The sequence below is a fragment of the Myxococcales bacterium genome, assembly GCA_012517325.1.
Taxonomy (GTDB): Bacteria; Lernaellota; Lernaellaia; order Lernaellales; family Lernaellaceae; genus JAAYVF01.
In genome coordinates this window covers 1-57,671 of record JAAYVF010000074.1, presented here as the reverse complement: position 1 = coordinate 57,671, position 57,671 = coordinate 1, and the positions used below count along the sequence as shown (strand labels likewise).

The 57,671-nt window shown below is 61.0% G+C and carries 43 protein-coding genes, 1 tRNA gene and 1 pseudogene (1 of these 45 running past the window's edge); 14 read left to right on the top strand and 31 right to left on the bottom strand.

All coding sequences use genetic code 11. The features are described from left to right. The 3 genes from GX444_13120 to GX444_13110 form a co-directional block, all read left to right on the top strand. Positions 1-1,832, top strand: partial view of a hypothetical protein gene (locus GX444_13120; GenBank protein ID NLH49522.1) — the 3' portion only. 1,087 nt of this gene lie to the left of the window's left edge; only the last 1,832 of its 2,919 coding nucleotides appear in the window; its start codon lies beyond the left edge, outside the window; it ends in the stop codon at positions 1,830-1,832. A 45-nt stretch (positions 1,833-1,877) separates the two neighbouring features. After that, positions 1,878-3,101, top strand: coding sequence for a methyltransferase domain-containing protein (locus GX444_13115; protein ID NLH49521.1), 1,224 nt, complete (start codon positions 1,878-1,880; stop codon positions 3,099-3,101). 72 nt (positions 3,102-3,173) lie between these two features. After that, a complete protein-coding gene (locus GX444_13110; GenBank protein NLH49520.1) occupies positions 3,174-3,746 on the top strand; it encodes a transcriptional regulator in 573 nt (190 codons plus the stop codon). Here GX444_13110 and GX444_13105 read toward each other — a convergent pair. The 18 genes from GX444_13105 to GX444_13020 all read right to left on the bottom strand — a co-directional run bounded on the left by GX444_13105 (position 3,743) and on the right by GX444_13020 (position 22,207). Next, positions 3,743-5,521 carry a tetratricopeptide repeat protein gene (locus GX444_13105; protein ID NLH49519.1) on the bottom strand — a complete coding sequence of 593 codons (1,779 nt, stop codon included), beginning with the start codon at positions 5,519-5,521 and terminating at the stop codon, positions 3,743-3,745. The two genes, GX444_13110 and GX444_13105, sit on opposite strands and share 4 nt — an antisense overlap. A 49-nt stretch (positions 5,522-5,570) precedes the next feature. After that, entirely contained in the window at positions 5,571-6,518 is a 948-nt protein-coding gene (locus GX444_13100) for a hypothetical protein (protein ID NLH49518.1), read from the bottom strand. A gap of 64 nt (positions 6,519-6,582) precedes the next feature. Further along, on the bottom strand, positions 6,583-7,278 hold the full coding sequence (locus GX444_13095) for an endonuclease V (protein ID NLH49517.1): 696 nt from the start codon (positions 7,276-7,278) through the stop codon (positions 6,583-6,585). Position 7,279: 1 nt separating this feature from the next. Further along, entirely contained in the window at positions 7,280-7,729 is a 450-nt protein-coding gene (gene dut / locus GX444_13090; protein ID NLH49516.1) for a dUTP diphosphatase, read from the bottom strand. Positions 7,730-7,785: 56 nt separating this feature from the next. After that, positions 7,786-9,909 (bottom strand): polyribonucleotide nucleotidyltransferase, encoded by a 2,124-nt coding sequence (gene pnp, locus GX444_13085; protein NLH49515.1) that lies wholly within the window; start codon positions 9,907-9,909, stop codon positions 7,786-7,788. A gap of 118 nt (positions 9,910-10,027) precedes the next feature. Then, the gene (gene rpsO / locus GX444_13080; protein ID NLH49514.1) at positions 10,028-10,297 is read right to left on the bottom strand and encodes a 30S ribosomal protein S15; all 270 of its coding nucleotides are present in this window, start codon (positions 10,295-10,297) and stop codon (positions 10,028-10,030) included. A gap of 99 nt (positions 10,298-10,396) precedes the next feature. After that, positions 10,397-11,335: a tRNA pseudouridine(55) synthase TruB gene (gene truB / locus GX444_13075; GenBank protein NLH49513.1), complete on the bottom strand. Its 939-nt coding sequence runs from the start codon at positions 11,333-11,335 to the stop codon at positions 10,397-10,399. Beyond that, positions 11,332-12,303, bottom strand: a complete 972-nt coding sequence (locus GX444_13070) for a bifunctional oligoribonuclease/PAP phosphatase NrnA (GenBank protein ID NLH49512.1) — start codon at positions 12,301-12,303, stop codon at positions 11,332-11,334. Before GX444_13070 ends, truB begins: the two co-directional genes overlap by 4 nt. Then, positions 12,296-12,694 (bottom strand): 30S ribosome-binding factor RbfA, encoded by a 399-nt coding sequence (gene rbfA, locus GX444_13065; protein NLH49511.1) that lies wholly within the window; start codon positions 12,692-12,694, stop codon positions 12,296-12,298. The genes GX444_13070 and rbfA overlap by 8 nt, the downstream gene beginning before the upstream one ends. Before the next feature lie 4 nt (positions 12,695-12,698). Continuing rightward, complete coding sequence (locus tag GX444_13060) at positions 12,699-12,986, bottom strand: DUF503 domain-containing protein (GenBank protein NLH49510.1); 288 nt, start codon at positions 12,984-12,986, stop codon at positions 12,699-12,701. A gap of 23 nt (positions 12,987-13,009) precedes the next feature. Then, positions 13,010-15,730: a translation initiation factor IF-2 gene (gene infB / locus GX444_13055; protein ID NLH49509.1), complete on the bottom strand. Its 2,721-nt coding sequence runs from the start codon at positions 15,728-15,730 to the stop codon at positions 13,010-13,012. Beyond that, complete coding sequence (locus GX444_13050) at positions 15,711-16,028, bottom strand: DUF448 domain-containing protein (GenBank protein ID NLH49508.1); 318 nt, start codon at positions 16,026-16,028, stop codon at positions 15,711-15,713. The genes infB and GX444_13050 overlap by 20 nt, the downstream gene beginning before the upstream one ends. Further along, on the bottom strand, positions 16,025-17,665 hold the full coding sequence (nusA, locus tag GX444_13045; GenBank protein NLH49507.1) for a transcription termination/antitermination protein NusA: 1,641 nt from the start codon (positions 17,663-17,665) through the stop codon (positions 16,025-16,027). Before nusA ends, GX444_13050 begins: the two co-directional genes overlap by 4 nt. A 12-nt stretch (positions 17,666-17,677) precedes the next feature. Further along, positions 17,678-18,169 carry a ribosome maturation factor RimP gene (locus GX444_13040; GenBank protein ID NLH49506.1) on the bottom strand — a complete coding sequence of 164 codons (492 nt, stop codon included), beginning with the start codon at positions 18,167-18,169 and terminating at the stop codon, positions 17,678-17,680. Between the two features lie 184 nt (positions 18,170-18,353). After that, a complete protein-coding gene (locus GX444_13035) occupies positions 18,354-19,523 on the bottom strand; it encodes a DUF362 domain-containing protein (GenBank protein ID NLH49505.1) in 1,170 nt (389 codons plus the stop codon). An 83-nt stretch (positions 19,524-19,606) separates the two neighbouring features. Then, positions 19,607-20,524 (bottom strand): HDOD domain-containing protein, encoded by a 918-nt coding sequence (locus GX444_13030; GenBank protein ID NLH49504.1) that lies wholly within the window; start codon positions 20,522-20,524, stop codon positions 19,607-19,609. Between the two features lie 228 nt (positions 20,525-20,752). Then, positions 20,753-21,013, bottom strand: a complete 261-nt coding sequence (locus GX444_13025) for a hypothetical protein (GenBank protein ID NLH49503.1) — start codon at positions 21,011-21,013, stop codon at positions 20,753-20,755. A gap of 156 nt (positions 21,014-21,169) precedes the next feature. Beyond that, a complete protein-coding gene (locus tag GX444_13020; protein ID NLH49502.1) occupies positions 21,170-22,207 on the bottom strand; it encodes a DUF2804 domain-containing protein in 1,038 nt (345 codons plus the stop codon). 235 nt (positions 22,208-22,442) lie between these two features. On the opposite strand from GX444_13020, the gene GX444_13015 reads away from it, so the two are divergent. Next, on the top strand, positions 22,443-25,061 hold the full coding sequence (locus GX444_13015; GenBank protein NLH49501.1) for a glycoside hydrolase family 31 protein: 2,619 nt from the start codon (positions 22,443-22,445) through the stop codon (positions 25,059-25,061). Between the two features lie 7 nt (positions 25,062-25,068). Here the strand turns inward: GX444_13015 and GX444_13010 are convergent, their stop codons facing one another. Next, entirely contained in the window at positions 25,069-25,539 is a 471-nt protein-coding gene (locus tag GX444_13010) for a chemotaxis protein CheX (GenBank protein NLH49500.1), read from the bottom strand. Positions 25,540-25,756: 217 nt separating this feature from the next. Between GX444_13010 and GX444_13005 the strand changes: the two genes are divergently transcribed. Together GX444_13005 and GX444_13000 are read left to right on the top strand one after the other, a co-directional pair. Further along, a complete protein-coding gene (locus GX444_13005; GenBank protein ID NLH49499.1) occupies positions 25,757-26,452 on the top strand; it encodes a hypothetical protein in 696 nt (231 codons plus the stop codon). 151 nt (positions 26,453-26,603) lie between these two features. Continuing rightward, positions 26,604-27,986, top strand: coding sequence for a hypothetical protein (locus GX444_13000; GenBank protein ID NLH49498.1), 1,383 nt, complete (start codon positions 26,604-26,606; stop codon positions 27,984-27,986). A 2-nt stretch (positions 27,987-27,988) separates the two neighbouring features. Here the strand turns inward: GX444_13000 and GX444_12995 are convergent, their stop codons facing one another. The 5 genes and pseudogenes from GX444_12995 to GX444_12975 all read right to left on the bottom strand — a co-directional run bounded on the left by GX444_12995 (position 27,989) and on the right by GX444_12975 (position 33,706). After that, a complete protein-coding gene (locus tag GX444_12995) occupies positions 27,989-30,079 on the bottom strand; it encodes a response regulator (GenBank protein NLH49497.1) in 2,091 nt (696 codons plus the stop codon). Beyond that, on the bottom strand, positions 30,079-31,203 hold the full coding sequence (locus GX444_12990) for a histidine kinase (protein NLH49496.1): 1,125 nt from the start codon (positions 31,201-31,203) through the stop codon (positions 30,079-30,081). Before GX444_12990 ends, GX444_12995 begins: the two co-directional genes overlap by 1 nt. A gap of 39 nt (positions 31,204-31,242) precedes the next feature. Beyond that, entirely contained in the window at positions 31,243-31,551 is a 309-nt protein-coding gene (locus tag GX444_12985; protein ID NLH49495.1) for an antibiotic biosynthesis monooxygenase, read from the bottom strand. A 146-nt stretch (positions 31,552-31,697) separates the two neighbouring features. Continuing rightward, positions 31,698-32,771, bottom strand: coding sequence for a transglutaminase domain-containing protein (locus GX444_12980; GenBank protein NLH49494.1), 1,074 nt, complete (start codon positions 32,769-32,771; stop codon positions 31,698-31,700). Positions 32,772-33,535: 764 nt separating this feature from the next. Next, positions 33,536-33,706 (bottom strand): annotated as a pseudogene (locus tag GX444_12975) (ATPase). A gap of 210 nt (positions 33,707-33,916) precedes the next feature. Between GX444_12975 and GX444_12970 the strand changes: the two are divergent. Next, on the top strand, positions 33,917-34,558 hold the full coding sequence (locus tag GX444_12970) for a hypothetical protein (protein NLH49493.1): 642 nt from the start codon (positions 33,917-33,919) through the stop codon (positions 34,556-34,558). A gap of 55 nt (positions 34,559-34,613) precedes the next feature. On the opposite strand, the gene GX444_12965 is transcribed toward GX444_12970, so the two are convergent. The 7 genes from GX444_12965 to GX444_12935 all read right to left on the bottom strand — a co-directional run bounded on the left by GX444_12965 (position 34,614) and on the right by GX444_12935 (position 43,424). Beyond that, positions 34,614-36,167: an aldehyde dehydrogenase family protein gene (locus GX444_12965; GenBank protein ID NLH49492.1), complete on the bottom strand. Its 1,554-nt coding sequence runs from the start codon at positions 36,165-36,167 to the stop codon at positions 34,614-34,616. 222 nt (positions 36,168-36,389) lie between these two features. Continuing rightward, positions 36,390-37,664, bottom strand: a complete 1,275-nt coding sequence (locus tag GX444_12960; GenBank protein ID NLH49491.1) for a hypothetical protein — start codon at positions 37,662-37,664, stop codon at positions 36,390-36,392. Further along, positions 37,661-38,413: a tetratricopeptide repeat protein gene (locus tag GX444_12955; GenBank protein NLH49490.1), complete on the bottom strand. Its 753-nt coding sequence runs from the start codon at positions 38,411-38,413 to the stop codon at positions 37,661-37,663. The genes GX444_12960 and GX444_12955 overlap by 4 nt, the downstream gene beginning before the upstream one ends. A gap of 10 nt (positions 38,414-38,423) precedes the next feature. After that, on the bottom strand, positions 38,424-40,349 hold the full coding sequence (locus tag GX444_12950; GenBank protein NLH49489.1) for a protein kinase: 1,926 nt from the start codon (positions 40,347-40,349) through the stop codon (positions 38,424-38,426). Between the two features lie 131 nt (positions 40,350-40,480). Further along, positions 40,481-41,572 carry an SH3 domain-containing protein gene (locus GX444_12945; protein NLH49488.1) on the bottom strand — a complete coding sequence of 364 codons (1,092 nt, stop codon included), beginning with the start codon at positions 41,570-41,572 and terminating at the stop codon, positions 40,481-40,483. Between the two features lie 167 nt (positions 41,573-41,739). Beyond that, positions 41,740-42,651 carry a UDP-3-O-acyl-N-acetylglucosamine deacetylase gene (locus tag GX444_12940; protein ID NLH49487.1) on the bottom strand — a complete coding sequence of 304 codons (912 nt, stop codon included), beginning with the start codon at positions 42,649-42,651 and terminating at the stop codon, positions 41,740-41,742. 194 nt (positions 42,652-42,845) lie between these two features. After that, on the bottom strand, positions 42,846-43,424 hold the full coding sequence (locus GX444_12935; protein NLH49486.1) for an epoxyqueuosine reductase QueH: 579 nt from the start codon (positions 43,422-43,424) through the stop codon (positions 42,846-42,848). A gap of 464 nt (positions 43,425-43,888) precedes the next feature. On the opposite strand from GX444_12935, the gene GX444_12930 reads away from it, so the two are divergent. From GX444_12930 to rny, 7 genes are all read left to right on the top strand, one after another. After that, positions 43,889-44,092 (top strand): hypothetical protein, encoded by a 204-nt coding sequence (locus GX444_12930; protein ID NLH49485.1) that lies wholly within the window; start codon positions 43,889-43,891, stop codon positions 44,090-44,092. 129 nt (positions 44,093-44,221) lie between these two features. Continuing rightward, positions 44,222-49,048, top strand: coding sequence for a GAF domain-containing protein (locus GX444_12925; protein ID NLH49484.1), 4,827 nt, complete (start codon positions 44,222-44,224; stop codon positions 49,046-49,048). A 91-nt stretch (positions 49,049-49,139) separates the two neighbouring features. Continuing rightward, complete coding sequence (locus tag GX444_12920) at positions 49,140-53,975, top strand: hypothetical protein (protein NLH49483.1); 4,836 nt, start codon at positions 49,140-49,142, stop codon at positions 53,973-53,975. A gap of 254 nt (positions 53,976-54,229) precedes the next feature. After that, on the top strand, positions 54,230-54,706 hold the full coding sequence (gene secG / locus GX444_12915) for a preprotein translocase subunit SecG (protein ID NLH49482.1): 477 nt from the start codon (positions 54,230-54,232) through the stop codon (positions 54,704-54,706). 71 nt (positions 54,707-54,777) lie between these two features. Further along, positions 54,778-54,860 (top strand) — tRNA-Leu (locus GX444_12910). A 145-nt stretch (positions 54,861-55,005) separates the two neighbouring features. Next, positions 55,006-55,290 (top strand): cell division protein ZapA, encoded by a 285-nt coding sequence (locus tag GX444_12905; GenBank protein NLH49481.1) that lies wholly within the window; start codon positions 55,006-55,008, stop codon positions 55,288-55,290. Between the two features lie 645 nt (positions 55,291-55,935). After that, positions 55,936-57,507, top strand: coding sequence for a ribonuclease Y (gene rny / locus GX444_12900; protein NLH49480.1), 1,572 nt, complete (start codon positions 55,936-55,938; stop codon positions 57,505-57,507). The last annotated feature ends 164 nt before the right edge of the window (positions 57,508-57,671 follow it).

The window sequence follows — 57,671 nt, the reverse complement described above, 5'->3', positions numbered from 1 at the left end:
CCAACGAGGGCGGCGATACCAACAAGGTCGTCATCGCCGACGCGGTCCGTTTCGGCGGCGGCACGCCGGCGGATTCCGGCAAGCCGCGCTGGGAAATGTCGGGGATGTACCAGGCGGAATTCATGGGCTGCCCGGAATGCGTCACCAATACCGTCACCACCATGCCGCGTTACGTGAAGTGGGAAAACGAAGCCTGGGAGGACGGCATCTACATCAGTTGGCACACCAACGCCCCCGATCCGGGCAGCGGCACCAGTACCTTCGCCTACGCCTCCGGCGGTTGGGACGCCGCGTTCGACGGCGTGCCGGGCAGTCTGGAATTGCGCGCGGCGATCCACGATGAAATCGTGGCCGACATCCGCGCCGGCTGGTCGGCGTCATGGATCGACCTGGGCGAGCACACCAACTGGTACGGCGAGATCAATCCGAATTACAACGACGAGACGCCGGGAATCATCGTCGAGGTGGCGTTTCACGACACGCCCGCCGACGCGTTGCAATTGAAGGAGCCGGCGTTTCGCCAGTTGGTGGCGCGCGCGGTTTATCAGGGCGCCGTCCGCTACTTCGCGGCGCGCGACGGGGAGACGCCGCACTTCCTGCCCGAGCCGCCGCGCGCCTTGACGGTGCAATGGATCGACGGCGAGGCCGTTGCCGCCTGGCAGCCGCCGGATTACGACTACGGCGGCCTGGCCGGCGATCCGGCGACGGGTTATCGCGCCTACCTGAGCCGGACCGGCAAAGGTCAGAGCGACGCCGTCGAGACCAAGGACACCCTGGTGACGCTCGCGCCACGCGGCGCCCTGGAGAACGGCGCGGTGCGTTTCGTCCGGCTGACGGCGTTCAACGACGGCGGCGAAAGCTTTCCGACCCCGACCCTGGTTTTTTCCACCGGCGACGCGCCGCGCGTGCTGTTGGTCAACGGCTTCGATCGGCTCGACCGTTTCGCGAACGTGCCCGAGGCCTACTACGGCGGCGGCACGATCGAACGCGGCTATCTGTGGCGGATGAATTCCTTCGATTACATGATCGCCTACGCCGAGGCGCTGGCCGCGGCCGGCCTCGATTTCGATTCGGCCGACCACGAGGCGGTCGCGGCAGGCGCGGTGTCGCTGGCCGATTATCCGGCGGTGCTTTGGATCGCCGGCGAGGAATCGACGGCCGATGTTTCGTTGTCGGCCGCTGAACAAGCCCGGCTGGCGGAGTACCTCGACGATGGCGGCGCGCTCTTCATCTCCGGTTCGGAAATCGGCTGGGATCTCTGGCAGATGGGGTCGGCGGCCGACCGGCTCTTTTACGCCGATTATCTGCGCGCCGAGTACGTTGCGGATTCGAGCGGCGTGGGGCGCGTCGACCCGAGCGGAATTTTTGCCGGCATCGAGTCGTTCGATTTCGACTACGACGCGTATGCCATTTACGCCGCCGATTACCCGGACGTCGTGCAAGCGCTCGCCGGCGGTTTCACCGACCTGACCTACAACGGCGGGGCGGGCGCGGCGGTCGTCGCCGATACGGGCGTTTTCAAGGTGATCTACCTGGGTTTTCCGTTCGAAACGATTTTTTCGCCGGAGTTCCGCGAACAGGTTTTGGGTGCGGCGATGGATTTCCTGCTGTCGGCCGGCGACGATGACGATGACGATGACGACGATAATGATGACGATAACGATGATGACGACGATAGTGTCGATGACGACAACGATGATAACGACGATAACGACGACAACGACGACAGTGACGACAACGACGACGACAATGACGACGACGATTCCGGGTCGGGCCCGGAGCCGACTCCGGATGACGACGATGATTCGTCGTCGGGAAGCTGCGGCTGTTGACCGCCTTTTCCGACAGGATGTCGCGGCGGGAGGACCAATCCTTCGATGAAACCAAGAGTAGTGACGCCGGTCTTGGCGCAAGCCGCGGGTGAGCCGCCCAAGACGATCGAGGAATACATCGGCCGGTTGGCGACGGAGAACCCGGCGGTCAGCGTCGCGCGGATGGTCAGCCCGTCCGGTTGGAGCGAGCCGGCGCAAACGCCGGAATTCGACGAATACACGGTGGTGTTACGCGGCGAAGTCCGCGCCGAAACGAATGTCGGGATTCTCGTCGCCGGTCCGGGGCAGGCGATCGTCGCGCCACGCGGCAACCGCATCCGCTATTTCACGCCGGGACCGGGTGGCGCCGAATACGTGGCGGTCTGTTGCCCGGCGTTCAGCCCGGAACTGGTGCGCCGCGAGGCGGCCGAAACATCCGCCGGCGCTCCCGGACAAGTTCTCGAGGGAACCCCGCCGGAAAAATTCGACGTGGAGGCCTACGACGATCTGCCGCTCTGGTCGGCGCCGTTCGGCCTGACGCTGCTGGAAACCGTGCGGCTGCGCCGTGATATCCTCGCGCTTGATATCGGCAGCGGCGCCGGCTTTCCGCTGGTCGAGTTGGCGCAACGGTTGGGCGCGGGCAGCCGGGTGATCGGCCTGGACCCGTGGACTGGAGGCTGGCCGCGCATTCGCCGGAAGTTGCGCGCCTGGCAGGTCGGCAACGTGCGGCTTCTCGAGGGTCGCGCCGAGGCGATCCCGCTTGCCGACGCCGTGGTTGATTTACTGGTTTCCAACAACGGCTTCAACAACGTGGCGGACCCGGAACGCGCGCTGACCGAATGCGCGCGGGTCGCCCGGCCGGGCGCGCAGTTGGTGTTCACGTTCAATCTGCCCGAGAGCATGACCGAGGTATACCGGACGTTGGAAGCGATCTTGAAGGAATCCGGCGACACCGCCGGCCTCGACCGCCTGCCGGCGCACATTTTTTCCAAGCGCAAACCGCTGGCCTGGATGCTGGACCGGGCGCGTCGCGCCGGTTTCGACATCACCGGCGTCGCGGAACGCCAGTTCACCTGGCGATTTTCCGGGGCGCAAGCCCTGTTCGCGCACGGTTTTTGGCGGTTGGCGTTCATTCCCACCTGGCGGGAGATCGTGTCGGCCGAACGCCGCACGGAAGTTTTCGCCGAATTGGAAAAACGCCTCGACCGGCTGGCCGCCGCGGCGGACGGTCTGACGCTGACGATTCCCTATGCCTGCGTGGACGGCGTCCGAGTGGCGGGCGGCCGGTGAACAGCGGCCTCGTCGCTTGACTTGCCGAATCGTCCGGGAATACTGTAGCGCAGCTTCAAGGAAGGGTGGGTCATGTCGAAAACGCGAATCATCAAGCGGTATCAAAACCGCAAATTGTACGACACCGAAGCGTCGGCCTACGTGACGTTGGACGACATCTCCCAAATGATCAAGGCCGGGATCGACGTCAAGGTGGTCGACAACAAATCCAAGAAAGACCTGACGAGCCTGACGCTGACCCAGATCATCTTCGAGGAAGAAAAAAAGCAGAAGAGCATTCTGCCGTTGACCGCGCTCAAACGGATCATCGCCACCAGCGGCGAGTCGATCAGCGATTTCGTCGATCGCCACATCATTCCGGGCCTGCACAGTTTCTCCCAGGCCCGCCGTGAAATGGACAAGTACGTCAACCGCCTCGTCAAACGCGGTAAGCTCGAGCCCGAAGAGGGCAAGCGCATGTTGACGGACCTGTTCGCCGGCGGTCAGAAAGGCCTGGAAGAGGTTTACTCGCGGATCGACGAGCGAGTGACGGAACTGATGGATCTGCTCAAATCGATGGCCTCGCTCAACCGCGATCTGACGGAACTCGAAGGCCGCATCGAGGAACTGGAAAAGCGGCTCGCTGAAAAAGAAGGTCGACGCTAAATCCCGCCCGTTTCCGCTTCCCGCAACATTTCTTGCGCTTTGGCGTGACCGGGGTTCGCCGCGAGGCCTTGCCGCAGAAAAACGATCGCTTCCCGGCGTCGTCCCGCTTCGAACAACATCATGCCCTTGTAAAGATTGGCCAGGCCGTGCAGTGGGCTTTGGGCCAGCACGTCGTCCAGCGCAGCCAGCGCTTGTTGCGGTTGATCGGCCAACTTCAGCAACACCGCGAGGTTAACCAGCGCGTCCAGGTCGCGTGGATTTTCAGCTAGGAGCCGGCGGGTCAGGCGCAGCGCGGTCGGATAATCGCGGCGGGCAAAAGACAACTGGCTGAGGTGCCAGAGCGCCTTGGCGAGGTGCGGCTTTTCCCGCACGACCGCCTCGGTCAGCCGCTGCGATTCGTCAGTCCGGCCGGCGTCGAACAAATACATCGCCAGTTCGAGGCGAAGATTCGCGTTGTCGGGAAGCCGCGCCGTGACCGCTTCCAGATAAGCGATGGTTTCGGCCAGGCGGCCCTGTCGCGCGAGTCGGGCGGCGACCCCCTCGACGACCTTGGGTCGTAGCGGCGCGGCGCGTTCGGCGGCGGCCCAGAACGTGTCCTGGTTCAGAAACACGTTGTTGCGGGCGATGGTCAGGACGCCGAAGGCCAGAACCGGGATCATCGCCAGCGACAAAGCGGCTGTCCGCCGCCGGAGATTTTCCCCGGCGGCTTCCAGGGGCCAGGCGAGAAGCGCCCCCAATGCGGCGACCGGCAGATAGGCATAGCGGTCGGCGACGACGAAATAGCCGCTCCATAATCCGGCCAGAGGGCAAAGCAAAAGCGGCGCGAATAAAAGCCAGAACGCCCAGCGCCGGCCATGAACCAGGCCGAACGCGGCGATCGCGAGCGGCAATAAAATCAGGGCGATCCAGAACAGGGCGATCCAGGCCGGTGGCTGGCCGTAGTCGGGCGGCGGATAATCGATCGCCAATCCGATCGGGAAAAAGATTTTCACCAGGTAGGCCGTGACGATCGCCGGCAGCCGGACGAGGGCGCCCGACAGGGACGAACCGGGCACGGCATCGCCGAAACGCACTTGCAAAAAAAGGTAGGGGATGCTGAACGCCGCGCCGGCCGCCAAACCCCCGGCCACCAGCAGTCCCGCCGAGCGGCGGATTTTGACCGCCGTACTTTCCGCGGCGGTGACGACCCAGGGCGCGGCCGCCAACACCACGGGAAACAACAAAGCGAGCGGTTTGGCCAGGAAGGCGAGGAAAACGGACAGAAACGCCGCCGTCGCCGGCGCGAACAGCCGCGCGGATTGTCGCAGAGCATGTTGCACCCAGGCCAGGCCGCCGAAGAGAAAAACGGCGGACAGCAAACCGCCGCGCCCGCCGATGAAGGTCGCTTCCTCGACGTGCAACGGGTGAACGGCGAACACCGCGGCGAAAACGAAGGCGGCCGGCGGACCGAAACCCTGCCGGCGGACCAGCCCATAGAGCAACAGGCAGACCGCTAGATGCAACAACAGGTTCGTGAGGTGGAAACCGAACGGCCGGTTTCCCCAGAGCGCGTAATCCAGCGCGTAGGAAAGGTTTTGCAACGGCCGGTAGTAGCCGGAGAATTCGGCGCTGCCCGACGTGATCCACAGGTCGCGGGTGAAAATTTCCGGCACCCAGCGCAGTGAGCGGAGATACGGATTGTCGCGTACCTGCGAGAGGTCGTCCCAGACGAAACCGGCCGCGAGCGCGTTGAGGTAGCAGGCGCCGGTCAGCAGCAAGAGCAATAACGGTGGCAACCACGTCGCGGCGAATCGCGCGGATCGGGCCGACGGTCGCCGGGTCATATCACTGCGGCGAATCGACCACGACATCCAGCGTCGGCCCGGGACGGAGATGGATCGTGGTCTCATTGCGGTAAAGTTCGCCGTCGATCGTATAGCCGATGGGCGCGGCGCCCCGGATTTGCAGATCCTGTACCAGGTCGTCGAAGTGGTGCGGGCCGATCAGGGGCTTGCCGGTATAAAAACGATGAATCTGCGCCAGAATCCGGCCGGGATTGAAGCCGGTGGCCACCAGGTGAAAATGGCCTTCGCGTTCGTGAGCGCGATAGAGTGGCTTGAAGCCGATGCCGATGTATTCGATGAATCCGGCCATGATCATGCCGTAGGCCGGAAAGCCGAGCGGTTTGCCGTCGGCTAGAATCTCGGCCTCGAATTTGCGCGCCAGCCGCTGGTGCATCTCGTTGCGCGACAGCACGGCGCCGATGGCCTTGTAAGTGATTTCGGCGGCGCGACGCGGGCCGCTGGTGCTGTTGGCGTTGTAATACTCCTCGAGAAAATTCACCGCATAGCCGTTGCCGAAAAAGTAGCCGTAGGCGTCGTTGATGTGCAGGGTGCCCTGTCGCTGCGTGGCGAGGGGCCGGCCGGCTTGTCGGACCTGAAGCAGATGGGTCAGGACTTTCTCGGCCGGGCAGCGGATATTGAGCCCCCAGGCGATGGTGTTCATGCTGCCGCCCTTCAGATAGGTCAGGGGCGGCAGGGGGCGCGCGGCTTCCTGAAAGGTCCGGATCAGGGCGGTGGTGACCAGGTGATTGGTGCCGTCGCCGCCGCAGATGGCGATGAGATCGATCTCCTTGGTCAATAATTGGCGGCAGGTTTGTTCGAGCTGATCGAGTTGCTGCGTCTGGTAAACCGTGCCTTGATCGCCGACCATTCGCTGGAAACGCTCGAATCGTTCGGGGTCTTTCGAATTTTGCCGTGCGTGCGGGTTGGTGATGATGATCAATTCGCCCATGAGATACTCTTAGCTCAGAAGTTGTTGGATTTCATGGCATTTTTGGCACGGCCGGCCGCGGATGTCAAGGAAATCGGCTGACGGGACCGGCGGCGCGGCGCAATTCGTTCACCGCGTGGTGCGCCCGGCGCGTCGTTTCGGGCAGGCGCCACTTCGCGCACAGCGCCAGGGTCAGATCGCGCGCCGTCGCGAATGAAACCCGATGGCCGGGACTGACGAACAGCGGCGCGACCCGATCGCGCGTCCGCACCAACTGGCCGATCCGGTCGCCCTCGTGCGTGAGCCACGACCACGACCCGCGGAGCACCGCCGGCTCGGGAGCCTCGCCGACCAGGCGGCTTTTCGCCGCGCCGATCGCCGGGATGTCGTACAAGACGCCGAGGTGGCTGGCGAGTCCGAAACGGCGCGGGTGCGCGTAACCCTGACCATCGCAGACGATCAGGTCCGGCGGTGCGCTTAGTTCCGCCAGCGCGGCGGCGATCACCGGAATTTCGCGAAACGACAACAGGCCCGGCACGTAGGGAAACGAGCTCGGCCGCATCGCCGTGGCCACGCCGAGCAATTCCAATCGCGGATAGGAAAGGACCGCCGCCGCCGCGAAGAAGCGGTCGTCGGCCTTGTTGTAGGAAACATCGACGCCGCAAACGGTGCGCAGCGGGCCGAAGCGGTCGGCCAATTCCACGCGGCCGGCCAGGCGGCGTTGCAGTTCAACGGCTTCCTTGGGGGACAGGTTCCAGGAGTGTTCGAGAACGGGCCGCACTTTACTGGCCGGTGGAGCCGAACCCGCCGCCGCCGCGATCGGTCGCCGGCAGTTCTTCTCGTTCGTCCCAGTCCAGTTGCACGACCGGGGCGAGGATGAGCTGGGCGATGCGGTCGCCGCGTCGGATCGTCACGGGTTCGGCGCCGAGGTTGGCCACGATGACCTGCACCTCGCCGCGGTAATCGCTGTCGATCGTGCCCGGCGCGTTGGGCAGCACGAGGCCGTGGCGCAACGCCAGGCCGCTGCGCATGCGCACCTGCGCCTCGTAACCGGGCGGTACGGCGATGATCAGGCCGGTGGGAATCAACGCGCGGCCGCCGGGCGGCAGGACGAGGGAATCGGCGACCGCCGCCAGCAGGTCCAGGCCCGCCGCGCCGGCCGTCTGGTAGGTGGGCAGGGGCAAACCGGCCGCGTGCGGCAGCCGCTGCACGGCCACGCGAATACGCGTCATATCGCCTCCGGAGATCGGGGATCGCGCCGGCCGGCGAAGCGGCCGGCGCGCGGGAATCACTGCTCGATGACGTCTTTCGGGTCGAGGCCGAGCGCCGCTTTGCGGGACAGGCGGACGCGGCCGCGTTCCTTGTCGATTTCGATGACCTTCACCAGCACCTCGTCGCCGATGTTGATGACGTCCTCGACTTCGTTGACGCGTTCGTTGGCGAGCTGGCTGATGTGGATCAGGCCGTCGGTGCCCGGCAGGATTTGCACGAAGGCGCCGAACGATTCGATGCGCACCACCTTGCCGAGGTAGTACTTGCCTTCCTCGGGTTCGGCGGTGATTTCGCGGATGCGCCGGATCGCCAGGGCGGAGGCGTCGCCGTCGGCCGAGGCCACGAGCACGCGGCCGTCGTCCTCGACGTCGATCTTGACGCCGGTTTCCTCGATGATGGCGCGGATGGTCTTGCCGCCGGGACCGATGAGATCGCGGATCTTATCGACCGAGATTTGCAGGGTGACGATGCGCGGCGCGTAGGGCGACAGGTCGGGCCGCGGCCGGCCGAGAACTTCGTTCATCTTGCCCAGGATGTGCAGCCGCGCGTCGTGCGCCTGCGCCAGCGCCTGGCGGAAGATCGCCTCGGTGATGCCGTTGACCTTGATGTCCATCTGGATGGCGGTCACGCCCTCGGCGGTGCCGGCGACCTTGAAGTCCATGTCGCCGAGGTGATCCTCGTCGCCGAGAATATCGGTCAGCACGACGAAATTCATGCCGTCGCCCTTGAGCAGGCCCATCGCCACGCCGGCCACCGGAGCCGACACCGGAATGCCGGCGTCCATCAGGCACAGGCTGCCGCCGCACACCGTGGCCATCGAGCTGGAGCCGTTGGATTCGAGCACGTCGCTGACGATGCGGATGGTGTACGGGAACTGTTCCTCGGTGGGCAGGATGGGATTGAGGGCGCGGCGCGCCAGGTTGCCGTGGCCGATTTCGCGCCGGCCGGGCGACCGCAAGAACTTCACTTCGCCGACCGAGAAGGGCGGGAAGTTGTAATGCAGCATGAAGCGCCGCCAGGTCTCGCCGGTCAGGCTGTCGATCTTCTGCTCGTCGCTGCTGGTGCCCAGGGTGGCGGTGACCAGCGCCTGGGTTTCGCCGCGGGTAAACAGCGCCGATCCGTGGGTGCGCGGCAGCAAACCGGCTTCGATGCTGATCGGGCGCACTTCGTCGAAGCGGCGGCCGTCGATGCGGATCTTGTCGACCAGCACCAGGTGCTGCAGCGTCTCCTTGAGCACTTCCTCGAAGCATTTGTCGAAGACGCCGCGCGTGATGAGTTCTTCCTCGGCGCGACCCTCGTTGAGCTTCGCGAAGACGGTTTCCTTCACGGCCTCGATCGCTTCGCGCCGCGGGTGCTTTTCCTTGACGGTGATCGCGCCGGGCAGGTCGGCCTGCGCCAGCGGGCGGATCGCCGCGATAACGTCCTCGGGCAGGGATACGGCGACGAATTCCATCTTCGGTTCGCCGACGCGACGGCGCAGTTCTTCCTGCATCTCGATGAGCGGCAGGCAGGCCTGCTGGCCGAACATCAGCGCCTGGATCAGCAGGTCCTCGGCGACGAATTTGGTTTCGCCCTCGACCATGATGATCGCGTCGCGGCTGGCGGCCACCACGATGTCCAGCGTCGATTGATCGGTCTGCTGGTGCGTCGGGTTGGCGATGAACTTGCCGTCGCAATAGGCGACGCGGACCGCCGCGATGGGGCCGTCGAAGGGGATCTTGCTGATGTGCAAGGCGGCCGAACTGGCGCAGATGGCCAGCACGTCGCCGTCGTAGACCTCGTCTTTGCTCAGGATGGTGGCGATGATTTGGATCTCGTTGACGAAGCCCTTGGGAAAGCGGGGACGCAGCGGCCGGTCGATCAGCCGACTGGTCAGCACTTCCTTTTCGCCGGGCCGTCCTTCGCGTTTGAAAAAGCCCCCGGGAATCTTCCCGGCGCTGGAGGTTCTTTCCTGATAATCGCAGGTGAGCGGTAGAAAATCCGTGCCTTCGCGCGGTTTCGGCGAAACGACGGCGGTCGCCAGCACCATGGTGTCGCCTTGGCGAATCATCACGGCGCCGTCGGCCTGTTTGGCCATCTTGCCGGTTTCCAGGATCACTCGGGAATCGAAGAAATCTCGTTCAATTACTGTCACTGACATGGTTCGCTATCCTCTCGCAGACGGATTTCTACCCGCGGTCCGAATACCGTGGTATCCGCTGCCATAACTCGCTCACCGCAACGCCGAAAAAACTGGAAGCTGACGGATAACAATGTGGTTACTTCCGAATTCCCAATTCAGCGATCACTTTGCGGTAACGTTCGATGTCCATTCTTTTCAAATAGTCCAACATCCGCCGGCGCTGACCGACGAGCTTCAACAAACCGCGACGCGAATGGTGATCCTTGTCGTGGGTTTTGAAATGCTCGGTCAACTGCGTAATCCGACTGCTGAGCAGGGCGATTTGGACTTCCGCGCTACCGGTATCTTTCTCGTGCTTGCTGAACTTTTTAATGATTTCGGCTTTCTGCTGAATTTCCTTTGCCATTTCGCTAATACTCCTTCTCGCTCTGTACTTTCCGCATTTCGGAATGCGTTAAATTATCGGTGTTTTTCGGTTGTAAAACAATCCGCCATTCGCGCCGCGCTAACTGCTCGAAAAGACACGCAACAGGACGAACGGCCATTCGCCGTCGTCCGGCCCGCGCACTTGCGCGGCGGCGAAACGCGCCCGGGCCAGAGCCACCAACTCGCCGTCCGGGCTCTGCAAACGCAACGTTTCGCCCGACTGATAATCGTCGGCCGCGAGCACGTCGGCGGCCCGCGGCGGCGTCCCGTGACGGCCGAGGCTTTCGCCCGCCGGCGCCGACAGGGTCACCGTTTTAAACGCGGCCAGCGCGTCGTCAAGCGACAGCAGCCGGGAAGCGACCTCCTCGGGCGGCAACTCGCGCCATTGCTCGGGCGTCAATGCCTGCTCGACGTGGAACAAGCCGCTCCGTAAACGTCGCAACGAAGCCAGGCAACCTTTGCCCCCGAGTTCCCTGGCCAGGCTGTCGGCCAGCGTCCGAACGTAGGTGCCCTTCGAACAGTGCACCCGGAGACTAAAGGTTTTTGCGGTTTCGTCAACCGCCAACAAATCCAGCGCCGCGATGTGCACCTGCTTGGCCGGCCGATCGACCTCTTTCCCTTGCCGCGCCAGTTGGTAGAGCGGCGTGCCGTCGACTTTTTTCGCCGAATACATCGGCGGCGTCTGTTGTTGCGCGCCGACGAATTTGGCCAGCGCGGCCGCGATCGCCGTCCGGTCGGGCAGGGGCGAGTCGTCGGTTTCCACGTCCCGGCCCGTGTGATCCATACTGTCGGTGGCCCGGCCCCATTGCACCGTCGCCTCGTAAACCTTGTCCTGGTCGAGCAGGTAGGATGAAATCTTGGTGGCTTGGCCGACCAGCAACACCAGCAGGCCGGTGGCAAAAGGATCGAGCGTCCCGGCGTGACCGATTTTCTTTTCGTGCAGCAACCGCCGGGCGAACATCACCAGGTCGTGACTGGTCGGTCCGATCGGTTTGTCCAGCAGCAGCACGCCGTTCACTTCGTCTCCAAGGCCTCGCGCAACAGCTCGATCACCCGGGCGCGCACCTCGTCGAGCCGGCCCTCGACGCGGAAACCGGCGGCCTTCTTATGGCCGCCGCCGCCCAATTTCGCGGAGACCTTCGCGACGTCGACGTCGATGTTGGCGCGGAAAGAACCCTTGACGCGCTCGCTGTCGCGTTCCTCGCGCAGCAGGTAGGCGACCTGCGTGCCGACGATCGAGCGCGGGTATTCGACGAAGGTTTCCATGTCGTCGGGAGTGATGCCCAGTTCCAGCATGTCCTGCCGGCGGCAAACGAGCCCGGCGATCCGGCCGTCGTCGTGGACCTGGAGCGAGTTGAGCGCGCGGCCCAGGATCAGCAGCCGTTCGGCCGAGGTGTCGATGTACACGCGGCGCGCGACGGCCATGAAATCGGCGCCGGCCGCCGTCAGCTCGCCGCAGATGCGATAGGCGTTGGGATTGCTGGCCGAATTCTGGAACATCATCGTGTCGGTATAAATGCCGAGGTAGAGGTTGGTGGCGATGGCTGGCGTGAGGGTGACGCCCAATTCGCGCAAAACGCCGGACAGAATTTCGCAGGTGCTGCTGGCCTTGGGTTCGACCAGATTGGCCGAGCCGTAGCCCTCGTTGGTGAGGTGATGGTCGAGGTTGACGACGCGCGGCTGGGCCAGGAGGCTTTCCTTCAGCGGGCCCGTCCGGGCCGGAGCGCCGCAGTCGAGAATGCAGATGGTATCGAACGCCGCCGGGTCGGCTTCCTGGGTCAGATTCGCGGCGCCGGGCAGAAAACGCAGGTACTTGGGCAGCGGATGGACATCGTAGGCGACGGCTTTTTTAGACAGGGACTGCAAGGCGAGGGTCAGCGCGAGGCTGGCGCCGATCGCGTCGCCGTCGGGATTTTCGTGGGTAACGATCAGGAACGACGAACCGGTGCGCAGGAAATGAATGACTCGCTCGAGGTCGTTAGTCATCGCCAGCTTCCTCTTCCGGTGCCGGGGTTTCGGCCGGCAACGCATCTTTCAGCAGTTGGTTGATCCGCTCGGCGCGCTCCAGCGAGGGGTCGAAGCGAAAAGTCAGGTTGGGCGTATAACGCAACCGCAACCGCCGGCTGACCTGGTTTTTGATGTAGTCGGCGGCCCGGTTCAGGTTTTTTTCGGCTTCTTTCTGCAGTTCGGCGTCGCCGATGATCGAAAACGAAATGCGGGCTTCGCGCAGGTCGGGGCTCAGCTTGACGTGGGTGATGCTGCACATGGTCAAGCGGGGATCGCGCAGTTCGCCTTCCAGCAGCAGCAGACCGATCGCCTTGCGGATTTCCTCGCCGAGCCGATCCGTGCGTTTGAAGGGAGTTTGCTTGTTTCTCATGCGCTCACCACTGCATCATTTCGCTTTCGCTGTCGGCGATCTGCGCCAGTCCCAGCGACTCGACGAAATCGACGATCTGGTCGAGCGTCCGGTTGACCAGCCGCTCGTCCGAACTTACCAACACGAACGCCAGCTGGGCGGCATCGTGCGTGTTTTGATACTCGACCTCGGCGCCGGCGACATGAAACTTGTTTTTCACCCGTTCGAGAATCGGGCGAATCCGGGCCCGCTTTTCCTTCAGGGAGAAGCAACCGTGTAACAGGAGGGTGATCCGGATGGCGCCGATGGTCATGACGATCCGAGCCCTTCGCTTATTTACAGGGTAGCCTTGTGCTCCAACAGGTTGAACGATTCGATGCGATCGCCGGCCTCGTACGCTTGATAGCCGTCGATGGCGATGCCGCATTCGAAGCCGCTTGCCACCTCGCGGGCGTCGTCCTTGAACCGCTTCAGGCCCGACAGCGTACCGGTGTGGATCAACTCGCCCTTGCGGAACAGGCGGGCCTTGCTGTTGCGCACGATCTTGCCCTCCAGCACGTAACAGCCGGCGATGGTGCCGACGCGGCTGATATTGAAGGTGCTGCGCACCTCGGCCACGCCGTTCACCACTTCCTCGTACGTCGGTTCGAGCATGCCTTCCAACGCCGCCTTCACTTCCTGGATCAGGTCGTAAATGATGGCGTAGGTTTTGATTTCCACGCCGAGCGTTTCGGCCAGTTCCTTCGTTTTGGCCTCGGGCTTGACGTTGAAGCCGATGATGATCGCCTCGCTGGCGCTTGCCAGGTTGACGTCGGTTTCGGTGATCGTGCCGACGCCGGAATGCAGCACACGGACCTTGATGTCCTCGTTGCCCAGTCGCAACACCGAATCGCGCACCGCTTCCAGAGAGCCGTGGACGTCGCATTTGACGACCACCTTGAGTTCCTTGATTTCGCCTTCCTGCACCTTGGCGTAGAGGTCTTCCAGGCGGATGCCGACGCGCTTTTTCTGCTCCTCGGCGCGGCCTTTCTCGACCCGCAGGTTGACCAGCGCCTTGGCCGTCTTTTCCTCCGGCACCACGTTGAGCACCATGCCGGCGCGCGGAATGCCGTTGAAGCCGATGATCTGCGCGGGCATGCCGGGCCCGACCTCGTCCAACTGCTGGCCCTTGTCGTCGAGCATCATTCGGATGCGGCCGAAGAAAACGTCGGCGACCATGAAGTCGCTCTTGCGGAGCGTGCCTTCGCGGACGATCACGTCGACCACCGGGCCCAGGCCGCGCTCGAGCCGGGCGTCGAGAATGATCGCCAGCGGCGCCTTCGCGGGGTCGGCGGTCAATTGCATCATCTCGGCCTGCAGCAGCACCGCCTCGAGCAACTCCTCGATGCCGATCTTCTTTTTCGCGGAGATGTTGACGAAAAGCGTGTCGCCGCCCAATTGCTCCGGCACCAGGCCGTATTCCATGAGCTGGCGGGTGATCTTTTCGGGGCTGGCGTTTTCCTTGTCGATCTTGTTGACCGCGACGACGATCGGCACTTCCGCGTCTTTCGCGTGGCTGATCGATTCGATGGTCTGCGGCATGACGCCGTCGTCGGCGGCCACGACCAGGATGACGATGTCGGTCACCTTGGCGCCGCGGGCGCGCATGGCGGCGAAGGATTCGTGGCCGGGAGTGTCGACGAAGGTCACCAGGCGGTCGTCGGGCAGCCGGACGCTGTAGGAGCCCATGTGCTGGGTGATGCCGCCGGCTTCGCCGTCGGCCACGTGCGTACTGCGAATCGCGTCGAGCAGGGTGGTTTTGCCGTGGTCGACGTGACCCATGACGGTCACGACCGGCGGGCGGCTTCGCAGGTTCTCGGGAATGGTTTCGACGGTCTTGAATATGTCGTCTTCCTGCACCGTGCTCTTTTCGACCTCGAAGCCCAGTTCGTTCGCCACGATGGAGGCGGTGTCGAAGTCGATGTTCTGGTTGATGGTCACCAGCATGCCCAGGCCGATGAGCTTGCGGATCAGATCGCCGCTTTTCACGCCCATGCGCTTGCCGAGTTCGCCCACCTGAATCTGGTCGCCGACGCGGATTTTGCGCTTGATGGCCTTGGGAACCGTAATTTCGGTTTTTTGCACGGCCTTCTTTTTCTTCTGCCGCCGGTTGCGCAAAAAGCCGATCTCGCGATCCTCTTCCTTGCGGCGGTCGCGCTCGCCGAAATCGACGACCCGCCGCCCTTTGCGCTCGCGTTTGTCGGCGTCGGTGGGCGGCTTGGTTTCACCGGCCGGCGCGGCCTCGCCGGAGGCCGGTTTCGCGCCGGGCGCCGGCTTGGCGCCGGCCGCCGGTTTCAACGTTTCCAACGGCACCACCGGCTTGGAAATGATTTTCGCCGGTTCGCGGGTGACCTCGTACAGCTTGAGCCGTTTGGGCCGCAAATCCTCGACGACGGTTTTTTTCTTCCCGCGGGCGGGCTTGCCCGACTCGGCGGGGGCGGCTTCCACGGCTTCGGTGGAAGCGGGGGATTCCGTTTCGGCGACGGCTTCCTCCGCCGATTCCTCGATTTCGCCGGTGGCCGCCGGTTCTTCGACCTCGGATTGAAGCGCGGTTTCCTCGGCCGGGAATTCCGGCGCTGCCGGTTCCGGCATTTCGGATTCGGGGGCGGCGACTTCGGTCGTGACGGTTTCTTCCCGGGCGGACGCGGCGGCATCCTCGACGACGGGCAGATCCTCAGCCGGCGGAACGGCGGGGATTTCCTGGGGCTGTTCGGTCGCAACTTCCGCGGCGGCGGCGGTTTCGGCCATCAGCTCTTCCTCGGTTCCCCCCTCGGCTTCGTCCTTGATGCGGCGGCGGCGGATGATTTTCGAACCGATGCGCTTGGAGGTGCTGGCGGCCGCGGCCTTGGCTCGCATTTTTTCGTCTTCCAATTGCAGCTTCACTTTTTGGAAGACGTCCGAATCGATTTTGTCGAGCTGGTCGCGGACCATCAGGCCCATTTCCTGCAATCGTTTCAGGCATTCCTCGGGTTCCATGCCCAGCCGTTTGGCCGCCGCCTCAACGGTGATTTTCGCCATTTTCATCCACTCCGTAATTGATCCGTCGTTTTGCCGCCAAATCCGACGCTAGTTTCGAGAGTTCTTGTTCACTCGTCGTCGTTGTCGCCGCTTTTAGTTTTTTGCCGAGCAATCGCTTTTCGATCGCCTTTCGCCGACACGCTTCCGCCGAACAACAGTAGGCGCCGCGGCCGGGATGGCGAGTATCCGTCGTCAGGGTCAGGGTTCCGTCCGCCCGGCGGAAAAAGCGCAGCAATTCCGCTTGCGGTTTGCGGGCGCCGCAGGCGACGCACCGGCGTATGGGAACGTGACCGCTCATTCGTGAGGCGTGCTCGACTCGACGTCCTCCTTCTTCAGTTTACGGACCGATTCCTTCAAATCCTCGGCCAGCGCCAGGCCCATGCCCGGCACCTTGGACAATTCCTCGATCGAGGCGCGCAAAATGGCGTTGCGGGTGCCGTAACCGCGCTGAATCAGGAACTGCGCGGTTTTACCGGCGATCATCGGCAGCGCTTCGGGTTGAATCGCGAAGTCGTCGCCTTCCGGCAGTTCGATCTCGGGCTCGACCGGCGCCGCAGGCTCGCTGGCCGCGGCTTTTTCGCCGTCGACCGGCTTCTTTTCCGCGAACAGATCGTGGGCGGCCTGGAGCGCTTGATCGGCCTGGCCCAGATCCAGGTAGTCTTCCTCTTCCTCGCCCTCGGGTTCGGGCAGCGGCCATTCGCCGGTGATGTGCACCGCGTAAGCCTCGTCGATGATTTCCTCGGCGAGGGTATCGTCGATTCCCGGGAAGGCGGCCAGATCCTCGATTTCGGCTTCGGCGAGATCCTTGATGTCGGTGTAGCCGGTCTTGATGAGGATTTCGCGGACGCCCTCGGGCACCTTGGTCAGGCGCTTGTACATGCGGCGCGCGTCGCGTTCGATGCGCTTGATCTGCGTTTCGCTGTGGATGTCGAGCTTCCAGCCGGAGAGCAGCACCGCGAGGCGCACGTTCTGGCCGCGCTTGCCGATGGCCAGGCTGAGCTGGTCGTCGGCGACGACGATGTCCATCTTCCGGTTGTCCTCGTCGATGATGACCTTGGTGATCTCGGCCGGGGCGAGGGCGTTGCAGACGAAAGTGGCGTGGTTGTCGGAGAAGGGAACGATGTCGATTTTTTCGCCGCGCAGCTCGTTGACCACGGCCTGCACGCGGCTGCCCTTCATGCCGACGCAGGCGCCGACCGGATCGACGTTCGGATCGCGGCTGGCCACGGCGATCTTGGCGCGCTGCCCGGGTTCGCGGGCGCAGGCGACGATCTGCACGGTACCCTCGGCGATTTCCGGCACTTCCATTTCGAACAGTTTCATCATGAATTCGTTGCAGGCGCGGCTCATGACGATCTGCGGCGCGTTGGCGGTGTTGCGCACCTCGGTGACGTACCCGCGGATCCGGTCGCCGTTCTGGTAGACTTCCTTGGGGATCTGGTCTTTCTGGTACATGATCGCCTCGGCGCGGCCCAGGTCGATGATCATGTTGCGTTTTTCAAAGCGCCGGACGATGCCGTTGATGATCTCGTGTTCGCGGTCTTTGTATTCGTTGAACACGTTTTCCTTTTCGGCGTCGCGGATTTTCTGGAAGATGACCTGCTTGGCCATCTGCGCGCTGATGCGGCCGAACTGGCTGGCGTCGATCTTGTCGCCCAGTTCGTCGCCGACCTCGCTGTCCGGATCGATTTTGCGCGCTTCCTCCAGGTTGATCTGCCGGGCCGGGTCCTCGATCGTTTCCACGACCTCGCGAAAACGGAACAGCTCGACTTCGCCCAGTTCCTCGTTGTATTCGGCCTCGATGTTGTAGTCCAAGCCCAGTTTCTTTCGCGCCGCCGAGATAATCGCGAACTTGAGCGCCTCCACGACGACCGCCCGCGAAAGGCCACGATCTTTTACTACGGCGTCGATCACGCGGTTGAGGTCTGAATACATCAGTCCACTCCTTTACTTCCCGGTAGTCCCAAAGTCATAGACGAGGTTCGCCTTGCGCACCGCCGCCGCCGGCACGCGATACTGCCGGCCGTCGATTTCCACCTGCATCGCTTCCTCGTCCACTGCGATCAATTTTCCCGAAAAACGCTTCCGGCCTTCGACCGGCTGCTTGGTTTCCACTTTCACCTTCTGGCCGACGTACTGCCGCATGTCGTCCAGATGGCGCAACGGCCGATCCAGGCCGGGGCTCGACACTTCGAGCACGAACGAACCCTGAATCGGATTCTCCACGTCCAATACCGCCGAAAGCTGACGGCTGACCTTGGCGCAGTCCTCGATATCCACGCCGCCGATGGCGTCGATCGCCACGCGCACGACGGAACGCCGGCGTCCCTCGACGATCTCCACGAAATAGAGATCCACGCCGCAGTGCGTGCAAACGGGTGCCGCCAGTTCGGCGATGCGCCGCGACAGCGGCGTCTCGCGGATGAAGGTCCACGCCATCGATCCGGTTCCTTTCTTCTCCGGGGGAACGACAGGCCCCCCCAGTAAAAAAGCGGGTGCCTGAAGGGCTGCCCGCTTTCGACGCAGACAAATTGTGCCAATCCCATACCACTTTCCATTTAATATTGCAAGGGCGATTCCGGGGAATTTAAGGGCGCAATAACGGAAGGAAAACGGCCGCAAATCACCCCTGGAGACGCCGCCGGTCGGTGTGCCATTGATGGAACCAGCGGTGAATCCGGTAGGCGACAGTCATGTCCTCGCCGATGGCGTTGTGGGGGCAGACTTCGTGGCAGCAGAAACACTCGATGCATTTTTTCCGGTCGATCCGCGCGTTTTTCCGGCCGATCTCGATGGCCCCGACCGGACATTGACGGACGCAGGCGCCGCAGCGCTGGCAAAGGTCGGTATGCATCTTCGGCCGGATATGCCAGAGCAGAAACGCGAAATGGATCATGAACCGGGGCGGCTGTCCGAAGGCCTTCGGCGGCAGGGCGAACGATACCGTCACCTCGCGCAGCGGCGGCCCGTCGATCGCGATGCGCGCCAGGTCGGCCTCGCCCAGACCCGCCTGACCGGCCAGGCGTACGTGCGGCACGTTCAGGCGGGTGTAATCGACGCATTCCAGCGCCACGGTGTCCAGCGCCACCGCGTCGCGCGAAGCCAGGATCAGCCCAAGATGTCTCGGCTTGCCTTCGCTGGGGCCGCGGCCTTCCATGCCGACCACGGCGTCCATCACGGTCAGATCGGGCGGCCGCACGCTGAAAATGTCGACCAGGCTTCCCGAATACGGCTCCAACCCCGCCAATTCGTGGCTGGCCTTCCGGGTGGCGTTGGCGACGACGCCGAACCAGTTTTTGATCGCGCCGGTGTAAAGCGCCTGGGTGTGCGATTTCAACTTGGGCGCGTTGATGACCACCGGGGCGTCCAGCACGTCCTTGGCGGCGATGACCGTCGGCAGTTGCCGAGAGTTCGGCACTGGAACCTCGCGGTAACCGTTCTGGCTGAAGGGACACATCCGGACGCCTTCTTCCCGGCAAACCGCCTCGATGCCGCTTTCCCGAAAAGCAATTTCCGGCTGGTCGGTCAGGTGCATGGCGGGCATGTCGCCGACGGCGACGTCCGCGGCGCCGGCTTCCCTGGCGAGCCGGATGAGGGCGCGCACGACCTCCGGATGAGTGCAGACGGCCCGCGGGGGCGGGGCGTTGAACAGCAGGTTGACCTTGATCAGCACCGCTTTGTTTTCGACGAGCGCGCGCAGATCGACGACCGCGGCGACGGCTTCGCCCACGGCTTGCTGGATCGCCTCCGATTGGTAGTTCGCGCAACGGCGGATCGACACGGTCGCGGGCATTCGTCCCTCCGGTTGGCGTTAATTTGCCGACAAGCGATGGACGAATCAAGAAGGAGAGCGAAAAAAACGCGGTCCGTGGCGCGCTAGAACGAAAACTGTTCGAGAAAGGCCTGCGTTTCGTCGCGCAATTGCTCGTCGAGCGCCAGGTACGTGGCGAAATCGATCCCGAGCGGTTGCAACCAGGGATGATCGGAGAAATCGCGGTCGACCGGCGGCACGCCGATGCCGAACCGATGGCAGAAGAGATCCGCCAGGCCCGTCACCAGAGCACCCTTGTGCACCTTCCCGTCGGCCAGCGGGTCGTGGTGATAGACGATCGCCATCCGGAGTTTGTCGGGGAAGCCCCACTTCCGGGCGATCAAGCCGCCGACCGAACAGTGAAATTCATCCAAAATCTCATCGAGCAGTGTGTCGTCGATCAGCTTCAGCGAGATCTGATCGGGATTTTTCTGGCTGAGCTTGGTGAGGGTGTCGATGATCAGGGGTTTGCCGATGTCGTGGAGCAGGCCGAATAAAAAGGCGATGTCCACGTTGGCGTTGATCCCTTTGGCGATCTCGCGGCAGATGTAGGCGGCGCCCATCGAATGCCGCCACAAAGCGGACATCCGCGCCGAATAACGCGGATGGCGAAACACTTTGCCTTGCAGGGAAATCGAGAAAATCAGATCGAGCACGCTGCGCAGGCCGATGACCAGGATGGCGCGGGACAGCGTCGTCACGTCCTTGATCGAGCGATAGAAGGGGCTGTTGGCCAGTTTGATCACCTGCGCCGCGAGAACCTGGTCCTGTTCGAGCAACTGGGCGACCTCGGTGATCGACGATTGCGGATTGTTCATCAGGACGACGGCTTGCGCGGCGATGTGTGGCAGCATCGGCAGGTCGGCGTCCTTGTCCGACGAAAGCCACTTGGACAATTCCAATTTGATGATTTTTTTCAATTCGTCGGTCGGCAGGATGCGGTCGTCTTCGAGCGCATAGCGCTTGGTGGTGTCGTTCGGCACGATGGTTTTCTCCGGTTTGTTTTCTGTCTGCGCCGGACTGAATCTACCTTCGGTTTGAGAAAGATTCCAGCCTTCCAGTAGACTTCGCGCACGGTCACGGGCTCGGTTCCGGAGGCATTTTATCGACTTCAGAATACTTCTTGTCGACGGAATAAACGCATTCCATTTGCGATAACCGCGCGTCCATTTAGGGTTTCAGTTTGAAGGAATTCGACTAAGCGGAAATGATTATCGACTGAAACGATCGTTGACGTAATCGCCCTGATTCGCCGGTACACGGCCTTCGCCGTGGCAAGCCCAACAAGTGGTTTCCACCATGGCGACGCGATGATTCCCGGCGCTCATGACGCGATCCCATGGCAACACTTCTTGGGGTTGAGTGCGAATAACGCGGTGACCCTTGCATACAGGGCAGACAATCATTTTTTGCCTGGCCGAAGTCGTTTCTTTCTTGTTCGCCCCTTTTTTAATAAGCCAACCCATATTCATTGCCCAATCCTGTATTGTCTATCAAATCGGCTAATTGTGCCTCCCCGACTACAAAGAAATGTATAATACCGTTCCTATATCTTTGCAAGGGTAAAAAGTGATGATTCAACGCAATCTTTGGAAGGGTATTTTATTGATACTTACGGATAACGAAACTCACCATTTGGCGTAGTGCTCTTCGCAGAATCCGTACATTTCGACATTCAACTTTTCGGACCCCAGTGCCAGGCGGCCGTTGAACAAACCGAACGGTTGATGCAGACGGCTGGAGGCGATGCCGGCGTAGATCTGCTCGAAGCGTTCGTGCTCCGGGCGAAAGTTCAGATCCACCGCATCGTCGAAGGTGCTCAGGAGCCGCCAAGGGGTCATAATGTCGAAAGAGTCGTATTCGAAGGAAATCCCGGCAAACATGAACGGCTTGCCGTCCAGCCAAACCGTATTTTCGGTGAAGCCGTATTCGTTCAAGCCGGAACCGAAATTCAGCCCGAGGATCCGGCCTTTCTTATCCCGGCCCATGGCGGCCGCCCAGTTCCAGATCGTTTCCCGCGGCGGGGTGCCGACGGTCCAGTCGATCAGCGCCAGCGCCCGATCGGAAAACTGGTATTCTTGACCGTTGAATTTAAAGCTCCCCAAAGCCGGCAATCCGGCCGCTTTGTAGGTATGGTTGAACCCATAGAGCGATTGCCGGATCACGGAAGTCACGCCGGTGCCGTTTTCACGATAAGCGACCTTCGCCGAGAGCTTGTCGCCAAAATCCACGGCGGCCTCGCGTCGCCCGTCGCGCACCGTGTTGTCCATGAAAATCGACTTCGCGCCCTGGCGGATTTCGCTCACTCCGTCCACCGCGGTCGGCGAGAAACAGGTACGCACAGCCAGCGGCGTTTTGATTTCTTCGTGAACGATCGTCTTGGTCCGGCGGTCGTAAAGGTAGGTAAAACCGGTGCCGAGGTAATTCACGTGAACGACGGCCGCGCCAAAAACGAAGTGCTCGTCGACCACGCCCACGAATTGCCACCGTTTAAGCAACTGGCGCGCCAGGTCCCGGGTCCAGGTCCAGGGCGGACGGCGGAGGGATCGGTAATCGAAGTCGTCGAGGTTCAGGGTGCGGATCGAGCCGGCGAAATTGCCGTACCGGGGTTTACCTTCGGGTCCGATGAGCATTTCGGGAGCGGGAGCCAATTTGATTTGGGTCATCGTTGTTCCCTCTTTCGGATGATGTGCGTCGAACCATTCTGGTAGACTTGGCCCGCTCGCGCAAGGCGCGCGGTCATTTTTCCGCGATCCGGGCGCTTCCGGCGCGGTTACCGTCAGCCGCCGGCCGCGCGACTTGTCTCGAAAAGAGCGAAGTATCGTGCTATGTTTTGTTTCCACCGATCTCGGCGGTCGGCCGGTTTCCCAGAAAATGAAAAATCCGCTTCGGGAGGGGAAGATGAAATCGTTTCGGTTGTTGATCGTGATCCTGCTGATCTCGTTCGGTTTCCTGTTGGTTTCCTGCGGGTCGGATGACGACGATGATGATTCCGGCAATGCGCCGACCGACGATGACGACAACGACAACGACGACAACGACGACAACAACGACGACAACGATGACAATGACAACGATGACAACGACGACAACGACGACACCACTCCGGAGTGGTTGACGATCCCGGCCGGCCAAATGTCCGTGCACATCCGCTTGAATCCCTACTATCTCGAAATCCTCGGTCCGGACAGCCAGACCTTGCTGGCGACCAACGAGCCGGAAAAAGCGCTGAACCTCTCGCCCATGCCATTTCTGCCGCACGGTTTTCAGGCCGGGAATTTCGGCGACAACTGGTATTACGCCGCCGAAGTGCTCGATTGGTCGCAGGACGGCGATACCTGGACCGTCAACGTGCGGGCCGTCAATACGCAGGAGCGGAATCGCGAGGCGGGGCTAACGCTGATTTTCGAAAAAGCCGCCGATAATCACCTCGTTTTTTCGACGACGGCGACGGGAGTAGAGGAGGTCAAATACTACTCCGGCGGTTACCGGCTGGACGCCGACGAGCACTTCTTCGGCCTGGGCCTGCAATACGACGACATCGATCAACGGGGTAAAATTCGCACGATGTTCGTCGGTCTGGGCGTCGACCTGACGGACCAGATTCAGAATCATGCGCCGATGCCGTTCTATTTTTCCTCGCGCGGGTACGGCTTGTTTGTGGAAGACAAGGGGCGGGGCTATTTCGACATGGGTTACACCCGCGACGACGCTTACGGCTATAAATACTACACCGACCGACTGACGACGCACGTTTTTTGGGGGCCGGCGCCGCTGGACATCATCGAGAATTACACCGGCGTGACGGGCCGTCCGCCGATGAACCCCGATTACCTGTTCGGGCACCTGCATTGGCGGAACGTGAACAATTCGGAGAGCGAGGTCTATGCCGATGCCGACGCTTTGCGCGAGCACGGCATTCCGACCTCCTCGATCATGGTCGACGCGCCCTGGCAAACCTCATACAGCACGTTCGTCTTCAACGAATGCCCCTCCGGTTGCCAGTTCAGCGACGCCCAGGCGGTCATCGACTACGTTCACGATCAGGGATACGCGTTTTATCTCTGGACGGCGGAGTTCGTGAACCGCGTTTCGCCGGTGGAAGTGCCGGGAATGATCGAGGACAACTCGGCGCAATTCAATTTCGCCAAGGATAACGGCTACCTGGTGTCCATCCTCGGCCTGCTCTACGAATACCCCTGGTGGCACGACAACGGCGCCATGGTCAATTTCCTCAACCCGAATGCCTACACCTGGTACCAGGACTTGGTGCGCAACGTGATGAACATGGGTGTTCAAGGGTTCAAGATGGACGGCGGCGAGTACATCGGCGCCGATACGCTGGGCTTGTGGCCGGCCAATGCGTTCAACCTGGGCGATTTCGGCGACGCCATGACCGAACAGTACGAGTACAAATGGGCCTACCACCAGCTCTTTTGGGAACTGGCCCAGGAATACAACGGCGGGCTGGGCGTTTGCACGGTGCGCACCGCCGTCTGGGGCGAGCAGACCCACATCAATTATTTTTGGCCGGGCGATATGGAATCCGATTGGAGCTTCGCCCTGGGTTTGCCGGCCGATATCATCGGCGGTCTGACGCTGGGCACGGCGGGCTTCCCCTACTACGGTTCCAATGACGGCGGCTTCGCCAGTTACGACGCCGACGATCCGCAACTGTTGATGCGATGGACGGCGCATTCGGCGTTTCGGCCGATTTTCGAGAGCCCGAAGAACGGCGCGCAGGAAGTATGGGAACATTACGCGGCGCCGATGGAAGACGTTTACCGTCGCTACGCCGTCATCCACACCCGGCTGTTCCCGTACATGAAAGCCTACGCCCGCGAGGCGACGCTGACCGGCCACCCGATCATGCGCATGCTGCCGCTGGTTTACCTGGACGACACGATCACCTACGACCGCAACTGGGATTACCTCCTGGGCGACTGGCTGCTGGTCGAGCCGGTTTATCTGCACGATCAGTTCGAGCGCGACATTTACCTGCCCGCCGACCGCTGGGTGGATTACTGGACCAACGAGGTCTACGACGGCCCCGACAATTTCACCCGCGACGTGCCGCAAGAAGATATCCCGGTCTATGCCAAGGCCGGCGCGATCATCCCCTTGCTCGATCCGTCGGTGGAAACGCTCTGGCCGACCGACAATCCGGAGGTGATCGATCACACCGATGTCGCCGACCTATTGTGGGTGGAACTGTATCCGTACGGCAATTCCTCGTTCACCCTGGAAGACGATACCGCGTTCGCCCTGGCGCAGAGCGGCGGCGGATTCACGCTGACAGTTTCGGGCGCGCCCCTGGCGCGGACCTATTCGCTGCGGGCGGTGCCGGCGACTTACGACGGCGGCGCGCCGAGCACCGTCACCGGACCAGCCGGCGCGTTGACGGAATACGCCAGCTATGTCGAATGGGACGCCGCGGCGAGCGGTTGGTTCTATGACTCGACCGCCGGCAATTTGTGGATCCGCGATACGTTTTTAGCGGGGACGGTGACCGTCGATTGAGCGCGGGTCAGCGCTCCTCGAAACTGACCTCGACGTAGAATTCGCCCGCGCTTTCGATCGTGAAAGGGACGACGATCGTCGGCGCCTTGGTGCCGTGCGAAATGCAGTGTTCGATGCCGTTGACGATGGTCGGCAGGGCCATGTCGAACTTGTAGCCTTTTTCGGACAATTCGCGTTTGGCGCCGCCGGTAACCATGTTGGTGATTTCGCCCGCGACATCCAGGGCGGTAGCATCGATTTCGGTCAAATGCTCGCCGAGCATCGCCTCGGCGATTCTCAGGATCGCGCCCTTGGTGAAATTGATCGCCAACGATCCTTTCAATTCCGGACTGGCCAGACCGATCAATCCCGTCACCTCGCCTTTGGCGGTTTCGCCGGTTTTCAAGTAGGGCTTGCCGGGAACCGCCTCGATCATCGCCATGGTGGCGAGCACGTTGAGAATCCCGTTCAGGAAAGGATTGACGTAGTCGACCTTCATGTTTATCCCCAGGTGTTACTCAGGTTTATTCGGTAAATTCTCATAACAAGTCGATGAAAAACAGCTCCCACGGAAAAATTCTTCCGCCTTTGTCCGGTTTTCGCAAGCTGAAAGCCGGGTTTTGCGTCCGCCGCGGAAAACCCCTAGCCAGAAGCCCTGGTTCGCTTTATTATTAAGCGGCGGGTCGGCATCAACGATTTAACCGAGGGAGGATTTGATGAAATCCCCGATCCATCGAGCTTGGTTGATTTGGGCGGTCGTTTTATTTTTAAGCCTCGCGGCTTGCGATACGATCAAGGACGAAATCAATGATAAGACGAAAAAAACGGAATCGTTCACCTTGGATATCACCGAGGATTGGACGCCGCTTTTCGCCCTGGCCTATCAGGATTATTCCTTGACGGCCGTCTGCTATGCCGAGGCGTTAAGCATCAACGATTTGATGTCGGTCACCGACTACGCCGATATGTGGGAAACGGTGAAAGGCAACATCAGCGAAATCAACGTCAAGAACATCCAATCCAAGATTCGGGACAACATCAGCCAGGGCGGCACGTTGGACCTGTTCATGGTGGAGACCCTGCCGCCGGCGATGGGCTTGCGCGGTGGGGTCAATCTCGATGACCTGGGAATCGACTCCCTGATGTGGCGAATCGTCGAGCCGGATTCGCTGGCCAACAGCGATCTGGTCGCTTCGGTCGACATCCCGGCCGGCACGAACGTCAGCGATTGGGCGAACGCCGATTTCTCGCCCAAGGGCCAGGAGAAGTTGGGCGAGCAGATGCTCGATTTCGACGCGCCCTTCGCCTTCTGCCTGCGGCTGAATGTCCCGACGCACGGCATCGAGAGCCTGGACCCGGATTTGGAAATCAAACTGCGTACTTCCTTCGACATCGTTTTCACGCCTCTTTGATGCGCCGAAGCGCGCTTCGCGAAACCGATAAGGCAACCCGAACGGGGTTGCCTTTTTTCGGCGCCATTGGCCGCCCCCGAGTTCCTTCTTGTTCAGGTTATTCACATTATGGTAAAAACCGTTCACCAGATCTTCCTGAAAAGGGGAACCCATGACCGATCGCCGTTTCGCCGCAATCATCGGGATCGCGCTGTTCCTGGCGTGCTTCCGTTTCGGCGGTCCGACGGCGGCGAGTGCCGATTTCTGCACGATCGGCTGGCAATCCGACTGGCCCTCATTCACCAACGAACGATACGGAGCCGGCGGTGCGGTGGCGGAGGGGAAATTTTACCTTTTCGGCGGAGTGGATAACGCGGAGCCAACCTATCGTTCGGACTGCCAGGTCTTCGATCCGGATCTCGCAACCTGGTCCTGGTGCGCCGACCTGCCTTTTGCGAAAAGCGATTTCGGCAACGCCGCGGTCGAGGACCACCTTTTTTCGGTCGGGGGGTTCAATGACGGAATCGTCTCGACCGTTTTTCGTTATGCGGTGGACGCGGACGAGTGGGAAATCGTGACTCCCTATCCGATCCCGATCGCCGGAGTGATGTGCGCCGAGCATGAGTGGCGCCTCTATTGTTTCGGCGGCACTTCCGATGGCTTGACCGCGGTGACCGCCGCCTATGTGTACGACCCCGGTGCCGATCAATGGACGGCGATCGCGCCGTTGCCCGCCGGGAAGGTCTACGGCGCCGCCGCGACGCTGCAGGGATCGATTTACCTCACCGGCGGGTGGATGCAGGATTCGTCGACCTTCGCTTACGATCCGCAAGCCGACACGTACGAAATCGTCGATTCGCCGCTGGGGCGCAACCGGCCGGCGTTGATCGCGGCCGGCGAGTTGCTTTGGCTGACGGCGGGCGGCAATGGCTGGCAGGAACTCCAAAGCGGCGACGAAAATTATTTTTCCGCTCAATGGAGCGATACGGGAACGCAGATCGCTCGGGCGCTGGTGGCTCCCGCCGCCGCGTATTTGCCGGGGTACGGGGTGGTGCTGGCGGGCGGCTGCCGTTCGGACGAACCGGACGGATCGCGCACCGTGCAACTCTGGCGGACTTGCGTGCCGACCCCGGAAAAAATCGAGCCGGCAGCGGGTTCGGCCGCAACGGCGGTGAGCATTTCTGGTCAAGGTTTCGAAGCCGATGTGCAGGCCTATTTCACGGTAGCCGGCGGCGATTTGATTTCGCTCGAACAAGTGACGGTGCTTTCCGCCGCCGAGGCGACAGCCCAGTTACCCGCGACGATTCCGGCCGGCGTTTACGATCTGGTGCTGGTAGGTTCGCTGGGCCAGCAAGCCTCGTTGGCCGGGGCGTTCACCGTCGAGGCCGCCACCGACGACGATGATGATTCCGGCGCGGACGATGACGACGACAACGATACCTCCGATGACGACACGCCGGACGACGATGACGACACCCAGGCCGATGATGACGACACATCGTCGCCCGCGCAGAAGTCTTCAGCCGGTGCAGACGACGACGCTTGCGGTTGTTGAGTTCACCCGGGCTTGGACAAATCCGCCAGTTTTTTCAGCAGCGGCACGCCGTCGGCGTGCGGCACGATGCTTTCCGACAGCATGGAAAGAAATTTTTTCTTTTCCTCCGTCAGCGAGTGGGCCGTGAAAATGACTGTCGGAATGCCTTTCGTCTCCGGGATCGCGCGAAGCTGCTCGACTGCTTCCAGGCTGGTCATGATCGGCGTCGCGAGATCGAACAGGATCAGATCGGGGCGCGTCCGCCGCGCCACTTCGCGTCCGCCGACGAGATCCTGCGCGGTCCAGACCCGGTATTCGCGGGCGATCAGGCTCTCGGCCAACAAGGCGGCGGCCGTCGGATCGTCGCTGATCAATAAAATACCGCGGATGGCGAGGTGCTCCTGGCGGCCGAATTGATCCAGCAGCGCCAGCAATTGTTCCTTCCGAATCGGCTTCACCAGCCACTCGATCGCCCCCAGTTGAATGGCGCGTTGTTCCTTTTCGGCCACCGAAACGATGAGCACCGGGATGTTTTTCGTTTCGGGGTGCGCCTTCAATTCCTCGAGAACGTTCATGCCGTTCTTTTTCGGCAGACGCATGTCGAGGGTGATGGCGGCGGGCCGCAGGCGCCGGGCCAGGGGCAAGACTTCGTCGCCCTGAATTGCACACGCGGTGGCGTATCCGCCCTCTTGCAAATAGTGCACGAGCAGGTGGCAGGTTTGCGGATCGTCTTCCACGACCAGCACCAGCGGTTGTCCCGGCAGGCCGGTGGGTGGCGGCAGCGGAATGGCCGCGGCCGGCGCCGCCGCCGGCTCTGTGCTCCGATCCGGCAGGAAGAAGGTGAACCGGCTGCCGCGGTTGTCGCCCTCGCTGTGCACGGTGATCCGGCCGCCGTGCAATTCGACCAACTTTTTCGTCAGCGCCAGGCCCAATCCGGTGCCGGGCGTTTTTTTGGCGGCTGACGAATCGACCTGTTCGAATTCGCGGAAGATCCGTTCCTGGTCGGCCGGCGCGATGCCGATGCCGTTGTCGGACACCTCGAAGACGGTCCGGTCCGGTTCGCGAAAAGCCCGGACGACGATTGCGCCGCCTTCGGGGGTGAATTTGATGGCATTGGACAGCAGGTTGAACAGGATTTGCTTGAATTTTCGTTCATCGGCGCGGAACGGGTGATCCGCCAGCTCGGCCGCCACTTCGAGCGACAGTCGCAGCCGGTGCTCGGCGGCTTTTTCGCCGACGAGTTCCAGACAGGTTTCCAGCGTCTGGCGCGGATTCAATTCGGCGTAATCCAAAATCATGCGGCCGGCCTCGACCTTCGAAAGATCGAGAATGTCGTCGATCAGTTGCAGCAAGTGGCGTCCGCTGAGGACGATGTTGTGGATGTAGGATTGTTGTTTGTCGTTGAGGCCGCCGATCATCTGCAGTTCGAGGATTTCCGAAAAACCGATGATCGCGTTGAGTGGCGTTCGCAGTTCGTGGCTCATGTTGGCCAGAAATTCGCTCTTCGCCCGATTCGAGGTCTCGGCCTGCTGTTTGGCCTGAATGATTTCCGCTTCCACCCGGCGGCGTTCGGAAATTTCGTGGCGCAGTTCCTCGTTGATCCGCGCCAGTTCGGCCGTCCGCTCGGCGACGCGCAATTCGAGTTCGTCGTGCGCCTGTCGCAGGCCCTCGCTTTGCAGGCAAGCTTGCGCGGCCTCGGCCAGACGCTCCAGCAGCGGCGCGATCGCTTTCAGAATCAACGGATGAAGGGGGTCGCCGTTTTTCAACAATACCATCAAGCCGAACGCGGGCAGGGGTAGGAGATAGAAAAAGGCTTCGTCGCCCACACTGCCGACCAGCGGCTCGGTGGAACCGACGGGCAGCGAGGGGATCAGGCTTTCGGCGGCTTCCAGGGCGCGCTGGTGGCTGATTTTTCGCGGAATCGAAAAAACCATTTCGGCGGCGCTCGGCGGCGTTTCCGGCCGGAAGCGGTAGATGCAGCCGGCCGAGCAATTCAGTTTGCGCATCAGCGTGGACAGGCTTTGCCGCAGCATTGGCCGCAGGCTCAGGCTGGTACCGGTGTTCATCGCCACTTCGTACAGCAAACTGCGGATCTGTTTGGCGAAGCGTTCCATCAACTCTCCAGCACGCCGATCACGGCCGTCTTGTTGTAGAATTCCAGATAGTCCTTGCCGCTGTTGGCGATTTCACCGATCGTCAGCGCGCCGATCATCGGCGTATCGCGCAGGTGGACGGCTTCCAACTCCTGCTCGAATTCGTTTTGCATGCACAGCACGCGGGAAATGCAGTCGATGAACAGCACGGTGCGTTCGGCGGCTTCCGGGCCCCGGTAGGAATCCAGGCTCAGGTTCAGGGCCATTCCCGCCGCGTCCACCAGGCTGTTGACGTCGCCGGTCATGACGTCGACCAGGGCTTGCGGCGGCACCTCGCCGACGCAAACCAGCGAACCGTCCTCCAATTTGCGCAGCGGGTCGCGGATCACGCGCTCCGTGCCGATCTTGCTGATGCCAAAGGGGTGGTACTTGGCGATGTCGAAAAAGTTGACGTCGGTGATTTTCACCCGCGCACTTTTTTCAACCAGGTCTTTGTAGATGTCGAACGCCGGGCGCCAATCGAGCGAGCGGATGATGTTGCGGTCCGACTCGGTGACCGAAAACGGGCCGCCGATCGCCCGCCAGCCGTGGGCGACGCCGATGCCGCTCTCCAGTTCCGACAGGGCCAGCACGGCGCAATCGGCCAGCAGGCCGCGATTGGTGAACAGGCAGGGTTTTTGCTTCAGGCTGAGCGAGCCGGCGCCGCCGCCCAGGTAATTGAATTCCAGGCCAAAGACGTTGAAGAGGCCGTCGATCAGGGCGCTGATGCGGCGGGCCAGACCGTCGACGAAGACGAACATCGTCCGTGTTTTATCGATCTCGCGGATTCGCTCGTCGATCAGGTCGTCGTAGTTGGTGTCCATGTCGCTCAGGCCGGCGATCACGTGCACCTTCGGCGGCTTGGGCAGCCCGGCGACGATGGTTCCCCGCATCAGCTTGTTGCGGCCGTAGATGATGCCCGGAAAAACGCCGCCGAACAACGGCAAGGTCGTCTGGAGCAGCAACGGGTCGACCTGTTCCGGCGTAAATTGATTATCGTCGCCGGCCAGAATGAGCAAACCCTGGGTGCGAGGATCGGCCGCGACCGTTTGGATCAGTTGCCCCAATCCCTCGACCGAACCGCTTGCATCCAACTCGATCCGCATCGCGTCCTCCCCGGTTGCCGCGCGGACCGTCGGGCGGCGCTACCAGTGACTTGCGTCGGGTGGGAACAGCACGCGATAGGGCGTGCCGACCCGCGGTTGCGCCATCCAGTCGGCCACGGTGTCTCGCCATTTCAGATAATGCGGCGTTTCCTTGTGTGCCTTTGCCGCCGCTTCGGATTCGTAGGCTTCGTAAAGGAAAAAGCGCGTGGGATCGTCCTTGGCCTGCAGCACGTCGAACCGCAGGTTGCCGGGTTCCGCGATCGCGCCTTCGTGGTTGGCGCGCGTGGCGGCGATAAACAGCTCGACGAACTCGCTTTTGACGAAAATTTCGACGCCGGTGACGATCATGACGCGCCTCCCGTCAGCGAAAAAATGCCTGTTGGCCATCAATTTGCCAGAAAAAACGATGATTCATCGTATCGCGGTTTTTTTCGTTAGGCAAGAAAAACAAAAAACTCGACGCCGGTTAGGGAAACAACTGGGGATTTGAAAATTTACTTCTTTTCCCAGGTAACGGTCGAGCGCTTTTTAATTAGTAAAGCGGAATCGGGTTCGCCCGAGGTGGCGGTGAACAGATGGACGCGGGGATCGAGCGGCGCGGCGTCGGCCTCGGGCTCGTGCGTGAAATAGATCATCGTCCGATCGATCCGGCCGGTGATTTTTCCCTTCGGGTCGTCGAATTTCAGCGAAGCTTTGGTGGTGTCGACGGGCAGCCAGCCGTAGCGCGGCAGATAGAATTCGACGATTTTGTGGTTCGCCTTATGCAGTTTGGCGGCGGCGGGAACGACCGGGCGCGCGTGAAGGCCGGCGACGTAACGGGCCGGCAAGCCGCTGCGGCGGGCCAGGGCGATCATCGCGAAAGCATACTCGGTGCAGGATCCATGGCCCTGGGCCAGAGTCGCGCCGGCGTCGTTTTTCACGTTGTCGAGCCGGTAGGAAAGCCGCTTCTTTACGGTCCGGACGACACCGCGCAAGATCGCCAGCGGGTTCTGGTTGTCGCCGGCCGCTTCCCGAGCCGCCTGAATCACCAGCGGATTTTGCAGAGCGTAAGATTCCCGGTCCGCAAGGTATTCCCGCGTGATAGCCGGCGGGATTTCGCCGAGTACGCCGGCGTTGTTCGGCTCGATCTCCCATTCGATCCGGCCCAGGCTGGCTTCCGCTTCGTAAACGATGTCGATCGCCGTCCCGGGCGCCGGCCGACCGCAGTCCCAGACCGCGATCCGATAACCGTCGCGTGTCTGGCGGATTTCCGCCGGTTCCGGTTGTAACCGGAACCAGTGAATCTGTTGATAGGGCGCGTCGGCGGGCAGGGGCAGATAAACGTGCAGCGGCTCATGTTTGGGATTGCGTTGCACGGCCAGATCGGCGCGGACGGTAAGGTGAAAACGTGGCGCGCCGGCCAGGGTGGAACGGAGGGGCGAAAGTGGTGCCAGCGGGTCCAGCGGCCGATAACCGGTCTGGAACAGTTCACCGCTTCGCGCCGGCGCAGCCAGCAGAAGCAAGCCGAATACAATCGCCGGCCACCACCGGCGCGCGGCCCGTTTCGAATCGGCTGGCGCCGTTTTCATCGTCCGGTCCGGGTTCATTGATCCGTCGCTTGATAGTTCCGCCCGCGATAGGTCGTGATCTCGAAATCGAGATCCTTGCCGCCCGCTGAAGCGCGTTGCACGGCGATGCGGGTCACGGTGACCGAAAACGACAGCGGATCGCCGTACAAATCAGCCATCAGCGAGGCGGGCACGGTGAGCGACCCGTCTTCGTCGTCGGCCAGGCAACTGATCGATTGGGCCTGGTTGTTCTTCACCGTGGTGATGGCGACCGACACCCACTTCCCGTCGCCCGGTTGCCAGGCCAGCGTCAGGTCGCCGGTCGGCAGGCTGATCAGCGAATCGAAATTCGCCGGTTGCGTCACCGTGACCGTTCCCGGCGCGTCGAGTTGCCCGGAAAAAGCCGGGATCGAACCGTTGCCGGTGGTGGAGTAATGAATCGTGTCACCCGGGCCGAACAGGTCGCCGACGGCGGTCGAGTCGTAATCGGCCTGATAGTAATACCCGTAAAGATAGGCGACGGGATTCAGGTGGATCGGCGAAACGGCCGCGCCGGTCACCGTGACCGTTCCGCCGTTGTAGTAGTCGTAATCCGGGTTGTTGTCGTAATCGTAATAGTAACGATCACAGTCGCCCGCGCTTTCGACGGGCGGATTCCAACCGGCGGCTTCCGCCGGATCGGAGAACGACGCGGAAACGTAGTTGTAATAGTCCGTCCCGATCACGTTCGAGGAAACGAAACCCTCGCCGACGACGACGAATCCCCACCGATGGCTGTTGTCCCAATCGTCGTTGTCGTCATTGTCGTTGTCATCGTTGTCGTCATCGTTGTCGTCGTCATCATCGTCGCCGGTCATATCGTCGTCATCGGCGCTATCGTCATTGTCGTTATCATCGTCGCCGGCCGCATCATCGTCATCGTTGTCGTCCGGATCGTCGTCATCATCGTCGCCGCTGTCGCAGGAAAACGAAAAAACCAGCAGGCCGGCGAGGATGAGCAGCCAGAATGTCCTGTTCATTTTTGGTCGCCCTTTCGGCAGATTCGCCCGATTTTGTCGCACTTTGGCCGTAAATAAAAGCAGCGTCGATTTGTCCTCTTTCAATCTGGATCCGTGATTAAATTCTAGGCGAGGAATTGGATGAAGCCGATAAAAAAGGGGCGGAAAATGAGATTGCTGATTATCGCTGGTTCTCTTGCGCTGCTCGCCGGCTTCCTGTTTCTGGCGTGCGATTCATCCGATGACGATTCCGCGGATTCCGATTCGGGCTCGGACGTTTACGTCTCGGATACCGAGCAATTGTTCCTCCAGACGATCAACCGCCTGAATGAGAAAGTGGCACAATACGGGGCTGAAACAAGCCCGGTGGCGGGGTTCGACGGCTATTACCGCCAAGCCGGAGACGACCTGGACGAGCTTGATTCCCTTTATGACCGCATGGTCGATCAATGCAAGGAATCGGCCTATTGCGAACCCGGCGGCGGTGCGACCGGCAACGTCGAGGGTTCATGCCTGTGGGGCGGGCACATGATGGACGGCGATCGCATGCATCAAATGCGGCTGGACCTGGACGGCTGTCGGCAGGCTTTGAACGATCTGCACGAACGGTGCGCCGAATCGGCCGATCTGGAAACTTGCGCCGCGGCCCGTACCGAACACGTCGGCTTGATGCGCGGGTTTCTGGGCGAACTCCATGATCGGTGCGCCAATTGGTGGGACGACGGGCAAGATGCCGACAACGGCAATCACCACCATTGGGGCGATTGTGATGTCAACCATCATGATGACGATCATATGGGGATGATGTAGGAGTCGCTTATCGGTCGGGCGGCAAAGCGAATGACTTCGCCGCCCGACGTAGGTTCTACAGTTTGCCGCGGAAATTCAGGTTCGCCGCCGCTTTCCAGAGCGAGCGGACGACATCCTTGCCCGCCAGCGCCTTCACCGCCGCGCCGAACGCCACCGAAAAATTCTCGTCGTACGGATACCACCACGGTTTTTTGATCCGCGGGAAGCGGTCGTAGGCGATGTGCACCGGCCGGACCATTTCGAGCAAACCTTCCTCGCCGTGCGTTTTACCGATGCCCGATTCGCGATAGCCGCCCCACGGCGTTTCGGCCAGCGCGTAGGTGTACAAGCTGTCGTTGATGGTGACCGTGCCCGCCACCAATTGCCGGGCGATTTCGCGACCGCGCCGGTTGCTGCCTGTCCAGACGCTGGCCGAGAGGGCGAACCGGGTGTCGTTAGCCAGGCGGACCGCCTCGTCGATCGTGTCGAACGGCATGATCGGCAGCACGGGCCCGAAATTTTCCTCGCAGATGATCGCCATGCCGTGCCGGACGTTGGTGAGGATGGTCGGGGCGTAAAAATCGCCGCAGCAGTCCTCGACGATCCGTCCGCCGGTCTCGATTTTCGCGCCTTGGGCGACAGCTTCCCGAACCTGGCGGTCGATCGTTTCCAATTGGCCGCGGTTGGTGATCGCGCCCAGGTCGCTGTCGAAATCCCGGTCGGCGCCGACCCGCAGGGACTTGGCCTTGTCGGTGATGCGCCGCACGAACTCGTCGTAAATCGGCCGCTCGACGTACACCCGCTCGATCCCGGCGCAGGTCTGGCCCGCGTTGGCCATCGCGCCCCAGAGAATGCCGCTGGTGGCCGCCTCGAGATCGGCATCGGCCAGCACAATCGCCGGATCCTTGCCGCCCAGTTCAAGGGTGATCGGCAACAATTTTTCGGCGGCCAGTTTCGCCAGGTGGCGGCCGATGGCGACGCTGCCCGTAAAGATCAGCCGGTCCGCCGGCTCTTCGATCAGCGCTTCGCCCAGTCGCCCCGGACCCTGAATGACGGTCAGCACGTCCTTGGGCAGGCCGGTCGATTCCCAGATTTGCCGGATGATCTCGCCGGTCAGCGGCGTCGAACTGCTGGGCTTGAGGACAACGGCATTGCCGGCGATCAACGCCATGGCGATCTGCGTCATCGGAATGCCGAACGGATAATTCCAGGGCGAAATGACGCCCAAAACACCCCACGGCACGTAGCGTTGATAGCTGGCCTTGCCGATGAAGCTCCATAACCGCAAGGGAATTTTTCGGTCGCGCAGCAGTTTTTCCGCGTGACGGGCGTAATAGATGTTGTGGTAGATCACCGGCAGCAGGTCGGTGATTTCGGCTTCGGTCCGCGGTTTACCGTTTTCCTTGGAAATGGTTTCGACGATGCGCTCGAAATGGTCGTAAATGTACTGGTTGGCCCGCTTCAAATATTGCGCGCGCACCTCGATCGAGGTTTCCGCCCATTTTTTCGCCGCGATTCTTGCCCGGCGGACGGCGGCGCGGGCTTCCTCGCGCGCGGTCACCGACACCGTTCCCAGGTACTCCCCGGTCGCCGGACTCGTGGAAGTGATCGTCAGGGCGTCGGCTTTCACGTCGGGCTTCGGCGCTTGACCATCTTTTTTTGGAATATAGCTGAAATCATGAGTGATTTTTGGGTTCGACAGTAAGGTCGCCATGGTTTTCACTCCCGTTTTGAGGGATCGGCCGCATTGGCGGCGCTCGTTTCTTCCTCTAACTGAAAGATAAGGATGGAGCGGGGATCAGGTCAATGCTATTGAGATAAAAAATCAATAAGTGGCAAACAAGCGATCTTTTCAGGGCACGTAAGCGAAACCGGACAGCATCCAATCGCTGCATTGGTAGACGCTGTCCAGCGAAACCACTTTCCAGGCATCGCCGTTGAAGTGAAGCAGCAATCCCTGTTTGGTATCGATGGTGTACCCGACCAGGTAACCGTCGGTATTCGAACGCATTTCCACCTGTTGCGCCGACCAGGTATTGGCCAGTCCCAGGACGGTCATTTTTTCCCAGGATGCGGATTCGACCGGGCCGTCGAAAACCAGGATCACGCCCTCGTCGTTGTCCAGGTCGTCGCCGACGGCGAAACCGAAGATCGAGGAAACGAATGAGACGGAATTGAGCAGCCAATTCTGGCTGCCGATATCCGGCACGTCGAATTGCGACCAATCGTCGGCGCCGTCGCCGTGAAGCACGAGGCCGGTATTCTTCCCGACCAATTTTTCCTCGGCCCCGACCGCCCAGACGTTGGTTTCGTCGACCATTTGGCCGTCTTTCAGGGCCCAGGAATTCAACAATCCGGGCAGGAGGCTTTTTCGCACCCAGGTGCTGCCGCTTTTTCGCAACGCCAGGCCGTTCGTCTTGCTTTGACCGATGACATTGATGGAGCCGAACGCAAAGCCGGTATATTGGTCGAGCATCGAAATGGCGACGAGCGACCATTTTTCACCCGTAAAAGTGATGTCCTCCTGATTCCAGTCGTCGGTGCCCAGGCGGAAGATCGCGCCGGCCTGGTCGTCCAGATCGGTGGCGACGACCCACCCGAGAGTCGCGGTGCCCGACGGCAGAAACGAGACGCCGCTGACTTCCCAATCATTGCTTTGAAACGACGGGACTTCGGGCGTCAGTGCGTTTTCCTTGACGCGCAAACCAAAACCGAGGCTTGATCCGTCGTGATCGATATTGCCGACCAGCATTCCGCGGCCTACGGCGCTGGCGCCGCCGGCGATCAGATTCCAGTTCTCGCCCGGCAGATCGGGCGACAGCGGATAATTGAACCAGGATCCGCCGTCGGAAACCAGCAACACACCGGCGTCGGTCTGCCGGTCGCGTCCCATCGCCCACAGCACGTAATCGCCGAATCCGGGGGCGGTGTCGTCGTTGTCGTTATCGTCGTCGTCGTCGTCCGCGGCGCTGTCGTTGTCGTCGTTGTCGTCGTCGGACGTGTCCGCGTCGTCCTCGATCGTTTTATCGAACGTCGGGCATCCCGTCAGGCCGCCGACCGCCAGCAGCAAGCAAAGCAAAAGGCTGATGAATCGCCCGCGCGGCAGGATCGATTCCTTTCGTTTCATTGGAACCTCCATCCCATCGTCAGGCCGGTCGTTCCGGCGGGCCCGAGCGGCGACACGAGCGGCGGCCACAGCGAACTTTCATGAACGGGACGCGGGTGGTCGGTCGCCGCGAAATAAATGCCCAGACCGGTCAGCACGGCGCCGACGCCGAGGCTGACGCCGCTGACGGCCTCGTAGGTTTCGCCTTGCTTTTTCAGCCGGTCCAGCTTGTCCTGGTCCTCGTCCTCGGCCTGGTATTTGCCGTAGGTGTCCCACACCAATCCATAGGTGACGCCGGACGTCGCCAGACAGGCGCCGCCGATGCCGATCAGGGTCCAACCGGTCGGCCAGCGCCAGGTGTGCCCGGTCGGCAACGGTTCATTCTTGGCGGCGGGCCGGGCGTATTTTTCCTCGAAAATCCGTTTGGCCTCGGCGAAGGCCTGCAAAATTTTCGGCGAGGTCAGATCCGGATCGAACGCCAGGTCGGGGTTGGCCCGCAAGGCTTGCACGAATTGCTCGCGCGCCTCGTCGGCCCGGTTGTAGGCCAGGAGGGTCATCGCGAGGTAGCGATGCGCCTCCGCCAGTTCGCCGGGCGTGTAACGCGACGGCATCCCGACTGCCTGCTGCAACAGGAGCAGCGCTTTTTCGAAATCCAACGCCTCGTAGGCGGCCTTGCCCTCGGCCAACGGATCGGACGCCTGCGCGGCCGCGACGGCGACCGATCCCAGCAGGCAGCCGAGCAAGCAACAGAGAAACATCACGCGCCGCATGCGAAAATCCTCATTTGGCGAAGCTTTCGGCGATCGTCACCGTCGCGCCCGCCTCAAAATGCTTGGTGTACGATACGTCCTTGCCCAATTGGTTGTTGACGAGCCGGACCAGATGGTCGCCCGGTTTGATTCCCGACTTATTCAGTGGCGTCGTGCCGAGTTTGACGCCGTCCAGGTAGATTTCCGCCCAGGGGCTGACCTCGGCTTTCAACGAAGCCAGAAAAGTGAACGAAACCTTGGCCGTCTGCACGCCGGTGACCGTGACGCTCTTCGTGAGCGTCGCGCCGACCGCCGAATTGACGCAGGAAACCTGGTGCGGGCCAACGCCGATCGACAAGGCGGCGATGGGCGTCGAACCAGCCGGCTTGCCGTCCACCGTGGCTTCGCAGCCGACGTCGGCGCCGATGTTGAGCACCCCCAGCGCGGCGGTCAGCTCAAAGTCGAGTTTCCGCGTTTCGTTGGCTGCGAGCTGAATGGATTTTTCGCGCGGCAGGTAGCCGGTCTTTTTTACCGTGATCAGCAGCGGGGTGGCGGCGGGCGCGGGCCACTTTTTCTTGACGGCGGCCGAACCGAGGAATTTCCCGTTCAGGTACAACTCGGCGTCGGCCGGCTTGGCGTCGACGATCAGAAAACCGCCCGCCGCAACGGCGGCGTCGGGCGTGACGGCGGCGACGGGCGCGAGCGGCGCGGCTGCGGGTGTTGTTTCCGCGTTGGCCGGAACGGGCGGCGGCGCCGGGGGCGACGACACCGGCGTCGATTCGGGGATCGCGGGCGTGGGCGAGCGGTAGGTTTGGAAAAGAACCAGCGCCGCCAGCACTAGGGCGATGAGCAGCGAGCCGAGCATCACCGGTTTGGCGCGGCCGGGTTTGCGGTCGTCGATGGCGACGGTTACCGCGGTCTGCCGTTTGACGAGCGTCCGGTCGCGGGTTTTCTCTCCCGGGCGGCCGGTCAGCACGGTTTTCAAGGCGGCCTCTTCGCGCGGGTCCGTGCCGGGCGGCAGGATCGGCGCCGCCGCCAGATCGGCGAAATGGGCGTGGATGAACTTGCGCAGCATGGCGGCGTTGTCGCCCGACAATTCGGCCGTCCGACAGGCTTCCAATTCGGCGAGCATTTCGGCGACCGAGCCGAATCGCGCCGTGCGATCGGTCGCCATGGCGCGATCGACGATGGCCGCCAGTGCTGCGGGCAGATCGGGCCTGGCCTCGCCGGCGCGGACGTAGCGTCCCAGCTTGATGTTTTCGAGGATTTGCGGCACGCCGTCGGCCATGAACGGCAGGCGGCCTGTCAGCAAACGATAAAGGACGACCCCGAGCGCGAAAATATCGGCGCGCTGATCGAGCGGTTCGCCGCGAATCATCTCCGGCGAAAGGTAGTTCACTTTGCCTTTCAAGGTGCCGTCGGTCGATTCGTGCAGCCGGGTGCTGGCCTTAGCCAAGCCGAAGTCGCCGAGCTTTACCTGCCCCTCGAACGAGACGAAAACGTTCTGGGTGTCGATGTCGCGATGAATGAGATTGAGCGGCCGTCCGTTCAGATCGGTCTTCCGGTGGGCGTAATCCAATCCGCGGCAAAGCGAGGACATCACCGCGAGGCTGAGCGAAACCGGAAATTCCCGGTGCCGCTCGGCGCAGAGGGCCAGCAAATGCGCCAGACTGAAGCCGTGCACGAATTCCATCACCAGAAAGAAACTGCCGTCGGCGTTGCCGAAATCGTAGACCTGCACGACGTTCGGATGATCGAGCTGCGCGGCGGTGCGTGCTTCGTCGATGAACATCTCGACGAATTGTTTTTGCCCTTCGCGATCCGGCCGGATCAGCTTGACGGCGACCAGTTTCTCGAAGCCGGCGACGCCGTGCTGCCGCGCCAGATATACCTCGGCCATGCCGCCGATTCCCAGGCGACGGATGAATTCGTATTTATCGGCAAACGGTCTGGTCAATTCTCCGGACTCGTCTTTCGCGGCCGTCTCAATCAATAGAAAATTACGGCGATTTTCGCGGAATAACAACCGCCCGGTTCATCGGCCGGCGGCGGGAGGCGATCAGGCGGGTATTCGGTCGGCGCGAACGATCAATAAAAATCGACCCATTTGTAATAGACCCAACCGCTGCGGCCGTCCGGCAAGGCGACGAGATACCAATTCACTTCTTTTTTCAGCACCTTGATCTTGGTGCCGAGGACGGCGGTCGCGATCGGGTCGCCCATCGCGCCGGGGCGGCGCAACAAGAAAACTTTTTCCTGGCCGACGATCGTCGCCGGACGCCCCTCGGCCGGGGTGATGAAAGCCGGCGCTTGATCACCGGGCTTCTCGGCTTCCGGATTTTGCAGCCACGGCGAATCCATCGGTTCGGTCGCTTCGCCGCTTTCCGCCGCTTGCTTGACCACCGGCGTCGGATAGGGGACTTGCCGCTGGTGCAACGGCAGGCCGTTGAACGCCGTATCCACCGCGCCGCGAATCGTGCTGTCGCGCTGCGGGCCGGGGATCGAAGTCATGGCTTGATAGACCACCACGCCGTCGATCGCCCGAACCATGACGACGGCGAGGATCGAAGCCGACAGGTCGTCCAGCGCCGAACGCGGATCGAACGGCGGCGGCATCGGGTTCGTATCGTCGTTTTTACGCGAGATGCCGACGACCATCGCCAACGTGTCGATTTGATAGCGCGCGCCCAACTCCTTGGTGAGTTGTTCGGGAAATTTGTCGGTTTGGCCGATCAGGACACTGCGGGTAATTTGCCAGAGTTGCCTGAATTCGTTAGTCGATTTTTCGGTTCGGCAGGCCTCGGGATCCTGATGCAGCGGCGCGGGTCGCTGATAGAGCGCGATGCCCGGACGGTCGGCCACCAGGGCCTCGCGTTCGCGATAGGCGCCGATGAAAAAGCGTTTTTGCAGGGCCAGGGAATATTTGCTGCCGGTCAGCGCGGCTTCGGCCTGGTCGTTGATCAGTTTGCCCAGGTCGATGGATTCCTCGATCGAGAAGTAAAGACGTTTTTCATCGGTGCGGCGCACGTAGGACGCATCGACGAAAAGGGCGATTCTGCCCGGTAAGGCTGAATTGATATCGACCGGTTCCCGCCAGGTAAAATGCGGTTTCGGCGGGCCGCCGCAGGCGAGCAACATTATCAATATAAGGAAAATGACGACAAAACGTGCCGATCGCATTGTCCTCTCCCTTCGAGTTGGCCGAATACAAAGCAAATAGCAAAAAAATGGACAAAAGGCCAGCACCACCCGTAAAACGGCGGATTCGAACGGGAGCCGAGCGGCGCCGCTTTTTCAATAAAAAAAAGCGCGCCCGATCGAGCGCGCGACTTGAGATGCGGAATGGATCAAGTAGCTTGAACCTGAACGGCTTGCCGTTCGTCCGCCACCGCGTTGCGGTTCGGGCGCCCGTCGACGAGCCGCCAGGCCTTTTTGTCTTCCAGCAGGGCCATGACCAGCTTGTGGTTCATGGCATGGCCGCTTTTGAATCCGTGCGCGCGGCCGAGGATCGGGTATCCGGCCATATAAAGGTCGCCCAGCATGTCCAGCGCTTTGTGCCGGGCGAATTCGTCGGGGTGGCGCAGGCCGCCGGCGTTGAGCACCGAATAGTTGCCCAGCACGATGGCGTTTTCCAACCCGCCGCCGTTGGCCAGGCCGCTCTCGCGCATCAGGTTGACTTCGGCCAGAAAGCCGAACGTCCGCGCGTTGGCCAGTTCGGATTGGAAGCTCTGCGGCGTCACCACGATATCGAAGCGCTGATTCTGGATCGCCGGATGGGTATAAGAGATTTCGTAGGTCAGGGCGAAGCCGTCAGCCGGGTAGAGCGCCGCGCGCTTGTCGCCTTCGGTGATGACCACCGGTTTGAGGATCTGCATGTACCGTTTGGGAACCTGATGGGATTTCAATCCCGCGCTGTTGAACAGATAGCTGAACGCGGCGGCGCTGCCGTCCATGATGGGCAATTCGTCACCGTCCACTTCGACCAGCGCGTTGTCGATGCCGTGACCGTGCAGGGCGGCCATCAAGTGTTCGATGGTGCTGATGACAAACCCGTCGCCGATCAGGGAGGTGGCGAAATTGGTGCCGCCGACGCTTTTTGCCGTGGCGCGCACCTTTCGTTTGCCCACCAGATCGGTGCGGAAGAAAACAATGCCTGAATCCGGCGGCGCCGGGCGAATTGTCAGCGTGATCTTGCTCCCGGTGTGGAGCCCGATGCCGCTGCAATGAACCGCGGCGGCTATGGTTTGTTGATAATCCATTTTTCCCGTCTTCTCCTTGCCGGTAGTAAAACCGGCTACGATCAGCTAGAAGAGTAAGCAATTGGTGTGCCATGGTTTCCGGCGAAGGGCGTTTGTATTAAATGCAAATAAAAACAGCAACATAGAATTAATTTTACCGATGCATTTTTGATACGCGGAGAGGCGGATTTGGCCTTACTGTAGTTGAGTTGCAACTATGTATGTTGTGGATTTGCAACACTTGAAGAGGCTGCTGGCGAGTCCTTTTTTCCTAGATAACGCTCCTTCTCGCTGTAAATGCAGCCGCAGTACTTCTGGCGATACATGCCTTCCGCCCGACTGCGATCCACTCCTTCGCGCCAGAACGGCCGGAAATCCCGGTAATGAAACGGTATGGATTTTGCCTCGCTAACTTGCGCGCCGATTTCGGCGATCAGCTCGTGAGGCTGGTATTTGGAATAAAGCAGGGTGGTGGAAAAGGCTTCGCAACCGGCCGACTTGGCTTCGACCGCCGCGGTTTCCAGTCGCCAGCGCAGACAGGTCCGGCAACGATTCATTTCGTTGAACGCCACCGCGCGTAAAAAATCCTCGAGACGGTATTCGTTTCGCCACCGGATGGGTAAGGCGATTTTTTCCGCGTATTTTTCAAGGGTTGTCCGCCTGGTTTCGTTTTCGGTGTAAGGGTGGATATTCGGATTGAACCACCAGCCGAGTAGATCGACTCCCTCGGCGCGGAAGCGGTCGATCGGGACGATGCTACAGGGCGCGCAGCAAATGTGGAGTAAAATCGTCATGCGATCAAGCATGTCATTTTGAAGAATGTCCGTCAACATCGAGGCGGGAAGTCGACATTTCCGGTTAAAGCTGAAACGGCGGGTGAACGAATGGATTTATTATTGTAAAAGCGCCATGTTACTGTCGTTGATATCTATAGCAGCAAGGGAAATTGACACAAAATCATCGGGTATAAGCCGCTTCCGGAATATTGTTTAGAATGTAAATATATGACATCAATTTGCTTTTTTTATATTCGGCGGTGAAGCCGGTTCAGGTTTACGGCAAATTATTCTGACGTGATATTGAAGAAAGCCGTCGTTGTTTATCACTTTTTAGAGAATATAGTGATTGAGTGTCATTTCAATAAGTTACATTCTTTTTTTTTATTTTCTAGCTTGCCAAATCCTGTTTCTTTCTGTATTTTGTCCGGGCATACTTCAACACTGGTTGTTCAGCAATAGGATAAAAGGAGGTCTTTTCGATGAGTTTGTTTAATGCGGTGAAGGTTTTTACTGCCACCAAAGCAAAAGAGCGCGAAGAACTCGGTGAAGTGATCACGCGCTGGTTGAACGCCAATCCCGACATTGATATCGTGGATAAAGATGTCAAGCAGTCCAGTGACAATGAGTATCATTGTGTGACGGTGATCATTTTTTATCGAAAATCACCACTTTCCAATGAGTAGCGACGATTCGGCCGAGATAAGACCCACCTGATAAAGGCTCCGCCTTGATTCGATAAATGCCCTTGCTCGGAATGGCCGATCTGTTCTACTCTGAATTCAACCCGGTTGGTTCTATCAAAGGAATGTTGCATGCCCGATCCGCACGGCATTGCCTTGGGGCGGGAAATTGAAAAAATCGCCACGGATTTTTCATCCGTTACCAGTTTACCGAAACTTGCGGCGGCGCTTGGGAACGCGGGCGAAGCCGCGGCGAAAAATGCGTACCTTGGAGTTTTTCTCCTCGATCCCGGCTCCGGTCGCTTTCGACTGTACCAAACCAAAGGCTATCGAGAGGACGAAAAAAAACGGCTTGAGCTGGCGGTGAATCGCGGCCTGTTCAACGAAGCGGCGAAGCGCCGCCAGATTCGGTACCTCCCCGATCTCCGCCAGGATGAAGGCTCTGAAAAAAACGAAACCGGCAAATTATTTCCGGATCGTTGCCGTTTGATTGTTCCGGTCGTCAGCGGTCGCCGTTGCGTCGGCATGCTTCTGCTGGGCGGGAAGAAGGCCCGCCAATTCGATCAAATAAATCTGACGCTGCCGACCTATGCCGTCCATCTAGCCGGTTTTATTTATCAAAACCTGGTTCAACAACGCGCGGTTCGCCAACAGCGACGGGACTTTGACCGGGCATACCGGGAGTTGTTGGGAAGCGAAGCGCGCTTCAAGCTGTTGACGGAAAATTCGCACGACGCCATTCTCCGTTTCGATTCCCGCCTGCGCATTCTTTACGCCAATCCCGTTGCCGCCAAATTGATCGGCGTCGCGGCGGAAGAAGTCAACGGGATCTCCCTGGACGATCCGATTTTTCCCCTTCCCTACGCCGCCCGTTACCGGGAGCACCTCCGAAAGACTTTTCGTTCCCGGAAATCGCATCGCGTCGAATTGGCGACGCCGGATTCGTCCTGGTTCGACTGGTCGTTGATTCCCGAACTCGACGCCGACGGAAAAGCGCGGACCGTTTTGGTCTCCGGTCGCGAGGTGACGGAACGGCGGCGCATCGAGGAATCGATGAGGGTGCAGCACGAATTGGCGACGACGCTGACCACGATCATCGATTTGCCGGAAGCGTTGAAAGTCTGCCTGAAGACCGCAATCGAAATTTCCGGAATGGACGGCGGCGGCATTTATCTGGTCGATGAAAACGGCGATTTGTGGCTGGCGGCGCACCAGGGTCTTTCGACGCAATTCCTGAATGAGGTTTCGTATTATTCCCTCGACTCCCTTCAAGCGCGTCTCGCGCATGCCGGAAAGCCCTATTTTAAAAACATCGAGGAGGTGAAGGGAGGCCACCGCTTCCAGATCGAGGCGGAAGGATTTCATTCGCTGGCGATCATTCCGATTCTTTACGAGGAACGGATGATCGCTTGCTTCAATATGGGTTCGCGCCGCTTGCGCCAGGTTACGCCAGTCGCCCGCAACGCGTTGGAGGCCGTTTCCCTGCAAATCGGCGGCGTTCTCGGCCGTTTACGCGCCGAAGAGACCACCCGCACCAGCCGGCAAAATTTGCAGAGCCTGTTCGATTGCCTCGAGGAATTTGTCTTTATTCTCGACCAGGATGGGAAAATCCTCCATTGCAATCCGGTGGTCGGAAAGCGGCTCGGTTACGAACCCCAGGAGTTGCTGGGCCAACCGATTCTCCTGTTGCATCCGCCGGAAAGACGGGAGGAAGCCAGCCGGATCATCGGCGTGATGATCGGTGGGCACATCGACGTTTGCACCATCCCGCTGCTGACCAAGACCGGCGAGTCGATTCCGGTGGAAACCCGGGTGACCCACGGCAAATGGAACGATCAGCCGGCTTTATTCGGCGTTTCGCGCGACATCACCGAACGCGAGCGTTCCGAGCGCATTCTGCTCGATCGCGAACGGCAATTGGAATTGCGCAACCGTATCGCGCACGCGTTTCTCAACGATCGCGAGGACGTCATTCTGCGGGAGGTCCTGCAAATTATTTTGGGCGAAATTCAAAGCCCGGACGGGGTGCTGGCCTATCTCGACGAAGCCGGCAATCTGGTTTGCCCGATGTCGTCGCCGAATTTGCGGTCGCACTACCCGCGGACGGGACGTGAAGCGATCTTCCCGCCGGAACGGTGGTCCGCATTGTGGAGCGATACGTTGCGCGCGCGGCATTTTCTTTACCGCAACGAAGCGCAACCGACGCCGCCGGGGCACCCACCCATCCACCGCGCCCTCTGTGTGCCGGTCATCCAGGGGGATCACGTTCTGGGCATGTTGATCGCGGTGAATCGCGACCGGGATTACACCGACGAGGACGGTCTGCTGCTGGAAAGCACCGCCGAGTACGTCGCGCCGCTGCTGCTTTCGATGATTAAAAAGCAACGGGAAGAACGCGAGCGCCGCCGCGCCGAGGAGGGGTTGGCGTATCGCGCCAAATTCGAGCAGCTCATCATGGCGCTTTCGACGTCCTTCATCAGTCTGCCGACCACCCAGATGGACGTGGCGATCAATATCGCGCTGGAAGCGATCGGGCATTTCGCGAAAGCGGATCGCGTCTGCCTTTATCTGCTGAGCGAGGACCTGAGCGTCGCCCAACTGGTGCACGAATGGGACATGCCCGGCATCCAGTCGATGACCGACCGTTATCGGCGGTTTCCAGTGAAACACTATCCGTTTTCCATGGCCAAGTTGAAACGCTTCGAGCGCGTTTTCGTCCGCAATGTCGAGGATGGCGGCGCGGAAGGGATCGAAGAGCGGCGGATGATGCGCGAAACGAACGTCCGGTCGCTGCTGTTGATTCCGATCACCCACGGTCTGCAGGTCATGGGCTTCCTCGACCTGCATTCCGAAACGCGCGAAATGGATTGGGACGAGGAAAGCCTCAAGCTGTTTGGCGTATTGGGCGAGATGTTCGCCAACGCCATCCTCCGGACGCGCAACGAGGAGGAATTGCGGCTGGCCAAGGATACGGCGGAATCGGCGACGCGGGCGAAAAGCGAGTTTCTGGCCAACGTCAGCCACGAAATCCGCACGCCGCTCAACGGCGTCACCGCGATGCTCAGCCTGCTGGAAGACACCGAACTGAACAACGAGCAGCGCGAGTTTCTGCAAATGGCGATCCTTTCCGCCGAAACCCTGCTGTCGCTGATCAGCGATATCCTCGATCTGTCGCGGATCGAATCGGGCAAGCTGCAACTGGAAAACGAAGCGTTCCGCCTCGATGAGGAAATCGATCGACTGGCCGACATTTTCACCGCCCGCGCCGCGAAAAAGGGCTTGGATTTTCTGATCGGTTGCACGCCCCGGACGCCCTGCGTGGTGCGCGGCGATCGCCTGCGGTTGCGGCAGATTCTGCTGAATCTGCTGGACAACGCGTTCAAATTCACCGAGCGCGGTTTCGTGTGGCTGCAGGTGGAATGCGTCACCGAGGAAAATGGCGAATTGGTCGGCCGTTTCGCCGTGCGCGACACCGGCATCGGCATTCCGGCGGAGAAACACGAAAAAATCTTCGAGCATTTCACCCAGGCCGATCCGTCCACCACCCGGCAGTACGGCGGCACGGGTCTCGGGTTGGCCATCAGCAAGCAGTTGGTCGAGGCGATGGGCGGCCGCATCGCGGTAACCAGCGAACCGGGGCAGGGGGCGAATTTCTCGTTCAGTTTGCCGTTGGGCCCGGCGGCCGAGCCAACGGCCGCGGAGTATTTACCCGCCCCGATTTGCCGGCGGATTCTCCTGGCCCACGAGAATCCGGTGGTGCAGGGGATCATCGACGGCTGTTTGCGGGATGGTGGTTTGTCGCTGGAGACCACCAACACCTGGCCGTCGACTTGCCAGACCGTGACGGCGGCAACGGCAAGCGGCCGGCCTTATGATCTCGTTTTGGTCGACGCCGAAATGTTGCGCGAGGCCGGTGCCGGCGAGCAAGAAGATGACGCGATCCTGGCGAACGGCAAAACGAGGCTGGTGGTGATGGATTATTCCGGGCGCGAAATGCCCGCCGGTTGGCTCAAACTGGGTTTCGGCGAACGGCTCGATAAACCGATCCGCTGGCGGGCGTTGCGGGTGTTGCTGACCCGGGAAGCCGCGCCGCTGGACCGGCCGATCACACCGGCCACGGAAAAGGATGAAGGTTCCACGGCCGCGGGCCCTCAACCGGAAGCGATCGGCGCCGAACCGCCGGCCGACGCCCCGCGCGTCCTTTTGGTGGAGGACAACCTCATCAATCAATTGGCGGCACGCAATCTGTTGAACAAGTGCGGCTGCCGCGTCGCCGTGGCGGACAACGGCCGGGACGCCTTGGCCATGCTTGCGCGCGAAACCTTCGCGATGGTGTTCATGGATGTGCAGATGCCCGAAATGGACGGTTACGAGACCACACGGCTCATTCGGCAGATCGCCGGGCCCAATGCCGGGGTGCCGATCATCGCCATGACGGCCAATGTGATGGCGGAGGATCGCCAGCGGTGCCTGGACGCGGGGATGAACGACTATCTCGGCAAACCGGTCACCAAACGCGATTTGCGGGCGATCATCGACCGCTGGTCGGAGAAAGCGGAACCGCAAGAATTATCCTTCACCGACGGCCCCCCGGAGTTGGAGATGTTCGATGGCCTCGCGGTGTTGGACTTGCCGACGGCCCTGGTTCGATACGACGGCGAGAAAGGAATTCTGAAGCACATCGTCGATCTATTCGTCCAGCACATCGACGAGCGGGTGGCGGTGTTGAAGAAAATGGTCGCCGACGGCGATTTTCCGGGCTTGACCAACGCGGCGCACGCGCTGAAGGGCGGCGCCTCCTACATCAACGCCGATCGCGTCCGTGAAGCCGCGTTGCAACTGGAATTGCTGGGAAAAATTTCCGACCGCGAAAACATTCCCGAGGCGCTGAACCGGTTGATCCGCGAACTCGAAAGCCTGCACCGCGCCTGGAAGGAAATCGACTGGGATAAGATCTGACCGACACGATTCGACGCACTGTCCGGCGACCGGGGAACTTTTTCCCGGCAGCCTTGTCGATCCGGTTAGGCAACTTGACTGGAGAATGATCATGAAAGCGAAGAAACGGTACTTACCGCTGGCCTTTGGTGTTCTTTTTTTGGCATTGCTCGTTCTAAGCTGCCTGACCACGGCGGCCAAGCCGGACCCGCTGGCGGCCCGGGTCGGGAAGGTGCAGGCGATTGGGCAGATCAGCGACGGACGATTGCAGGTGGAAATCCGACCGGCGGAGGACGAGACGTGGCCCGCCGCCGGCGCGGTCCGGGTTTGGCTGGCGCGGATCGACGGCACGACGGTGGTCGAAGCCGCCGCGATCGACGATCGGCGCGTTGACGGCGTGATCGGCGCTCGCTTGTCGCTGCCGGCGACGAACGGCGAGGAGGCGCTGTATTTGTTGCGCTATCGGATCGGTGAGGGCGGCGCCGCGGTCGGCGGATCGTTCAGCCTGGCGGAAGTGCTGGGATCGCTGCAATTGCACGTGCTGGGGCCGAAGGACTTCCAGGCCGGTTCGCAGGGCGCGATCCGCGTTCTGGTGGCCGATCGTTTTTCCGGTCTGCCGCTGACCGGCGCTGAAGTGCGCGTCGCCTTGGCGGGCAAGGAACAAAACGCGGTCGTTTACGCCGGTCTGACTGATCAGCAAGGCACTTGCGACATCGGCTTTGCGATTCCCGGCGCGACGTTCGAGGCGCCGCAAATGAAGGTGACGGCCAAATGGCAGGGGCAGGAAACGGAAATCGCCTATGCCGTGAACGTCCGCCACGACGCGAAAATCCTGCTGACCACCGACAAGCCGCTTTATCAACCGGGCCAGACAATGCATCTGCGGGGCCTGGCGCTCGGGGCCGGCAATCGGCTGCCCGTCGCCCGGCAGGAAGCCTGGCTGGAAGTGCAGGATTCCAAGGGCAACAAAGTCTTTAAAAAGAAGATCTTGACCGACGAGTTCGGCATTCTGCACGCCGATTTCCCCCTGGCCGACGAAGTCAACATGGGCGTTTACCAGATCCATGCCCTGGTCGGCGAAACCAAGGCGGAAAAAACGGTCGAGGTAAAACGCTATGTGTTGCCGAAATTCAAGGTGGCCATCGAGGGCGATCGCCAGTGGTATCTGCCCGGCGCCGTGATCAAAGGGACGCTCAAAGCCGATTACATTTTCGGCAAACCCGTCAACGGCGGGACGGTGACCGTCGAGGGCTTGGCGACCATCGTCGGCGTCGAAACCTTCGCCACGATCCAGGGCAAAACCGACAACCAGGGGCGATTCGCCTTCGAATTGAAACTTCCCGATACGCTGGTCGGCCGCGAGGTGGATCAGGGCAAGGCGCGCGTCCAACTGCACGCGACCGTCACCGATCCGGCGGGCCACGCGCAGGAAGCGCTCCGTTCGTTTCCGGTCGCCAAATCGCCGCTGATCGTGCAGGTGCTTCCCGAGAGCGGCCAGTTGGTCGGCGGTGTCCCGAACAAGATTTACGCGCTGGTGACCGCTCCCGACGGCACGCCGGTCAAGGCGTGGCTGCAGGCTCGTCCCGGCCAGGCGCCGCGGGCCGATAATTGGTGGCGCGAGCCGGGCACGGTCGCCTCTGACCGCCTGGGCCTGGCGGAATTCTCGTTCGACGTGCCCAACGACAGCGGCTTCACCCTGTCGATCCGCGCGCGGGACGAAGGCGGTAACGAAGTCAGCGAAACCTTGCGGCTACGTCCCGAACGGCAAGCCATCCCGTTATTGCTGCGGACGGATCAACCGACCTATCGCCTGGGCGAGACGATGCAACTCACGGTGCTGTCCGGCGCCCAGGCCACGCAAACCGTCTACTTCGACCTCGTGCGCGAAGGCCAGACGCTGCTGACTTCCTCGGCGACGTTGACCGGCCATCAGACCGTGAAGGGCATTCCGATCACCGCCGAGATGACCGGCGGCATTGCGGTGACGGCCTACGTCTTTTCGCCCAACGGCAATCTCATCCGCGACAGCCGCGTGATTTACGTGCAGCCGCAAAGCGATTTGCAGGTGGACATCCGGCCGGGCCGCGACACCTATCGCCCCGGCGAGCAGGCACGGATTTCATTCCAGGTGGCCGACAACCAGGGCCATCCGGTGGCGGCGGCGCTGGGGATCACCATCGTGGACGAGGCGGTTTTCGCCTTGCAGGACATGCAACCCGGCCTGGAGAAGATTTTCTTCACGCTGGAAAAGGAACTGATGACGCCGCGCTATGAGTTTCACCGTTTTACGCCCGACGACCTGGTGCTACGGCCCGACGGCGACCCCGTGCGGCAACGCGGTCAACAGGTCATGCTGGCCGCCGTGGAACCGCTGTTTCAGCCGGCCGTCGATCAGCAGATCGCCAACGATTTGAAGCCCGCGGTGCGGGAGGCGTTGCAAAAACAGGTGCAGGATGACCTGAAGGAAATCGGCAAACTGTACGAAAAACACGACGGCCGGCAGAATGAAATCGCCGTCGGCGATTTGCTCGACCCCTGGTACACGCCCTACCGCCTCAATGCTTCCGGCAAGATGGTCTACCAGATCACCAGCGCCGGTCCCGACCGTAAATTCTATACGCCCGACGACCTGGTCGCCGTGAACGAGCAACTCGGCCGCCGCCGGGGAAGGCTTGAGGATTTTGCCGACGGCGACGTGATGTTCAAGGCCGGCGCGGCCATGCCGGAAGCGGCCGCCCGCGGCGGCATGATGCGCAACGAAGTGGCGGCCGAGCAGGCGCTCGACAAGGAAAAGAAGGATCAGACGGGCGGTGAAGATTCGAAAGCCGAAGCCGGCGGCGGCATCCGCATCCGCGAATATTTCCCCGAAACGCTGTACGTCAATCCGGCGTTGATCACCGACGGCCAGGGGCGGGCGAGCATCGACCTGCCGATGGCCGATTCGATCACCACCTGGCGCATCGCGGCCCAGGCGGTCAGCCGCAACGGTTGGCTCGGCAGCGGCACGGGTCCGGTGCGGGTCTTCCAGGATTTCTTCATCGACGTGGATTTCCCCGCCGTGTTGACCCGTCACGATATCGTGAAGGTGCCGATCGCCCTTTACAATTACCTGCCGACGCCGCAAACGGTGACGCTGCAAATTCAGCCCGCCGCCTGGTTCGAATTGCTCGAAGGCGGCCTGACGCGGACCGTGCAGCTCGGCCCGAACGAGGTGAAGGCCGAGTACCTGGCGCTCAAGGCGCTCAACGTCGGCCGCAACGAGTTGACCGTCACGGCCAAGGGCAGCAAGCAGAGCGACGCCGTCAAGCGCGCCGTGCTGGTCGAACCCAACGGCAAACTCTTCGAACAGAATCTGTCCGACCGGCTCGAAAACGAAAAACGCCATACGATCACGATGCCCGCCGAGGCGATCCCCGGCGCCGGCAAACTGTTGATCAAGGTCCATTCCGGTCTGCTCAGTCAGGTCGTCGAGGGTTTGGAAAACATCTTCCGCATGCCGAACGGCTGCTTCGAACAGACCAGTTCCACCACCTATCCGAACGTGATGGTGCTCGACTACCTCAAAGCGGTGAACAAGCTGACCCCCGAAATTCAGATGAAGGCCGAGGGCTTCATCAACCAGGGCTATCAGCGCCTGTTGACCTTCGAGGTGCCGGGCGGCGGTTTCGAATGGTTCGGCAATCCGCCGGCGCACATCATTCTGACCGCGTACGGCTTGATGGAATTCTTCGACATGAGCCGGGTCTACAACGTCGATCCGAACGTCATTTCCCGCACGCAGGATTGGCTGGCGCGGCAGCAACAGGCGGACGGCTCCTGGAAACCGACCGAGCATTATCTCGACCAGGTGGCGTCCGCGTTCGCCAAGGACGTTCTGCGCAACACCGCCTACGTGACCTGGGCGCTGGCCCGCAGTGGGTATCAGGGGCCGGCCCTGGCCAAAGGGCGGTCCTACCTGGAAGCTCATCACGCCGAGGCGAAGGACACCTACACGCTGGCGCTGCTGGCGGTGACCCTGGCCGACGCCAAGGGCGCCGCCAAGGTGAAGGACGATGTTTTCGCGAGGCTCGACGCCCAGCGCCACGATGAAAACGAAATCAGCTATTGGACGGCGGGCGGCGAAGCGACGGCGATCAACAGCCGCGGCCAAAGCGCCGACATCGAAACCACGGCTCTGGCGGCGCTGGCGTATCTGCACGACAAACGCCAGCCGCAGACGGTCAATCGCATCGTCAATTACCTCGTCCGCAGCAAGGATACCTTCGGCACCTATTATTCCACCCAGGCGACGGTCTGGGCGTTGCAGGTGTTGCTCGATGTCGCGCGCGGCGGGGGCCAGGAGATCAACGGGCAGATCGAGGTGCGCGTCAACGGTCAGGCCGCCGGCCAGGTGAAGATCAACCCCGACAACGCCGACGTGTTGCACCAGATCGACGCCAGTTCCTACCTGCATGAGGGCGACAACGAGGTCGTGTTGTCGTTCGCCGGCAAGGGCAACCCGGCCTATCAGGTCGTCAGCCGGTATTACATTCCGTGGAATCTCGTCGAACAGCCGAGCCAGCAGGAACCGATCGCGATCACCGTCGGGTACGACAAAACGCGGCTTGCCGTCGACGAGGAAGTCACCTGCACCGTAACGGTGACCAACCGGGTGAAGGGCGAGTTCGGCATGGTCGTGGTGGACATCGGTGTGCCGCCCGGATTCCAGCCGGTCTCCGAAAGCCTGGGCCGGCTGGTCGAAAGCAGGCAGATCAGCAAGTACTCCACCACCGCGCGGCAGGTGACCTTCTACCTGGATAAACTCACGGCGGGCAAACCCGTGACCCTGTCATTCCGGTTGAAGGCGGTCTTCGCGATGAAGGCTGTCGCGCCGCAATCGCAGGTCTACAACTATTACGATCCCGCGACCAAGGCACTGGCGCAACCGATCGCGCTGGAAGTGAAATGATTCGCCGATGATGCGGGGCGGCCCTTCAGGGTCGCCCCGGCAATTCCCGCCGGCCGCCGGTGTTTTCGGAACAATCGTGCCGGGTCGGGAAAGAGGTTAACCGGCACATGGATTTCGGCAACTTATTGAAAATACGAAGATAATGAGGATAGTCGCCTTTGCCGGAATGACGGAAAATACCCCTTGCAATCTTCGTTTTCCCTCGCTATAGTCTTGCGCCTGAATTTTGTAGAAACCTTGAGGTAGATATTGCCATGATGATCGCGGTTTCCATTATCCACGTGATCGCCAGCATCGTTTTGATCCTGGTGATTTTGTTGCAGGCCGGTAAAGGCGCCGATCTGGGCGCGATGCTGGGCGGCGCCGGTTCACAGACGTTGTTCGGCAGCTCGGGCGCTTCTTCGTTTCTGGCGAAAATGACCACTTTCATGGCCGTGGCGTTCATGGTTACCTGCCTGCTCTTGGCCTATTTGACTTCCCATTCGGGTTCGGTCGTCGATACCGTCACCAAGGACGGCGCTTTGCCTGCCGCGGTGCCGGGTGCGGTCGCTCCGGCTCCCGCCGCGACCGACGAACAGGCGGCTCCGGCCGCCAACCCCGCCGGCGATGCCGCCGCTCCGTTGATGGAACCGCCGGCCGCCGCCCCCGCGGAAAAACCGGCTGCCGCTCCCGCGCCCGCCGAACAAGGCGGTGGCGCCAAACCGGAGAAAAAAGCGCCGGCGACCGAGTAAGCCTAACTTGTTTGCGCGAACCGAATGAGATACCATCGGCCTGACGAAACGGGGCGATGGTTTAGAAATTCGCAGAAGTGGTGGAATTGGTAGACACGCCATCTTGAGGGGGTGGTGGGCGACGCTCATGGGGGTTCAAATCCCCCCTTCTGCATTTTTCGCGAGGCAGCCGGATGAGCCGCTCATCCGGCTTTTTCTTTGTTTAAAAATGCGGCTTGGCAACGATTTCGCCGGTGGTAATCCTTGACAATCAAGGAAGAAAGCCGGTAAGATGTAACCCGTATTAAAAGGTGGCCGAGATGCCTGAAAACGTGGTCGAAGTCCAAATTTTAGGGCGTAAAATGATGCTGGCGACGGACAGCAACGAGGATTACGTCCGCGAAATCGCCGAATACGTGAACGACAAGATGCAACGCATCGAAACCGAAGCGGCCGGTTCTTCCTCGTTGAACGTCGCCATCCTGACGGCCCTGGACATCGCCGATGAATTTTTCAAGCAAGTCGGCCTCCACAAGGAAATCTGTGAGAAGGTTGATCGGCAGTGCCTCGAACTGGTCAATTACATCGACAGCAAGCTGCAATGACCGTTTGGGCAATGGGGGATAATTCAAAGGAGGTACGATTTCCCCTGCGCTTTCGCGTGATGACCGGAAAATTTTTGACCCAGTAGTTTTAGTTCGGGAGCGTTTCCCTGCCGTATGGCGCAAGACGAGCGCAAGTTTTGCTTCTGCGGTAAATTCGTACCCACCTAATGTAAATTAGATGGGTTCAAAAGAGATGGATCACACGGTTAGCGCGGGGGGAATATTTTCAAATAGATCCCAAAGGGAAGTTGATCCCGGCGGGTGGTTTCAAGGCTTCGAGGAGCACAACACATTAAGTCGGTCGATCGGCGACCGCATAAAAAACGACCTCGGAATTGAGAGCCGGGGATTTCGGTAATTCAGCCTCTTTTGCGTGGCGGAGGACCCATCGAGGAAAACATGCCGAGAGATTTCAACAACTTGGTTGAGGTATACGCCTCGGGTCACTCTTCTTTTTCGCGACGAGGAAAGTACATATTGATTGCCTGATTTGCTGATCGGCTGATCAAACCGAAATTGCCAGGCCTCGGATCCGAATTTTCTCCTCGAATCCGATTAAACCCCGCCGTGTATCACCAATCCCGGGTGTGGCGCTCGAACCGCGTGTACCGCGCGGCGAGCGATTATATAAACCTTGCAAGGAGCATAAACGTGAATACCATCCTCTTAGTGCTCCTGGCGGTGATCGCTTCACTGGTCGTCGGCGGAGGAGTGGGATTTTATCTACAGCGATCCCTCTCGAAGCAGCGGATGGCCGAAGCGGAAAGCCAGGCCGGAAAAATAGTCGAGGAAGCCAAGAACAAAGTCCAATCGATCGAAAAGGAGGTAGAGCTAAAACTCAAGGATCGCCGCTTGAAACTGCAGGAACAGATCGAGCGGGAAATGAAGGAAAGACAAAAGGAGCTGGACAACCTGGATAAGCGGCTGGTGGTGCGGGAGGAAAATCTCGATCGCAAAACCACCCTGTTGGACGAGAAGGAAATCGAGGTCACCACGCGCGAGAAGATCCTTGTGGTCCGCGAGGCCGCCCTGGCCCAGCAAGAAAAGAAATACGATGCCTTGGTGCAGGAATGGCAGATCCAGCTCGAACGGGTGGCCGGGCTGAGCCAATCCGACGCCAAACAGCTCTTGTTGCAGTCGATGGAAAGCGAGGCCAAGCACGAGGCGGCCAAGATGATCCGCGAGATCACCGAAACCGCCAAGAAAGCCGCCGATAACGAGGCCAAGAAAATCATTTCCCTGGCCATCCAGCGTTATGCCGGCGAGTACGTGGCCGAGCGGACCGTCAGCGTCGTCAATCTTCCCAACGATGACATGAAGGGCCGGATCATCGGCCGCGAGGGCCGCAACATCCGCGCCCTCGAAGCGGCCACCGGCGTCGATTTCATCGTCGATGACACCCCCGAAACGGTGGTTTTGTCCTGCCACAACCCGGTGCGGCGCGAAATCGCCCGGATCAGCCTCGAGCGGCTGATCACCGACGGTCGCATCCATCCGGGCCGGATCGAGGAGATCGTCGCCAAGGTGACGGCCGAGGTCGAGCAGGACATCCAGCAAGCCGGCGAACAGGCGACCTTCGACCTGGGCGTGCACGGCATTCATCCGGAGTTGGTCAAATTGATCGGCCGGCTCAAGTTCCGCACCAGTTACGCGCAGAACATCTTGCAGCATTCGCTGGAAGTGGCGTTTCTGGCGGGCATCATGGCGGCGGAATTGGGCCAGAACGTCAAAATGGCCAAACGGGCGGGGCTGTTGCACGACATCGGCAAGGCCGTCGACCACGAAGTGGAAGGCAGCCACGCGATCATCGGCATGGAACTGGCCCGCAAATACGGCGAGCCGGCCGAGGTGCTGCGCGCCATCGGCAGCCACCACGAGGAAGTGAAACAGGAAACCACGCTCGACGTGATCGTCCAGGCCGCCGACGCCCTTTCCGGCGCCCGGCCGGGCGCGCGGCGCGAAATGTTGGAAACCTACGTGAAGCGGCTCGAGGACCTCGAGCGCATCGCGCGGGAATTCAACGGCGTGGAAAGCTGCTTCGCCATCCAGGCGGGTCGCGAAATCCGCATCATCGTCCAGTCCGATCGCGTCAACGACGATCAGACGGTGATGCTCAGCCGCGACATCGCCCGCCGCGTCGAGGCCGAGTTGAGCTATCCGGGACAGATTCGCGTGACTTGCATCCGCGAGCACCGGGCGGTCGAGTACGCCAAATAGAACGAAAGACAGCCAGCAACGAAAGGCTGTATTAGCTTAGCGACTTTGTCCCCTGTAACTGCTTAGCGATTATGTCCCCCATGAAGAAGGACATGATTTCGATGACTCCCAAGGAGTTACAGCGGATGAGGTTGCTGGTCTGCGTCCTGGAGGGGCAGCTGCCC

Excerpts from the sequence above, each read along its gene's own strand:
- GX444_12945 (NLH49488.1), bottom strand. The coding sequence starts at position 41,572 with ATGCGATCGGCACGTTTTGTCGTCATTTTCCTTATATTGATAATGTTG.
- GX444_12940 (NLH49487.1), bottom strand. The coding sequence starts at position 42,651 with ATGGATTATCAACAAACCATAGCCGCCGCGGTTCATTGCAGCGGCATC.
- GX444_12970 (NLH49493.1), top strand. The coding sequence starts at position 33,917 with ATGAGATTGCTGATTATCGCTGGTTCTCTTGCGCTGCTCGCCGGCTTC.
- GX444_13100 (NLH49518.1), bottom strand. The coding sequence starts at position 6,518 with ATGGGCGAATTGATCATCATCACCAACCCGCACGCACGGCAAAATTCG.
- GX444_12995 (NLH49497.1), bottom strand. The coding sequence starts at position 30,079 with ATGGAACGCTTCGCCAAACAGATCCGCAGTTTGCTGTACGAAGTGGCG.
- GX444_13000 (NLH49498.1), top strand. The coding sequence starts at position 26,604 with ATGACCGATCGCCGTTTCGCCGCAATCATCGGGATCGCGCTGTTCCTG.
- GX444_13010 (NLH49500.1), bottom strand. The coding sequence starts at position 25,539 with ATGAAGGTCGACTACGTCAATCCTTTCCTGAACGGGATTCTCAACGTG.
- GX444_12955 (NLH49490.1), bottom strand. The coding sequence starts at position 38,413 with ATGCGGCGCGTGATGTTTCTCTGTTGCTTGCTCGGCTGCCTGCTGGGA.
- GX444_12925 (NLH49484.1), top strand. The coding sequence starts at position 44,222 with ATGCCCGATCCGCACGGCATTGCCTTGGGGCGGGAAATTGAAAAAATC.
- GX444_13005 (NLH49499.1), top strand. The coding sequence starts at position 25,757 with ATGAAATCCCCGATCCATCGAGCTTGGTTGATTTGGGCGGTCGTTTTA.
- GX444_13060 (NLH49510.1), bottom strand. The coding sequence starts at position 12,986 with ATGACCATCGGCGCCATCCGGATCACCCTCCTGTTACACGGTTGCTTC.
- GX444_13025 (NLH49503.1), bottom strand. The coding sequence starts at position 21,013 with ATGAATATGGGTTGGCTTATTAAAAAAGGGGCGAACAAGAAAGAAACG.
- GX444_12980 (NLH49494.1), bottom strand. The coding sequence starts at position 32,771 with ATGAAAACGGCGCCAGCCGATTCGAAACGGGCCGCGCGCCGGTGGTGG.
- GX444_13035 (NLH49505.1), bottom strand. The coding sequence starts at position 19,523 with ATGCCCGCGACCGTGTCGATCCGCCGTTGCGCGAACTACCAATCGGAG.
- GX444_12985 (NLH49495.1), bottom strand. The coding sequence starts at position 31,551 with ATGATCGTCACCGGCGTCGAAATTTTCGTCAAAAGCGAGTTCGTCGAG.
- dut (NLH49516.1), bottom strand. The coding sequence starts at position 7,729 with ATGACGCGTATTCGCGTGGCCGTGCAGCGGCTGCCGCACGCGGCCGGT.
- GX444_12990 (NLH49496.1), bottom strand. The coding sequence starts at position 31,203 with ATGCGGATCGAGTTGGATGCAAGCGGTTCGGTCGAGGGATTGGGGCAA.
- GX444_13110 (NLH49520.1), top strand. The coding sequence starts at position 3,174 with ATGTCGAAAACGCGAATCATCAAGCGGTATCAAAACCGCAAATTGTAC.
- rbfA (NLH49511.1), bottom strand. The coding sequence starts at position 12,694 with ATGAGAAACAAGCAAACTCCCTTCAAACGCACGGATCGGCTCGGCGAG.
- rpsO (NLH49514.1), bottom strand. The coding sequence starts at position 10,297 with ATGGCAAAGGAAATTCAGCAGAAAGCCGAAATCATTAAAAAGTTCAGC.
- GX444_12930 (NLH49485.1), top strand. The coding sequence starts at position 43,889 with ATGAGTTTGTTTAATGCGGTGAAGGTTTTTACTGCCACCAAAGCAAAA.
- nusA (NLH49507.1), bottom strand. The coding sequence starts at position 17,665 with ATGTATTCAGACCTCAACCGCGTGATCGACGCCGTAGTAAAAGATCGT.
- GX444_13050 (NLH49508.1), bottom strand. The coding sequence starts at position 16,028 with ATGAGCGGTCACGTTCCCATACGCCGGTGCGTCGCCTGCGGCGCCCGC.
- GX444_13015 (NLH49501.1), top strand. The coding sequence starts at position 22,443 with ATGAAATCGTTTCGGTTGTTGATCGTGATCCTGCTGATCTCGTTCGGT.
- infB (NLH49509.1), bottom strand. The coding sequence starts at position 15,730 with ATGGCGAAAATCACCGTTGAGGCGGCGGCCAAACGGCTGGGCATGGAA.
- GX444_12935 (NLH49486.1), bottom strand. The coding sequence starts at position 43,424 with ATGACGATTTTACTCCACATTTGCTGCGCGCCCTGTAGCATCGTCCCG.
- secG (NLH49482.1), top strand. The coding sequence starts at position 54,230 with ATGATGATCGCGGTTTCCATTATCCACGTGATCGCCAGCATCGTTTTG.
- GX444_13115 (NLH49521.1), top strand. The coding sequence starts at position 1,878 with ATGAAACCAAGAGTAGTGACGCCGGTCTTGGCGCAAGCCGCGGGTGAG.
- GX444_13070 (NLH49512.1), bottom strand. The coding sequence starts at position 12,303 with ATGACTAACGACCTCGAGCGAGTCATTCATTTCCTGCGCACCGGTTCG.
- GX444_12920 (NLH49483.1), top strand. The coding sequence starts at position 49,140 with ATGAAAGCGAAGAAACGGTACTTACCGCTGGCCTTTGGTGTTCTTTTT.
- pnp (NLH49515.1), bottom strand. The coding sequence starts at position 9,909 with ATGTCAGTGACAGTAATTGAACGAGATTTCTTCGATTCCCGAGTGATC.
- GX444_13040 (NLH49506.1), bottom strand. The coding sequence starts at position 18,169 with ATGGCGTGGACCTTCATCCGCGAGACGCCGCTGTCGCGGCGCATCGCC.
- GX444_12960 (NLH49491.1), bottom strand. The coding sequence starts at position 37,664 with ATGAAACGAAAGGAATCGATCCTGCCGCGCGGGCGATTCATCAGCCTT.
- GX444_12905 (NLH49481.1), top strand. The coding sequence starts at position 55,006 with ATGCCTGAAAACGTGGTCGAAGTCCAAATTTTAGGGCGTAAAATGATG.
- GX444_13020 (NLH49502.1), bottom strand. The coding sequence starts at position 22,207 with ATGACCCAAATCAAATTGGCTCCCGCTCCCGAAATGCTCATCGGACCC.